We start from the raw sequence: 57,671 nt of genomic DNA, 5'->3' as shown, positions 1-57,671 counted from the left end.
CATTCCACGTATACTTACCACTAGCCGGTGGCGTATAACCAGCGGGCCATATGCCAACATCAAATTTAGGTTCTATTATCACAAATTCAAGGGGTTCTTGACCTAAATACTTTGCTTCAATTTTACCCATAACTTTTTCTTCATCCCATATTAACAGTGCTTTAATCTCCCAATCTTCATTAGAAAAGCAATCTCTGGCGACTGAATTAGTTTTATCTAGCCCTGAACAACCAAAAGCAAACAACAATATACCCAAGCCAAGTATTAAGCACTTTAGCCTCAAAGCCATAGCCCACCTTTCTTTCTAAATTATGTTTTTACTCAACTTCCTTACGCCGAAATACCTAACAAACCCTTGATATTTGTGCAGGGCATTTAGATTCAGCCGTTGCCCGTTGTAGCCATAATACACTTTAGGCAGTGCTTTGAGCATACAAATGACTTGCATTCCTTGCTCACGTACTTTGATGATGGTAGATGAAAAACTAAACCAGCTATCAAACAAGACGTAAGAAGCGTTGACTCCGGTCTCTAGCGCTTGTTTCAAAAGATCTAACAGGATTTCCGGGGATTTCTTCACGCTCTCTTTACGGCGGCAGTATCCAACAGACCGCTTGCCAACATCTTTCATTTCAGCGTAACGATTGCTTTTTTTGTGGGAACTAAGCAAAGAGAAACAAAGCGGGACTAATGTATTACCATCAGACCAACCTAGCGTAAGCATACGGAAACCACGAACAAATTTGCCAGTCGTATGGTCATTTACCTTAGCTAGCAGTTCCACAGATTTGCTACGGGGTCAGGCAAAGAGCGAGTCATCGACAATCAACACCTTAACACGGTCTTCTTTCGTTAACGGATTGATCTTTGTCTGGATCAGATTACTGCTAAGCAAAAGTAGAAACTTGCGCCAGTTATAACGGCTAGAATTAAGAAACCGGTAAACTGTATCTTTCCCGGGACGGTCTGTATCTTCTTTCTGTAGGGTCTGATAAAAATTTTTCTTACCAAACACGAGCAGAAAAATAAACTTGAACAGTTCAAGACAGGTGAAAAACCGCAATCCTTAAAGAAATTCGACTGCTTAAATAGCCTACCAATGCAGTGCCATTAAAAAAATTATCGACTTTCGATGTAAGTTGCTTTTCAGAAGCCGAGGAATTTGGTACGATAGGCATGAAAAACATCCTTTCCTTGGTTGATTTTGTTAGGCAACTTAATTTTACCAAAGAAAAGGGTGTTTTTCTGTTGTTTTTCGTGAAATTTTCCTTTTGTATCAAGCATTTATAACGTTTTTTAAGGTGCGAAAGTTGAGTTTTGATTTATAACATGCATTCCTCCTGGTCATGCCAGGAGGAATGCTTACCTGCAGTGCTTTTATTACATATTTTCACCAAATAAATAGTTAGAAAGAAACTCCCAGGACGATCCTCTATAATGGACCCATAGGTTAAGACACAGAAACCAAAAAATTAAGCTATAATGGAGCCATGGAAAAGAGAAAAACATTTAAACCGGAAGAAAAAGCGAAAATCGTATTGGAAATGCTGTGGGGAAAAGAAGATCTCAGAAATTGCTTCCGAATATGAAGTCCATCCCACCCAGCTGCATCGCTGGAAAGCAGAAGCCATTGAGAACCTGCCTTCCCTGTTCACTCGTGGCGCAAATGAAATGGAGAAGATGAGAAAGCAGTATGAAGCTGAGAAGGAGGAACTTACTAAACAAATCGGCCAGTTGACCATAGAGGTCAATTGGTTGAAAAAAAAATCTGCTGAAATCAACCATCGCCGCAGAAAGACGTGAAATGGTGGAGCGTAACCATCCAGAACTCACAGTCAAGCGGCAGGCGGAACTGCTGGAAGTAAACCGCACCAGCATATACTACAAGCCGTCGGAGGAAGAAGACAAAGACATCGAGCTAATGCATCGGATTGACGAGATTTACACTCGTTGGCCGCACTATGGGTATAGGCGGATCCGGGCAGTACTTAGGGATATGGGCTATAAGGTGAATAAGAAGCGGGTGCTGCGGCTGATGCGCCGGATGGGGATTGCCGGGCTATGCCCGGGTCCCAATCTGAGCAAGCGGAATCATCAGCACCACACATATCCCTATCTGCTGCGGGGTGTTAAAGCTGCAAGGCCTGACCATATCTGGGGAATCGACATTACCTATATCCGTATGAAAGGCAGCTTTATGTACCTTGTAGCAATTATCGACTGGTATTCACGGTATATAGTGAGTTGGGAACTGTCCGAGACGCTAGAAAGGTCGTTTGTGATTCGTGCGCTAAAGAAAGCGTTGGCTGTGAGGAAGCCGGAAATCATCAACAGCGACCAGGGGAGTCATTTTACCAGTGGAGAGTATATTGAGCTGTTGAAGCAAAACGGGATACAAATTAGCATGGACGGCAAAGGCCGAGCAACCGATAACGCAATCACAGAGCGTTTTTTCAGGAATCTGAAGTGGGAGAAAATTTATTACGAGGAGTACCGGGTGCCCCGGGAAGTATACCGGGCTGTACGGAACTATATTGACGAATACAATTATAAGAGGCCGCACCAGGCCATCAGCTATGAAAAGCCAGCAAATATGTATTTCGCGGGGCTTAAACCTGCAGAGTCTACTTTAGCCACCGCTTAATTGCTAAAGGCAGCCGGAGGTCTGAATTTCCAGGGCGGGCGTCAGCCCGGATTGCGGACCCTTGAAATTCAGCAAGACCGGAGCCTGTAAAATATGGTAACCAGTGGTGAGGGTGAAAGGTTAAAATAAAACAAAGGAAGGGAGGAAAATATAGCTTAGATTTTTTGAAAAAATGTCTTGACAAAGGGGAGCACTACACCCGCGCCAGCTCCACACCGTTTTTCCCCGGCAGGTCGATGTCGATAAAGACCACCCGGATAATCATCTGCTTAAAGACGGGACGAATCACGCAGCAGGCGGCAGCACATCTCCCGCACCAGCTTGGTCACTTGCGGGAGTCTGGCCTGCAGTTGGGGCGAAAGGTCCAGGCAAAAATTAATCTCCCCGGGTTGTACACCCACTATGGTCACTTCCGGCCTGGCCCCGAAAAAAGCAGCCATTTTCAGCACGTCCAAAAAGTGGATTTCGTGCCAGAGACCCCGTTCCAATTGCCGCGCACCGGCCAGTTGTTCAGGAGACAGCATGTATACAGTTCCCGGCGGGCCGTCTCCCAGCATGCTGTCCACAGCAATCACATGCTGGCATGAAAGGAGTAAATCCCAATAACTGTAGAATGAACCTCCCGCTTCAACGGCCTGCACCCCGGCAGGTAGTCCTGAACTGCGCAACGCCCGGATAACCCGCGGGCCAAAGCCGTCGTCCTTTAATAACGGGTTGCCCAGCCCGATAACCGCTATCTCCGCCATTCTCTGCCCCCCCAAAAAAATATAACCAACTGCCGTGCGCTTTATTACTAAGTATTTCTAAGCTGGCAACACTTAAACACTGGCAATCACTTCGGCCTGAAATAGCCCGTAAAAATGGACTTTAACTTCCCCAAACTGTCCGTTAACGCAAAATACATATGCCCGGCCACGATACAGGACAGGCCCACCGCCGTAAAATAATGCACCAGGCGGGTCATGTTCAACCCACCGAAAATACGGCTCAGTTTTTGCAGTTTAACGGTAGCATACAGGGCCGCTCCTGTAATTATTTGCATGGGTAAAATTACCAGCATCAGCGTGAACAGCAGTTTTTGCCCGGGGTTATACTTGGGGTACTTCGGTTTTTTATTACGGAGAAAAAATTCGTAGGCCGCGAATTTGGGCATGGCGGTCAGGTCCTCGTCCCTGAGGAACATTCCCCGGTAATTTTTGGTAACCAGTGCATGATAAGCCCGGGCCAGAAAGTAAAGGCCGAAAAAATACTGGGCCGTAAAATGGGCCCGCCTGGCTGAGTCCATGCTGCGAAAGCCCCGGCCCCGGGAGGGTTTATTGATATAAAAACCGCTGGCCGCCAACACAAAAAAAGAGGGCACCAGTACCCAGTGCAGCGCCCGGGCGGCCCGGTAATGGCGAAATGTTTTCAGTCCCTTGATTCTGATACCCAAAAAGTTATTTTTAAATTTCAATTCCGGCCACTCCATTGATTAATTTTGTTCCAGTTCCGCCAGTTTGTTGGCAAACCAGGCCGTATGCAGATCCTCATCAATAAGGTTGTCCCACAGGATGTCAAACAATTGCCGGTCACTGCCCACGTGAATAATCATATTCTTGTAATCCTGCATGGCTTTTTCCTCCAGGGCGATATTCACTTTCAGCACCAGCTTTGGCCCCGCCATGCCGGTGACGGTGCCCGCGGTTTTGCCCAGCAGGGGCGAAATGATATCCCCCAGCCTGGTGGGCCTGGCGCCCCGCTTCTTTATTTCCGCCGCCAAATTGTCCACGTGCTGCTGTTCTATGGCAGCTACCCGGGCAAAGGTTTTGGCCAGGTAAATATCGACATTCTCCATGGCCCGGGCCTGGGCGGTATACCAATCCACCTGACTGATTTCCAGGGTGTAGAACCAGTTCAATTTGGCCAAAATTTGCTCATCGTTCAAATTATACCATCCCCAGAGTTCTCAATGTTATGGGCGGATTCCGCCATTGTAAATGCGCAACTACTTCAACGGCGGTGCCGTATCAGGAGCTTGGTCGATCCCCCTGATCTCCACCGGCATATTTACCTCGACCAGTTCAAAAAGTTCCGCTACCTGTTCGTTATCCATTCTGATACAACCGCCCGAAGCGTACTTACCGATTGAATCCGGCTCGTTGGTGCCGTGAATACCGTATTTGCCGCCCACGGGCGCCCTTTTATCCTTTTCAGCTCGCATATCCTTTGCATAAGGCACTCCCAGGCCAATCCAGCGGTCACCCAGCTGCGGTTTCAATTCATCACCGTTATCTTTGACTTTATTGACAATCTTGAAACGCCCTTCCGGTGTATACCGGGGATCCTTGCCGGTGGCCACAGGGTAGGATTTATAAAACCGGCCGTCTTTATAGAGGTACAAGGTGTTGGTGCTTTTATCAATGATTATTTTATCCCTTTCATTCCCCGGGTTGGGATAACTGGCCAAAATTCCAAATCTCGGTTCCAGCTCTATGATATTTGTTTCATCATCATTGACCAGCTTGATGCCATCTTTAACGGCCACTCCCACCAATGGGGGCGCCTCCGCCGGTTTATCCCTGATCCGTTCAACTTTTTTAATATAATTAATCTTTATTTTTTGCCCGGTCTGTTTATTTATAACCATGGCCCGTAAATCCCTTTGGTAAATCACCACCCGCTCATCCTCATAAAACGACCTGTCTTTAAAAAGCTTGTCTTTGGCTATATTTTCCGGCAGAGGTTTGAGCGGGGCTTTACGGTAATGCTTCGCCAAGCCATTAATGGCATACACAGCGGCAACCGCCAGGAGAATACAAATTAATAAAACTGTTTTTTTCATTTGCTCCTCCGCTGGCTTTTAAACTTATTATGGCAGGTGAGTGCCCAAAATAAGATTTGGAAAATATGCCAGGCGCAAATAAAAAAAACACCGCTGCCACATAATAGGGTAGAATGCAAATTATTAGGAGGTGACAGAAAATGATTACCGCCGAAGTAGCCCTTTACCCGCAAAAAACCACCAACGCCAGCCAGATCATCAACAGCGCCCTGGATTCCCTGCAGCAGCACAACGTGCAGGCGCAGGTAGGCTCCATGTCCACCCGGCTGCAGGGAACGGACGAAGAAGTATGGGCCGGCCTGAAATCATTGTTTGACCAGGCCAAAGCCCAGAGCGAGGTCAACATGGTAGTGACAATTTCCAACTGCGCAGGATAAAATAACAAGAGGGGACAGACCGTAAAAGGGGACTGGCTCCGATTCAGGCAAAAAAGGGGACTGGCACTTTTTTCAAAAAGCGAAAAAGGAGCCTGTCCTTTTTTACCTATACCCCTTTTACCGGAGCCAGTCCCCTTATTATTTTTTTTATACTCGTTTATCTTTCAACAAATTCATCTTTCAACACCCGGCACCAATTTGCCCGGCACGATTACATGGGTGGCGCAGGCCGAACAGGGATCAAAGGCCCGCACCACCCGGCTGATTTCGATGGGTTCGTTCTCATCGGCCACCGGGGTGTCCAGCAGGGCCTGCTCCATGGGCCCGGGCCGGCCGGCGGCGTCCCGGGGAGACATGTTCCAGGCCGTGGGGGTAATGATCTGGTAGCGGGCGATCCTGCCCTTTTCAATGCGCAGCCAGTGACCCAGGGGGCCGCGCATAGCGCCGGTGAGTCCCACCCCTGCCGCTTTTTGAGGAATTTCAAAAGGTTTGTAAACCGGTTCCCCGGGGCGCAGCTCCTGCAACCAGTCTTCCATAAGCCGGCCGATCTTTTCTGTTTCCAGCACCCTGGCCATGATGCGGTCCAAGGTGGAAACTCCGTGGCGATAGTCACCGCTCACCCAGAGCCGGGCCAGGGGGCCCCCTTCCATGGCCCGGCCGTTGTAACGAGGCGCTTTCACAAAAGAGTATGCCCCCTCCTTTTCCCGGTCGGGTTCGGTTTCTTCATACTCCGGGGGCGGGAGGTCACCGGCGTCGACATACCAGGCATGACTCAAATCTTCCCTGACGGCCTGCAAATCCACCTGTTTCACCCGGCCGTCTTCCACTACGCCAAATGGAAAATACCTGGCCCGATCCCGTTCATCCCGGGGAAACATGCCAAATACCAGCATATCAGCCGGACGTCGTCCGATGACGTAATAATCGGCATAAACTTCGGCCAAAACATGGGCGTCGGCCACCATCCGGTTTTGAATGAAGTCATTAATTTTTTTTAACTTGTAACCAAAATCCATGACCACATCCGCCGTGGGCGCCACGGTGCTGCCCCCGGCCAGAAGGCTGTGGGGAAAGGGGGCCTTGGCCCCCAATATGGCCACCAGTTCGTGGGCTACCCGGGCCATTTCAAAAGCAATATAATAATTTTGCAACATGTCCCGGTTGGCCTTGTCGGACAGACGAAAATCCTTTTTATAACCGGGGACAAACGGGGGCATATCAGGCCCCTTAACGTAGTCCGGCAGACCCAGCAGGTAAAAATGCCGGATGTGATTTTGCAACAAATCAGCGGCCAAAATCAAATTGCGCAGTATATTCCCGTTATACGGCGGCCTTACGCCGGCGGCATCTTCCAAAGCAAAGGCTGCCGCCGTGCCGTGGGCGGAGGAACAAATGCCGCAGACCCGCTCGGTAAGATAACTTGCGTCCCGGGGGTCCCGGTGGCGCAATATTAGTTCAAAACCCCGGAAAAACTGCACGCCGCACCGGGCATCCACCACTTTCCCCCCCGAAACCGTCACTTCCACCACAAAGGGGCTGTTGGCACGAGTCACCGGGTTAATGGTGATTTTCTTCACTATGAGTCATCCTTCAAGGTTTTTTATGAAAAAATTTTTTCAGAACACTTGCCAATGTGCCGGCGGGAGTGGTTTCGAGCACGTCCAAGCCGGGCCGGGGCGGTGAAAAACCTTTTTTTACGGTTTTGGCCACCCGGCTTTTTAAAACGCTTACCGCCAGATGCCCGCCGATCCCCAGGGCTGTCAGGGCGCCGGCCAGCGCCCCCACCCGGTTGGCGTTGGCCGTAACCCCGGGCAGGTGAATGTCCGGCAGGTGCACAAAAAAGGGCATGGTATGGTCGGGAAATTCCGGGCTCGTACACCCGATACAGGGGGTGTTGGCCTTCACGGGCCAGTTGACGTGCTCCCCGTTCCACTGGCGGTAGGGGCAGTCGGCAAAGGTCACCGGCCCCTTACAGCCGGCTTTATACATACACCATTGTTCCCCCGGCCGGGTGGCAAAAATGCCGCTGTCAAAGTAATGCCGGCGCTGGCAAAGGTTATGGATGGTTTCCCCGTAAAACAGCGTGGGGCGGTTTAATTCATCCAGTTGCGGCTCCCCGCGCCACACCAGGTGGGCCAGTGTGCCCACAATCCACCCGGGGTTCACCGGGCAGCCGGGCACGTTGATCACCCGCCGCTCCAGCACCTCCTGTACAGTTTTCCCTTCGGAAGGGTTAGGGTGGGCGGCATAAGGCCCGCCAAAAGCGGCACAGGTGCCCACCGCCACCACGTGACGGGCCGCCGCCCCCAGTTCCCGTACCGCCTCCAGGGCGGTGTACGGCTTGCCGCCGCGAGTGCCGATCACGCAATACAACCCATCGGCGCAGGTGGGTACAGTGCCCTCCACAATTAATATGTATTCCCCCGGTCGTTCAACCGGGGCGTCGTTCAGCACCCCGGTGGACATATCTCCTTCGGCGGCCATGACAAAATGATTATACCGAAAATCAATCAAATCAGAAATAATGGCCAAAAAGCCCGGGTCCAGGGAATTTAAAAAAGATATACTGTCCCCGGCGCAGGTATTGGTGCCCAGCCAGATCACCGGCGGCCGTTTATTTTTCTCCACCGTTAATAATTTGCCAGTCACCTTATTGACAACATCACAACCACCATTCTGATAAAACATTTTCAACACCCCAAAATCAGCATACCCGGTACGCCAGGAAATATGTGTTTCGAAAAAGATCAATTATTACAGGTAAAATGCCAATCCATGAAAATAATTCATAAATATCCACCAACTGCACACAATATATTTAATGCTTTGCATATAACCACCAGCATGCTGATTAGCCATAAACCTACCGTTAAAACATGTAAATGAGGTCGCTTTATGGGAATTTATTTCCGCAAGCGCAAGCGCCCCCGGCCTATAGGCGTTTCTGAAAAAACAAGCCCGCCGGACGGCAATCACAACAGCGCTGATAATACTTCCGAAAGCCTGCTGCTTAGTACCGACATAGAAGAAAACCTTCAATACCTGCAAGCAATTTTTGAAAACTGCAGCGATGTCGTTTACCGGGAATTTCTGTTGGCCCAGCAGGAACAAATCAAACTGGCCCTCATCTATACCGACGGGCTGACCGATAAATCCCAGGTCAGCGAACAAATCATGCGCGCCCTGGCTCTGGAAATGTCCATGGCCACGGACAGCACCGAAATTACCCGGGCCAATGCCCTGCATTACGTTAAAATGCGGGGCCTGTGCATCCACCAAATCCAAGAAAGCCAAAGGTTGGAGGATGTGGTGGACGCCGTTCTGTCCGGTGATACCGTGCTGCTGGTGGACGGGCACGCCACCGCCCTGATTAACGGCAATCGGGGTTGGGAGTCGCGCTCCATTGAAGATTCCAAAACTGAAATCGTAGTACGGGGACCCCGGGAGTCATTCGTGGAAACCCTGCGTACCAATACGTCCATGCTCCGGCGCAAGATCAAAAATCCCAATCTCAAAATAGAAACGCTGCAGCTGGGGCAGGTAACCAAAACCGACATCGCCGTGGCTTATATTAAGGGCATAGTGAATGAAGGGCTGGTATCCGAAGTAAAAAAAAGACTGGGCCGTATCAATATTGACGGGGTGCTGGAGTCCGGTTACATTGAAGAACTTATCAAGGATAACCCCATGAGCGTATTTCCCACCATTTCACATACAGACCGGCCGGACCGGGTGGCCGCCAATCTGCTGGAGGGCCGGGTGGCCATTTTGGTGGACGGCACTCCCGTGGCGCTGACGGCACCTTATTTATTCATTGAAGCTATCCAAACACCGGAAGACTATTACGAGCAATCATTTTTTGCGTCCGGAGTACGTGTGCTGCGCATTGCCAGCCTGTTCCTGGCCCTGACGCTGCCATCGCTGTATGTGGCAATAATTTCCTTTCATCAGGAAATGTTGCCCACCCCACTGCTGCTCAGCATTGCCGCCCAGCGGGAAGCGGTGCCCTTCCCGGTCTTCGTGGAGGCATTCATAATGGAAGTGGCTTTTGAGATCATCAGGGAAACGGGTATCCGCCTGCCCCGCCCCGTGGGCCAAGCGGTGAGCATCGTGGCGGCGTTGATTATCGGTGAGGCGGCGGTGCAGGCCGGGCTGGTGGCGGGAGCCACCATTATTGTGGTGGCCCTGACGGCGATGGCTTCCTTTACCGTCTACTATAGCGGAAGCATCGCTCTGCGACTGCTAAGGTTCCCCCTGATGTTCCTGGCCGCTTTTTTAGGACTGTTCGGTTTAATTTCCGGCCTCATTATCATGGTGGTACACCTGGCCAGCTTGCGTTCTTTCGGCGTACCTTACCTGGCGCCGGTGGCCCCCATCATCACCGAAGATTTAAAAGATTCCGCTGTACGGGCGCCCTGGTGGGCCATGGACAAACGCCCGCACCTGATCGGGCAGAACAACCCGCGACGGGAGGCACCCGGTCTGAAACCGCACCCGCCCCGGGAGAGAAAAAGGTAAAAAGATGCATTTTAAAACAAGTTGGTGAAAACAATGTTGGAAAAGGGCAAAATCGGCGGCCGACAAGCCGTTTACCTAAATGTTACCATGATTGTGGCCACGGCCCTGCTGGGCGCCCCCGCCCTGATGGCCGCCCAGGCCCGCCAGGATGCCTGGCTTTCCTCCCTGCTGGCCACTCTGTTGGGCATCCCCCTGGCTTTACTGACAGTAAAATTAAGCTCATTATATCCCGGGAAAACACTGATAGAATACCTGGAGGAAATTATCGGCCGCTGGCCGGGTAAAGTCCTGGGTTTGTTGTATCTTTTTTATTTTATCCATATAACTTCCATCATGATCAGGGAATACGGCGGCTTTCTGGTAGATGCCCTGATGCCCCAAACCCCCCTCATTGTTTTCAATATAACGGTAGTAGCCATATCGGCCTATACCATTAAACTGGGGCTGGAGGTTCTGGCCCGGGCGCACCAGTTTTTTTTCCCGTGGATCGTGTTTTCACTAGCCCTGACGTTTCTTTTGGCCACCCCGCAGGTGGACCTGACCAGGCTGTTGCCGGTTTTCGAGTCAGGTGCGGTGCCCATTTTAAAAGGTTCTCTGACTCCAACGGCCTGGCACGGGGAAATTATTGCCTTTGCCATGATCATCCCCTTTCTGGCCAAACCAGATCAAGCCAGGTCAATCGCCCTTTATTCCATTGGTTATGTGGGGGTAATTTTTTTCTTTTTGGTCATCGGCAGTTTAGCCACCTTCGGACCCGGGATTGCATCCATGAATTATCCTGTTTTAAATGAGATCAGGTTAATCAGTATCACCAAAATTATTGACCGGATGGAGCCGTTCATTGTAGCGATATGGGTAACCGGGGGCTTAATGAAAGTGGCGTTTTTTTATTATGTAATAGTTCTGGGCAGCGCCCAGTGGCTAAAACTCCGGGATTACCGGCCCCTGGCACTGCCCCTGGGCGCCATCCTGGTGGCCCTGTCCATCGCCGTCGCAGAAAACACCATGCAAACATTTGATTTCATCGCCCATGTCTGGCCCCTTTACGCGCTGACCGCCTTTGAAATGGGTTTTCCGGTAGTGCTTTTGGCGATAGCCCTGGCCAGGAAAAAAGGGGAGTCGGCCCTTGATTAAAAAAATTATCTGCTTTTTATTGATCTGCGCCCTGGTGCTCCCCCTGGAAGGCTGCTGGAGTCGCCGGGAATTGAACGAGCTGGCCATTGTGCTGGCGGCGGGGGTTGATAGCGCCCCGAACAATAAAATACTGCTGACAGTACAGATAGCCAGGCCCAGCGCCTTCGGCGGAGGCGGGGGCGGGCAAAAAATGGCGGCGGCGCAGGAAAACAACGTCTGGGTCATCTCCCAAACCGGGGAATCGGTGTTTGACGCCCAGAGATACTTGGAAGCCAAGGTGTCCCGTGAATTGTACTGGGGTCATACCGTAATCCTGGTTTTTGGGGAACAGCTGGCCAGGAACGGCATACGCAAAGCGATAAACTATTTTTCCCGCTCCCCCAACACCCGGGAAACCATCTGGGTACTGGTAACCAGGGGCAAAGCCGCGGACGTGCTTAACAGCCATTCCCAGCTCGAAACCACCTCGGCGCAAAGTATTGGAAACATGGCCAGAGCGGGAGTAGGTGTGCCGGTGATGTTGAAAGATTTAAGCATAATGCTGGCCAGCAAAGGCACCAACCCGGTGCTGCCCCGCATTGAACTGACTCCGTCGGGCAAACCCCAGGGCCCGGGGATGCAGGAAAACATCCCGGAAGCCAGGGGCAGCCAGCAACAGGCCACCCTGACCCATGCGGAACCCACCACCACCGGCACGGGAGTGTTTAAAGACGACCGGCTGGTAGGCTGGCTGGATATGTCTGAAACCAGGGGATTGCTCTGGTTGAAGGATAAAATGGAAAAGGGGGAAATAACCATTCCTTCCCCCAGGGAGTCCGGGAAAAATATTTCTATTAATATTATCAGGGGTAATACCAGTGTGGAACCTTTTTATGACGGACAAAATGTGTGGTTCGATGTACGGATGCAAATGGATGGGGCCCTGCTGGAACAGCAATCCACGGAAGATTTGACCGATCCCCGTATTTTTGCCTCCATTGAGAAGGAACTGAACCGCAGAATAGAAGAAAAGGCCCGGTCTGCCCTGGAAAAAGCCCAGCTTACATACGAAGTGGATATTTTCGGGTTTGGGGAAGCCTTCCACCGTAAATATAAAAAGGAATGGGCCGTGTTGAAAGACCGGTGGAATGAAGTGTTTGCCGGTGCCGACGTCAATATTGCGGTACAAGCCCGCATAAGGCGCACCGGCCTTACCACCAACAGGATTTCCAAAGAACGATAGCCATCATGGAGTGTACAATATGGTTATACTGGTGATACTTGCGTTCCTCGGCATTATTGGCATTGAAGTGCCGGGACTGGTAAAAAAGAAAATGTGGCGGGAGCTGATCGCCTTTTCGGTACTCCTGCTGGTCGGCATGGCCCTCAGTATCCCGCAGGCGCTGGGTATCCAGGTGCCCAGCCCCAACAAGCCCATTGAGCTGTTATTCAAGCCACTCGTCGAGTGGATGAGACTATAAGCGAGTGATCGATATTATGGAGCAGGAAAGAATTTCACCCGCCCAAACGGGCATGTTCGAAAAAAGCCCCCGCAGGACCGCGGGAGCTTATTGTTTTCTTTAACCTACTGCTGGGCTTGTTGCTGCTGCTGGTACATGGGATTGTTTTTCTCGATATAGCTCAAACGGGAATTAAGCGAGTCAACGTGCCTTTGCATATCCATCTGCATTTCCTGGAACATTTTCTTGGCGGCCTGGTCCTGGGTACTGGTGGCAAAGGTAGCATAGGAACCTTTCAAAGACTCGGCCTGGGCCACCGCTTTTTGCAGGTCACTTTGGATGGTCACTGGTACATCTCCTCCTTAGTTTATTTTTGGGCCGGCGTTCCGACAACTTGCAGGATCACCGAGCCCTTGATTATTTTTTTCTGATTATACCAAGCATGGTACGGCATGAAGGTATACTTCGTTCTTACCCTTCCGGGTTGAAAACCAGGGCGGTCAAAAAACCAAATATGATGGCGGCGGTTATCCCGGTGCTGGTCAGTTCAAACATACCGGTCAAAACTCCGATGACCCCGTTCCTTTCTGCCTCGGCCATGGCTCCCTTGACCAGGGCGTTGCCGAAACTGGATATGGGCATGGTGGCCCCGGCCCCGGCAATCTGCACCAGTTTATCGTAAAGCCCCAGTCCCCCCAGTATACCGCCGGCCACCACGAAAGCCGAAAGCACATGCCCGGGGGTAAAATTGGTAAAATCCAAAATCAACTGCGCCACCACGCAAATGGCCCCGCCCACCAGAAAGGCCATCATGTATGTTTGCCATTCCATGCGTTATACCCCCTTTGCATAATTTTAAATTATCCTGTTTATTCCACCTCAATGCTAACAGCGTGGGCAATGGTTGGAATGTTGGACCCCTGCTGTACTGAGCACTGGCTGTGCAGCGCCCCGGTGGCCACCAGCAGCAATTTTTTCAATTTGCCGGCCAGCATTTGTCTGTACAGGTAACCGTAGGTGACCAACGCCGATGAAGCACAACCGCTGGCTCCGGCATGCACATCCTGTTTTTCCAGGTCGTAAATCATGATGCCGCAATCACTGTAGTTTTTAGTCAGGTCGAAACCGCCCCTGGTTATACACGTTTTGATGGCCAGTTCGTGCCCGAACTTCCCCAGATCGCCGGTCACAATCAGGTCATAGTATTCCGGCCCGTTCCCCGTGTCTGCGAAATGCTGCACCATCGTCGCGGCCGCGGCGGGGGCCATAGCGGCACCAAGGTTGTTGGCGTCCTTGATGCCCATATCCGTTACCTTGCCAATAGTGAAATATGTAATCCGGGGTCCCGTCCCCTCCTTGGCCACCAGCGCAGCCCCGGCGCCGGTCACAGTCCACTGGGTGGTGGGTTTGCGGTGCGCGCCGTATTCCGTGGGAAACCTGAATTGTCTTTCCGCGGAAGAATTGTGGCTGGAGGTAGCCGCCAAGACAAGCCTGGCGTAATCGCCGTCCACCAGCATGGTAGAGATGGCCAACCCCAAAGCGGAGGTGGAGCAGGCACCGTATATGCCAAGGTAAGGTACAGCCAATTCCAGGGCGGAAAAGCCCGAGGTTATGGTCTGGTTCAGCAGGTCGCCGGCCAGAAAAAAGTCTACCTCCTGCGGTGTAATGTTTACCTTGTTCAGGCAGGTGAAACAAGCGTTGGTCATCATTTCCTTTTCGGCGTTTTCAAAGCTTCTTTCACCGGCCAGGGTGTCGGTGTAAACGTGGTCGAAATATTTTCCCACCGGCCCCTGCCCCTCAAAGGGGCCGGCCACGGTACCGGTACTGATTATATACGGGGGATTGTCCGGTTTGTAAGTCTGTTTCCCCAACTTGGTGGCCAAGATAACACCCCCTCTACAATATAAAGATGGCATAAATCAACCCTATGACAAACGCAGTGACGACACCGAAGGTAATTACGGACCCCGCCAGCATAAACATTTTGCTGCCCACGCCGAAAACCAGCCCCTCCCGCTTGAACTCCAAAGCCGAAGCCACCACGGAATTGGCAAAGCCGGTGACCGGCACGGACAGTCCCGCACCGCCGTAGCGAGCTATTTTATCGAATAACCCCAGGCCGGTCAGTAAAGCACCCAGGAATATCATGGTGGCCACCGCCGGGTTGCCGGCTTCGGTGCTGGACAACTTGAAAGATATCTTGTATAAATCAGTAAAAAACTGGCCGATAATACAAACTACCCCGCCAAAAACGAAAGCCATGATGGCGTTTCTCAAATAGAGAGGTTTTGGGACCAGTTCATTTACCAATTCGGAATATCTTTTTTGATCCACTGTTAATGGTTTTTTCTTGGGGTCACGGGACATGGTGCTTCCTCCTGCAAATTAATTTCAGTATTTAATTTTTACACCAGAGAAAAAAAATATTTTGTTAATTTAAACCTGCGCGAACAATTGTCATATACTTGACTGCAACCGCGCGTCATTTGGGTATTATATAGCTTAGAGTGCTTATTCTAAGCAATAACCTCTCTTCCGTTATCCTGTTTCCTTATATTTCCGTGCAAAAGGGGACTGGCACCGTAAAAGGGGACTGGCTCCGATTCGTTTTGTGAATCGGTGCCTGTCCCCCTTTTACCGGTGCCTGTCCCCTTATTGCTTTTTCATTTCGAGATGGTTAATCAAAGTAGTTAGTTATGTTATAATAATCGTAATCACCGGGACAAACCCGCAAAAAAATTTATTGGAGAAATTCATTATCAGAAAAATCATAATTATCAAGAGGAGGTTTTTATGCATATCATCGCCGTTAACGGAAGTCACCGCAAGGGAAAAAATACTGCCGCTCTGCTGGGAGTAGTGCTGGAAGAAGCCGCCGCCCTGGGTGCAACTACGGAGTTACTGGAACTGGCTGATTACAATATTAAGCACTGCCTTTCCTGCAACAAGTGCCTGGGCCGGCCCCAGTGTAACATCACTGATGACGACATGGCCATGATTGGTAAAAAGTTGTTGGCCGCGGACGGTATCGTGCTGGGCTCGCCGGTGTACTGGGCCAATGTGACCACTCTGATGAAGAATTTCATGGACCGGACCCGTTACATGCACATGGTGAAAAACATGCTGGCCGGCAAAGTAGGGGGGGCGGTCACCAACGCCGGGCTACGCAACGGCGGCCAGGAGGCGGCCCTGCGCATCATGGAATTCTTCCTGGCCGCCCAGGGGTTACACGTGGTGGACTCCCGGAACCAGGACGGTCCCATTATGACCGTAGGAGTAGCCGGTTCCCTGCAAGCGGACATCAAGGATGGTAAAGTGGTCTGGCGCAAGGGCGCCCTGGAGGACGAAGCGGCGGTGCTGGCCGCCCGGCACTTGGGAAAAAACATGGTCCAGTTGATTCAGCAACTCAAGTAAAAACACAAAGGGAACAGGCCCCGTAAAAGGGGACAGGCACCGATTCACAAAACGAATCGGTGCCTGTCCCCTTTATACGCTTAACAAAAAAAGCCCTGGTCGGGTCTTAACCGCCGGGGCTTTTTTAATTCAGCGCACCACACCACCATACACGAAACTTGAAATGTAAACCATTCTGCCAACAGGGCCGGCAGTTCCCCGCTACGTTCAGAATGCTCCGCGCCTAAAAGCTGTCATTTAAGATAAGCTTGCAATGCAGCGGCCAGAAACAGTGTTCAAGTAAGTTAAGATTATGCGCCGCTGCCAACCTTGCTTCGGACCGGCCCTGGCGGTGCTGCATAATGCGCACAACGGTGCACGGACATTTTAATCTACGTCGATCACCTTGTCCGGGTTGAGAATCAGGTTGGGGTCCAGGGCCTTTTTAATAGCCTTAATCATTTTCAACTGCACCGGGTCCGTAAACCTGGCCATAAACTTTTTCCTTTTGGCGCCGATGCCGTGTTCACCCGAAAGCTTTCCTCCGTGGGTATGGGTAACTGTATACATTTCGTCCAATACCTTTTCTTTTACTGCATACCAAGCGGCATCGTCCATATTTCCCTTCAGCAGACAGGCATGGATATTGCCGTCGCCGGCATGGCCGAAACAGGGTATTTTAACTGAATATTTTTCGGCTATTTGGCTAATTTCGGCCAGCACCCTGGGAATATTACTTACCGGCACCACGATATCTTCCATGCAGTATACCGGGCTGGTAACGCGCAGCGCCTCAGCCAGGTACCGCCGCGCCTTCCAGATTTTTTCCTGACTGGACTTGTTGTCACCCACAAACACTTCCAGCCCGCCGTTCTCCAGGCAAATATTGCCGATGGTTTCAAAGTCGGCCTCCAACTGCGACTCGGTATAAGCTTCCACTTCGATAATGATATAAGCGCCGGCATCGCCGTAAGGAAGGGTGCGGTTGAGATAACCTTCCGCCGATTTGATACATAGGTTATCCATAAATTCAATAGAGGTTGGGATAATCCCGCCATTTGTCATAATCTTGGGCACGATGTCAATGGCGGTCTGCATGTCCGCAAAGGGAACCAGCAGCACGGCGTTATGCAAAGGACGGGGCAACAGTTTTAAATAAACTTTGGTCACTATGCCCAGCGTTCCTTCCGAACCGACCAGCAAATGAACCAAGTCGTAACCGGTTGAACTTTTTACGCATTTGCCGCCCAGGGTGGTGATTTCACCGGTGGGCGTGACAACTTCCATACCGTAAATGTGCCGGGAGGTGGTGCCGTATTTCACGGCTTTGTTACCTCCTGCGTTGGTGGCCACATTGCCGCCGATAAACGAACTGTCTGCGCTGCAGGGGTCACCGGCATAGAAGTAGCCCTCCTCCTGGGCGCGTTGTTGCACCTCGCCGGTGGTGACCCCGGGTTCAACAACCATAAATAGATTTTCCTTGTCAATCTCCAAAATCCGGTTCATTTTTTCCAGGGAAAGCACAATCCCGCCCAGCATGGGGACGGCGCCTGCCGCCAGACCGGTTCCCGCGCCCCGCGGCGTCACCGGTATCATTTCCCGGTTGGCCAGTTTAATAACTTCCGCCACCTGCTCTGCATTCTCGGGTTTTACCACTACCTCCGGCAAGTGCTTCCACTCAGCCTCGGGCACTTCGTCTCCGGCGTAAACTCCTAATTTTTCAGGATCCAAAACGACGTTACTTGGGCCCACTATATTTTTTAAACCGGCTACAATCTCGTCGGTAATCTTGTTGTAGCGCATTAAAACTCCTCCTTCTCAAGCACAAGCCTTTATTTTTTTAATCGCGTCCACGAATTCGGGCACCACTTCCCAAGCATCTCCCACTATCCCCACATCGGCCACTTTAAAAATCTGCGCATCGGGATCATTATTGATAGCCACAACAAATTCAGCAGTTTGCATACCGGCCAAGTGCTGAATTTTGCCGGATATGCCCACAGCCACATAAAGTTTTGGCGCAACAGTTTTCCCGCTCAGGCCAATCTGGTGGGGATAAGACACCCAACCGAGGTCTACAGCCTCCCTGGATGCGCCCACGCCGGCGCCTAAAACCCCGGCCAACTCTTCCACCAGTTTAAAGCCGTCCCGGTTTTTTAAACCTTTACCGCCGGCTACGACAATATCCGCGTCCTGAATATTTACATTCTGGGTGGTGTCTATTATAAACTCAATAAATTTTTCGGAAGTAGAGAATAGAACAGGTTCATATTTTTTTTCAATTATTTCTCCCCGGCGGGAAGAATCCCTCCCGGCCTGCCTGGTTGACCTGGGCCTTACAGTGGCCATTTGCGGCCTGTGGCGGGGCGTCTTGATGGTGGCCATGATATTACCTCCAATGGCGGGCCGGGTTTGTAAAAGAATTTTTTCCTCCGGGTCAATATCGAGAACAGTGCAGTCGGCAGTCAACCCGGTGCCCAGTTCGGCAGCCGCCATGGGCATGATTGTTCTACCGGTGGTAGTGGCCGCAGCCACTATGATTTCAGGTTTTTCTTCCGCAATAAGCCTGGTAAGGGCACTGGTAAAAGGCTTGGCCAAAAATTTTTCCAAAGACGGGGAATTAACATTATATACCTTATCGGCTCCCCGATAAATAATTTCATTCAATCCCCGAACATCGCTCCCCAGCACCGCGCAGGAAAGATCACAGCCCAGCTTGTCGGCCAGCCCCCGGCCCCAGTTTAATAATTCGTAAGTTGTTTGGTGAATCTGATTATCCACCAGTTCAGCTATAACCATAACACCTTTATAAGCCTGCGTATTCATTTACCGCACCCCTTTATACAATTTCTTTTTTTTTCCTGCAGTAATTTCACCAGTATCCCCACGGCATTCCCCGAACCGTCATGTTTAAGAATCCGCGTGTCCCTGGCTAGTTTCGGACTGAAAATTTTCACTACCCTGGTGGGTGAACCGGTCAACCCCAGTTCGTTTTTCGGTAGTCCCAATTCTTCTTCGCTCCACACTTTAACCAGGGTTTCCCTGGCTTGCACTTTGCCGGATAAGGTAGGAAATCCCGGTTCATTGATATCCTTGACTACTGTGGCCATAAAGGGATATGGAATTTCTACCTTTTCATAACCGTTTTCCACTATTCTGATAACAATGGCTGTATTTTCCCCTACATTTATTTCCTTGACAAATGTTACCACGGGAATGCCCAGCATCGCCGCCACCATGGGGCCCGTTTGTCCCGTTTCACCGTCCGTGGCCCTTTCACCGCACAAAATCATGCTCACATTTTCCAGTTTTTTTACGGCAGCAGCCAGTACCCTGGCCGTGGCAATCGTATCGGCTCCGGCAAAAGCCCGCGAAGAAAGAAGTATCCCCTCGTCGGCACCGAGGGCGATGGCCTCTTTCAAGGCTTTTTCAGCAGTCTGCGGACCCATGGAAACTGCGGTAACCGTTGTGCCGGTTGTTTGTTGTTTTATCCGCAGGGCTTCCGTCAGGGCATTTTCATCAAGGGGATTGATGACATTATCCTTTCCCGTTCTGACCATGGTTCCGGTCTCGGGATTCATTTTAACATTGTCCGTTCCCGGAACCTGTTTTACTAACGCAACAATATTCATTTTTAACACCTCCGTAGACTAATTAAAATTAATTGTGCATACCACTTGATGGCCCAGTGGTATGACCAGTTTAAAAAACAAATACCGTTTCTTCAAAATTGGTGGTTTTCCCTGCCTGGATTGCCTTGAACATTACTTTTAAATTTATTTATTCGCCTCAATGTTGCTAAATACGTATTTTTCGGCATTTGTCAAGTGTTCCAGCATTGCCCGGCGGGCGCCTGCGGGGTCGCCATTTTTAATAGCGGTATAAATGGCCCGGTGCTCCATTATAATGCGCGGCGGGTTATCCGGATTCTGATACAGTATATGCAGGACTGCCGATAAAACGCGGCTCATAATATCGCCGACGGTATTCATCAGTTTCAGGAGAAAAGAGTTGCGGGCGGCCTCGGCAATGGCAAAATGAAACCGCAGGTCCGCTTCCCCGCCCAAATTACCCTGTTCGACGTCATGCTGCACTTGCTCAAGGGCTTGGCGGATGGCCTCAAGTTGTTCGGGGCTGCGGCGCTGCGCGGCCAGACCCGCAGCTTCCACTTCCAGGATTCTGCGCAGTTCCATAAATTCCCTGGCGTTTTCACGGTCAGCCAGCAGCACCGGTGAAAAGGAACTAACCAATGATTCCACACTCTGTTCACTGATATAGGTGCCTTCACCGGGTTTAATTTTCAAGATACCCATGGCTTCCATAACCCGGAAGGCTTCCCGCACAGCGGAGCGGCCCACCTGTAATTTCTCGGCCAGTTCCCTCTCGGACATCAGCCTGTCGCCGGGTCGCAAGGTGCCGCTGCCAATCATGGCCTTGACCTGGTCAATAATCTCTTCATATATTTTTTTTGTTTTAATCGGTTTAAATTCCATAAATGCCCCCTCCCCGCTTCCAGCTACATACACTTTAATAATTATAGCACATTTACCTGGTTCGGTGTTTTAGGGGACAGGACTTTATTACAATCGCTGTTTAACTTTTGCCGCTGCCGGCTATCTGTTGGGCCAGAATTTCCGCGGTATGCTTGACAGGCAGCGCCTTACCCCGGCTGTCCAATCCACCGCTGAGCTGCAATAAGCACCCGGGGCAGTCCAAAGCCAGCATTTGCGCCCCTGTCGCTTCAATGGCGGCCAATTTTTTATCCAAAATGCGCCGGGATATTTCCGGAAATTTAATCGAATATGAACCACCAAAGCCGCAGCACCTGTCGGAACCCTCCATCTCCGCCAGTTGCAGCCCGGCGGCACTCAGCAACGCCCGCGGCTCTTCCGTAATGCCCAGGCATCCTTTCATATGGCAGGAATCGTGGTAAGTAATCCGCATATTACCCCGTTGCAGCCCCGGCAGTTCGCCGTTATCGGATTTCTCTGCCACAAAAGCCGTGAAATGTGTTACTTTGGCGGCAAAATACTCAGCCCGTTTCCGCCAGCCCGGATCCGTATCCAACAGTTCGACATACTGATGCTTTAAGGCGTGGGCGCAGGTGGGACAGGCGGTAATAATGTGCTCAACCCCGTCACGTTCAAAAGCGGCGATGTTCCGGCGGGCCAGTTCTGCCGCCGCTTTCCGGGAACCCATGTAAATGGCGGGCACACCACAGCAGGTTTGCTCCACGGGGAAAGTCATGCGCATACCCATATGCCTCAACACCTTGTGTACCGCCTCCCCCAGTTGCGGGTAAACAAAGTCGGTAAGGCAGCCGGCAAAGAAACCAACCTTGGTTTGGTCGCCGGTCGCCGGTGGCCGGTGGCCTGTGAGAACTATATCCCGGAAGGGTTTTTCGGCGATAGCGGGCAGGCTTCGTCCTTCTGTAAGCCCGGCCAGAAACATGGGCAGATGCCGAACCATGGCTCCCTTTTGAAAGGGTTTTTGGGCCGCCCTGGCGGTTTTTATCAGGTTATGAAACAATTTGCGGTTAGGCAGCACCTTTTCCAGGACGAATTTAGGCATTCCGGGCAGGCCGTTATTCTCCACCACCCGCCGGCGCAATTCACGGATTAAGCGGGGTATGTCTATATTTCCGGGACAGTACCGCTTGCAGCGTTCACACCCCAGACACAAATTCTGAATGTCACTGGCTTTTTGAAAACCATTAAAGAAAGCAGTTAGAACAGTGCCGATACCGCCGGTGTATATGTGACCGTAAACATGACCGCCCACCAGCTGAAATACCGGGCAGACATTAAGGCAGGAGGCGCAGCGTATGCACTGCAGCGCCTCTTTGAACACCGGATCGGACTGCATGGAAGTACGGCCGTTATCGAGCAAGATAATATGCAATTCCTTATCCCGAACTGAGCCATCCGGGTACGCCGCCGGCGTAGGCCCGGTGATCATGGTTACGTAACTGGTTATTTTTTGACCCGTGGCGCTGCGGGGCAGGGCCTCCAGAATGGGCTTCACGTCAGCGAATTTTTCCACCAGTTTTTCCATGCCTACAACAGCTACATGTACCGGCGGCAAAGTGGTTGTAAGCCGGGCATTGCCTTCATTGGTAACAATTACGATGGTGCCTGTTTCCGCCACGGCAATGTTGGCACCCGATATGCCCATTTCCGCTGCCAGGAATTTTTTGCGCAGTTGCTCCCGGGCCACCCGCACCAGTTCCGGAATATCAGAAGACAGCTGCCGCTTAACTTCCTCCGAAAACACATCCGCCACTTCCCCCCGGGTCATATGGATGGCCGGCATCACCATATGGGAAGGCTTTTGCCCGGATAATTGTAAAATCCACTCGCCCAGGTCGGTTTCCACTGATTCCATGCCGTGTTGGTTTAAATATTCGTTCAAATGAATTTCTTCACTGGCCATGGACTTGGATTTGACAATTTTCCGCACCCCTTTTTCTTCGGCCAGTTTTTTGATGTAATCCCTGGCTTCTTGGGCGGTGCGGGCCCGGTAAACTTTAGCGCCGCGGGACCTGGCGGATTCAGCGAACCTGCGCGCCAGTTCCTCCATATTTTGGGCGGCAGCACCTTTAATGGCGGCAATTTGCCCCCGCAATTCCTGGAAGTCCTTGCCGGCATACGCATTTTCCCTTGCACCGATATAAGCATCACCGAAACGGCCCAGCGCACCGCGCAGATTCTCGTTAGCCAGTGCTTCCCTAACGTTGTTTTTCAAGCCTTCCTTTTCACTCAACCTGTTCACCCCCCGGCCGGTCAACAAAAATAATGTGCAACTGTTCCGGGCCGTGTACCCCGATGGTCAGAACCCGCTCAATGTCGGCGGTTCGGCTGGGCCCGGAAATAAAGGCTATATAGCCCGGCAGTTCAGCCCTTTCATGGTTTAATTGCTCTAAGGCGTCAACGAAATGCTCCACCAGCCGGCCGGTGCGTACCAGTGCCACATGCACCGGCGGCAGCGTTGAAACCAGCCGCTGCTCCAAAGCCGTGCTGTCCTGCACCAGGGTGCCGGTTTCGGCAATGGCCAGATCCGCTTCGGACAACCCCAGGTGAGCATCTTCTGAGTGCTCCCGCAGATTTTCGGCATACACGGTTACTTTGCCGGTGTCGGCAGCACCAAGACATTCCCTTAAGAGATCGGATTGGGCGGTTATCACATTGGAAACATTTAATTCTTGAAATATTTGGGTCAAACGCCTGCCGGCGTCACGCGGGTCTTTGACCCGGTAAACCCGGGCGGAAACAGCTTCCGCCTGTTCTTTAAAAACATTGTACAACCGGTCAATATCTTTTTTGCCCATATATAGTCAACCTTTCTCAGGGGCGATGTAATATTTGGCACCTAAAGCAAGGTGCCGGCAGCAAATCCGCCGTAGATGACAACCAACCCGAAGATCCCCACCGCCAGCGCATAAATAACAGTGGGTATAAGATTTCTACGAATAATGACCCCTTCTACTCCGGTCAGTCCCACAGTAGCGCAAGCGGCCACCACGTTATGCACGCAAACCATATTGCCGATGGCACCGCCGATATTTTGCAGGGCCAGCGTTACAACTCCGGGTTGACCCAGCTGGGTGGCTACCCCAAACTGGAACTGGGAGAATAAAACGTTGGAAACGGTATTGGAACCGGACATGAACGCTCCCAGGATACCCACAAAGGGCGATACCAGGGGCCAGGCGCTCCCGACCATCATGGCGGTGGCCTTGGACATGGTAATCATCATGCCGTCAATTCCTTTAAGATTTACGCTGGATTGCACCATCACCTGTACCATGGCCACGGCGAAGAACAGGGCGAGAGCCGGGCCGGTCATTTGTTTAAAGGTGGCTCCCCAGGCTTCTTTAACCTTGGAACCGGGCATTTTGTGCAAGAAGATTGTAATAATGGCCACCAGGGTAAAGGGAATGGTTCCGGGCAGGTACAGGTACTTTAATGAATAATTTATGCCTGAACCTAAAATGTTCGACCAGGTTACCATTTGCCCGGCCAACAGCCCTTTCATTCCGAATTCCGGTATTCTGGTTACCACTAGGATTAAAGCTATCAGCACATACGGAGTCCAGGCCAGCCAAAGGGGCATATTACTTTGCTCTTCAGCGCCGGCTTCGGCCACACCTTTCCAGTTATCTTCCCACTGTCCCCTGGCCGGAAATTCCCACTTGTCCTTCGGCACCAAAAATCCTTTGGAGGCGGCCAACAAAACAACGGGAAGTCCAATCAGCGCACCCACCAGGGAGGGAAATTCCGGGCCCAGCAGAGCGGCGGTAATGATATACGGCACAGTAAAGCACAATCCGGCAAATATGGCGAAAGGCGCTGCCGCCAGGCCGTACTTCACGGAGCGTTTTTCCCTGGGACCGAAGAAAGCGGTCAGCATACAGATGGCCAGCAAGGGCAGAAAAGTGCCCACTAAGGCGTGGGGAATGGCGGTCCACAGGCCCACTTGCTTTAAGAATGGCAGGAACGCCCCTTCACCCAGTTGTTCCGCCACCGTGGATTTCATCACCGCGCCTACACCGCCGATAACCGGCGTACCTACGGCGCCGAAACTTACAGAAGTGCTGTCAAATATCAGTGCCACCATGGCCGCTGCCAGGGGCGGAAATCCCAGCCCTACCATCAGGGGACCGGCCAAAGCGGCGGGGGTGCCGAAACCTGCCGCCCCCTCGATGAAGGAGCCGAACATCCAACCTATAATTATGGCCTGTATGCGGCGGTCCGGGGTAATTCCATAAAAACCGCGGTTAATGGTAGCCATAGCACCGCTTTTTTTTAAAGTATTTAGAATAAGAATGGCGCCAAAAATTATAATTAGAATATTAAAGGCCGATAAAAAACCGTAAAGAGTGGATGCCGCTACGCGCACCGGCTCCATACCCCAGACGAATAATGCAATTATAGCGGCTATAGCCCAGGCAAAAGGCATCACCTTTTTAGCCGGCCAGGAAAATACCGTCATCATCACAATGGTGAATAAAATCGGTATAAAGGCCACCAGCGCCATACCTATAATACCCATACGATCAGTTCCTCCCTTTTGTTGAATTGACTAATTAAGGAGACTTTTTATAATGGCATATCACATAAATTATCCAAGCATAACTTTCACCCCCTTTCGGATCAAAGGACTTATGTTTTAATGTTCTGCTGGTCATACCAGTTATTTAAAAAAAATTCAATTAACAAAAGTCAACGTTATTAACGTATTACTTTCTTTGTTATGTCCTTGAGGGAAGTACAACCGGTAAGAATCATAGCCTGTTTCAATTCTTCAGTTAAATTTACGATGACCTGCCGCACTCCCTCTACGCCGCCGCCAAACGCCCCTACGACCAGCGGTCGTCCAATCAACACCGCATCGGCGCCCAAAGCCAATAGTTTTAGCACGTCAACGCCGGAACGCACTCCACCGTCAGCAAGAATAACTACTCGACCTTTAACCTCGGCTGCAATTTCCGGTAAAACTTCCGCTGCGCCGGGGGTATGGTCCAAAATACGCCCACCGTGGTTGGAAACCACAATGGCGGCAGCGCCCGCGTCAACGGCAAATCTGGCTTCATCAGCAGTCATAATCCCTTTGACAATAAAGGGCAGCCTGGTGGCTGAAATAATTTCGCGCAGTTCTCCGGGGTTTTTCGGCCCGACGGGTTGTCCCTTTAAAGCCATGGTTACCAGACCGGCGCCGTCCACATCCATGCCCACCGCCACTGCGCCGGATGCTTCGGCCCGGCGGACTCGTTCAATTACCTCGTGTTGTTCCCGCGGCTTTATAACCGGTATGCCCCATCCCTTTTCCGCAGCCACTGCCTCCACGCCGGCATCATACATGGTGGTGTCGGCACCGTCACCTGAAAAACCCAGACTGCCGGCCGACTTGCTGCCGGAAATGACCATGCCTATAAATTCACGTTCAGATATAGCGCCGCCCATGTTATATGTGGTACCGGTTATAGGAGCGGCCAACACCGGCGTTTTCAGTGACAGACCAAATATTTGGCAGTGCGTTTGAGGGTCCTTGGCATCGTGTAAAGTACGCAGATTCAACCGGTATTTTGCCAGCGCCTCCAGGTTGGCCCTGAATCCATAGCCTGTTCCTGCGCCCCCCATACCCGGCACTTCGCCGGAACAGGCCCGCCCGTCACACACGGGACAGACCCTGCAATATCCTTTAAGCTTTTTCCTGGCTTCTTCTCGAATTACCTTCAAGTTCACTGTTTTTCCTCCGGTTTAATTATATTTAAGACCCACTGTGCTGCTGGCATGACCACTAATTATTATAAGATTCTATATATTTTTACAAAGTCCTGCTTTGCAATTAAAAATTTTAATAAATTATCCACTATTTTTATACTAATATTCCACTGACAGTTAGTTCATTTGTAAAATACCCTTAGAATATGCTCTTTAAGGCCAACGAGGTGGGCAAAAGGGCCACCGTGATCCACGACCCGTTTAATTAAACTGATTAAATTGGTTCCTTTGAATCTGTGAAAAATCAGACTGATACAACTTACACATTGCATCGATAAAAACTCACAGATAGCTGTTTTAGATTTGCAGCTCAGGTACAGGTATAATCTTTGTTTATGATAAAGCCTGTCATCAACTCCTTTGGCCTATGGCCTCTTAAGCTATCAATCACCACCAATAGGAAGGATATTCCCTACCAGGGACCAAATTTATAACCAAAATTGCTATAATTACCAGTAGCATTGAACCTGCCGCAATAGGAAACAGCATAAACATTATGTCAGATCCGCTAATTACAGCTGTACATAAAGTCGCCCCGCAGGTGGGTGCAACGTTCCTGTTAATAGCAAAATCGGAACTTGTAATAGCTTCAATTTTACCTGTTGAAATTTCTTTCTTGTATACATACCCAACGGCCTATGGCATAGCTCCGCCGTGCCCAAAAGGATCATTAAAAATAATGCGAAATTTAGTCGAATTAGAGGAAATTTTAAATACTTCATGTAATTATATTACTAAATTTCATTATTTAAGGTTTTTATTATGGGAGAAATGATTAAACAAATGTTTTATGGCAAACATATGTTCGTACGGGGGGGGGTAAATATACTAAAATTGTTAAATATTTGAAAATATGTAATAATATATTTTTATGCTTTTTTATAACCTATTGCTTTTTTCTTCTTCGTTCCCCACCACTTAATTCATATCCTAGTGTTTCTTCTTTTTCGCCCGTCTTTTTTTCTTGTTTTTCCGAGGTGTGATATGAAATCTACATTAATTCACGCTGCCAGGACGTTTTTTAGAATCCAGGAGGCCCGTTTTAAAGTCGCTTCCCAGCATTCCCAGCGGGTGGCGTTCCACGCATTGATGCTGGCCAAAGAGTTGGGTATGTCCGGCAAAGAGCAAAAACATATTTACCTGGCCGGTTTACTTCATGATATTGGCAAGCTGGGCATTCCCGACTCCTATTTATTTAAAGCGTGCAAACTTACTGAAGAAGAATGGCAGGAGATAAAAAAACATCCGGTGTTTAGCTATGAGATTCTTTCGACTATACCGGAAATGAAAAACATCAGCGTCATAGCTCTGTACCATCATGAACGGTACGATGGTAAGGGATATCCCGAAGGACTACGAGGCGAGGCTATTCCCCTGGGAGCCCGCCTTTTAGCCGTGGTTGACAGTTTTGATGCCATGACATCCTACCGCTTTTACCGGCCGCAAATTTCTTTTCAAATGGCGATTGAAGAACTCTGCCGCTGTGCCGGCACTCAGTTCGATCCACGGATTGTGGAAGCATTTTGCTGCCTTTGGAAACGGAAAGATATGTCGAAGTCCTGTCATTTTGAATCTGCTTTACGGACCTTTATCGGCAACGGCTTGATTTCAAAAAGATAAAAGGGAGCGGCAAGAAGTAGGGAAAATTGCATCTGAATAATTAGATAAAACTATTCAAAAAAATTCCGCGTATAGGGTACCGACCGCCGGCGGGAGTTGATTTTGTTAATGCAAACCGGGAGAACGTACTGTAGTGCGCTAACATTCATAAGGAAAAGGGTACAGAATACTTTTTCAAAGAACGAAAAAGCAGCCTGTACCCTCGCCGTACATAAAGCCTCCGGGAAACCGGAGGCCTTAGATTTATTTGGTGGGCGATGACGGACTTGAACCGCCGACATCCTGCTTGTAAGGCAGGCGCTCTCCCAACTGAGCTAATCGCCCAAGTGGTGACCCCACCGGGATTCGAACCCGGGTTACCGCCGTGAAAGGGCGGTGTCTTAGGCCACTTGACCATGGGGCCATGTTTGTTATGAATACTACTCATGGTGGGCCCACTAGGATTCGAACCTAGAACCAGCCGGTTATGAGCCGGATGCTCTACCGTTGAGCTATGGGCCCGGAGAAATTGGCTCCCCGAGCTGGATTCGAACCAGCAACCCTCCGGTTAACAGCCGGATGCTCTACCGTTGAGCTATCGAGGAACGCTACAGCAGTTATTATACAACAAACCAACCCCATGGTCAATATAATATGTGCATTAATTTTTGCTAGTCCAGGTAATCTTTGAGTTTCTTGCTACGGCTGGGATGACGCAGTTTCCGGAGCGTTTTGGCTTCGATCTGCCGGATGCGCTCCCGGGTGACGCCGAATTTCTGTCCCACTTCCTCCAGGGTCCGCGCCCGACCGTCATCCAGACCGAAACGCAAGCGCAATACCTTTTGCTCCCTGTCGGTCAAGGTTTCCAGCACATCATCCAATTGTTCCCGGAGCAAGGTGAAGGACGCTTCTTCAGCCGGTGCCCGGGCATCATGGTCTTCAATGAAATCGCCCAGGTGCGAATCCTCTTCCTCGCCAATGGGGGTTTCCAGCGAAACAGGCTCCTGGGCGATTTTCAATATTTCCCGTACCTTTTCCTCCGAAATGCCCATTTCCCGTGCAATCTCCTCGGGGCTCGGTTCACGTCCCAGTTCCTGCAACAACTGTCTGCTCACCCTGATTAATTTATTAATGGTTTCCACCATGTGTACCGGTATACGGATAGTTCGGGCCTGGTCGGCAATGGCCCTGGTGATAGCCTGCCGAATCCACCAGGTGGCATAAGTGCTGAATTTATACCCTTTGCGGTAATCAAATTTTTCCACCGCTTTTATCAAGCCCAGGTTTCCTTCCTGGATCAGATCCAGGAAAAGCATGCCTCTTCCCACATAGCGCTTGGCAATGCTGACCACCAGGCGCAAATTGGCCTCCGCCAAACGGCGCTTGGCTTCCTCATCGCCCTGTTCCATGCGCTTGGCCAGATCCACTTCCTCTTCCGGCGTAAGCAGGGGTACCCGCCCGATTTCTTTCAAGTACATGCGTACAGGGTCATCTATACCAACGCCCTCGGGGACGGTTAAATCCAGTTCAACTTCCTCGTTGTCACCTTCCAGGGAAGGCTGGTTCATTTCTATATCCTGGTTCTCAGGGACCACCTCAATACCCATTCCGGCTAACTTTTCATATACGTCATCAATTTGTTCGGGAGTAAGATCTATACCTTGTAAGCTGTCCATGACCTCATTGTATGTCAGGGATCCCTGTTTTTTGCCCTTTTCAATTAATTCTTTGACATCCTGTATGAGCTGTTTTTTGTTGGTGTCTTCCCTCATTGCAACACTTCCCTCCCTTCAGGGTTTTATCAGTGAGATCTATTTCACGCAAAATGCGTATTATTTCTTCCAGGTTACCTGATTTTTCTGCGCCGGTCAGTGCAGTCTGCAACTCATGACGGTATTCCATGAGCTGCCGTCTTTTAATGGCCGATATGAAACCATGCAGCATTTCTTCCAGGTTGTCTCCGGGCAGGGGTTCCATTAATAAAGCGCTGAGTCTTTGCTGGTATTCATCATCCAGGTAGTCCAGCAAAACAGATAATGTATTCGCAGGCGATTGCCGAACTATTTCCAGCATTTTTGCAAAAACTCCGCGGCAAAATGAATTCTTGAAGAAATTTCCCGGCAATGTATCGGTAATAATATTAATGGTATCGGTATCTTCCAACATCAACCTTAATAAACCATATTCAGCCCTTTCCCCGAAATCAACCACATTTTTTCTAATATTAATATTATGCTTATTTTTAACAATTTTATCCGGATTTGTCGCTTTTTTTCGCTGGTTATCAGTAAATTTACGGAGTTCTTCAGCCACCACGTGGTAACTGGTGTATAACCTGGCAGCCACCAGTTTGACTGCCTCGTTTTTTTCCAGTTCCCCGTTGATGACCGCCAGAGTGGGTAAAACTTCTTCCAGCACGGCCTCCTTGCCGGACGGTGCGTTTTTATATTTTTCCAGTGCCACCTGCAGTTTATATTCCACCAGCGAGACGGCGTTTTCCACCTGACGTTTCCAGGCCTCCGGGCCGCGGGCCCTCAAAAACTCATCAGGGTCCTTGCCTTCCGGCAATGCCAGCACTCTGACCCTGAAGCCCTGCTGCTGCAGTATATCCAGACCCCGCACCGCCGCCGCAACCCCGGCGGCGTCAGCATCATAAGCAATGATAACTTCCCTGGTATAATTCATTAACAACCGCCCGTGTTCTTGGGTCAAGCTGGTGCCCAGCGAAGCCACGGCGTTGGAGATACCGAACTGGTGAGCGGCAATGGTATCCATATAACCCTCGGTGATGATGGCATAGCCCAGTTCGCGCATATACGACCTGGCCCGGTTCAGGCCGTAAAGAATTTTGCTCTTGCTGAAATAGGCTGTTTCCGCCGTATTTAAATACTTGGGCACGCCCTCGCCCAGCACCCGGCCCCCGAAACCGACCACCCTCCCGCGGCTGTCACAAATCGGAAACATCAAACGGTCTCGGAAACGGTCGTAAGCTTTGCGCTCCCCTTCGACAGCTAGGCCCACTTCCAGAAGATCCTGAATGCCTACGCCCTTGCCCTGCATGAATTTAATCAGGTCATCCCAGGCCGGCAGGGCATATCCAAGGTTGAAATCCCGGATTATTTCCGGTGTAAGGCCGCGCCCGGCCAGGTATTCCCTGGCTTTGGCCGCCGCCGGGTGTCGCAGCAGCAACGAGTGAAAATAGTCCCCGGCCAGGGCATTGATTTTCCAGGCCTTTTCTTCCCGGCGCAGGCGCGCCCGCACCCGGGGACTGTACCCGTCCGGAACCGCCACTCCCACCCTCTCCCCCAGCAACCTTACCGCTTCGGGAAAGGATAGGTTGTGCTGCAACATGATAAATTTGAAAACATTGCCCCCTTTGTTGCAGCCGAAGCAATAAAAAATTTGTTTATCCGGCGTAACCGTAAATGACGGGTCGGATTCCTGGTGGAAAGGGCAGGGACCAACGTAATTTTTACCTTTTTTTTGCAGGTTGACGTATTCGGATATGACTTGAACGATATCGGCGCGCAACCGAATATTCTCCAGTATTTCTTCCGGTATATACCCGCCCATATAACCACCGCCCGTCGTTTAACATTTATTCGCTGCCACTATAAATTATCCTTCCGGTTTCGACATTTTTTTGTCACCCGCCGGTTTCCGGTATAGCGAAGGACCGGGGGATGAACAGCGCCTTGAACTGAGCTATGGCATAGCGGTCGGTCATGCCGGCGATATAGTCGCATACCGCCCGCTCCACCCCCACTGTTTTCGCCCTTTCACGGTGTTCCGCAGGGAGGTCCCCGGGATGCCTGGCCCAGTAGGCAAAGAGATACTGCACCACATGCCGGGCTTTACCTTCCTCCCCTTTGGCCTCGGAGTCAATATACACATGATCAAAGAGAAAGTCCCTCAATTTGCCGGTGGCTTCCTGCACCCGACTGCTCATACTGATTAGAGGCTTATCCAAGCTATTTTCAATCAGGTCCATTACCATGTTGTTGATTCTGGTGCGGTGCTCCGTGCCCAAAACTTCCAGGCAAAATGGGGGCAGGTCGCCGGCCTTTAATATACCGCCCCTGATGGCGTCGTCGATATCGTGATTGATGTAAGCCACCCGGTCGGCAATCTTTACAATCTGTCCCTCCAGGGTGGATGGGCGGACCGGCCCGGTATGATGTAAAATACCATCGCATACCTCCCAGGTCAGGTTGAGGCCCCGGCCCCCTTCCAGTTCCTCCACCACCCGCAGGCTTTGCCGGTTGTGCTTGAAACCGTCCGTCATTATTTCATTCAACGCGCTTTCCCCGGCGTGGCCGAAGGGGGTGTGGCCCAGGTCGTGCCCCAGGGCGATAGCCTCGGTAAGATCTTCATTCAAGCGCAGCGCCCGGGCCACCGTCCGGGCAATCTGGGCCACTTCCAGGGTATGGGTTAGCCTGGTGCGGTAATGGTCGCCCTCGGGGATAATAAATACCTGGGTTTTGTGTTTCAGACGGCGAAATGACTTGGAATGGATGATCCGGTCCCGGTCTCGTTGAAAGGCCGTTCTGACCCGGCAATGTTCCTCGGGATAACGGCGCCCCACCGTCCGGCTGCTGCGGGCGGCATAGGGGGAAAGGAGTTTTTCTTCCATAGCCTCGGTGTACAGGCGAAAATCCACCCCGGCTCACCTCTTCAACCCCAAAATAATTGACCCCCCGAAGCCTGAGCCAGCCGGCGGGGGATCAAGGCAATAGCTTATTTGCCTTGCATTCGGTGCGCGCGCAGCTCCACTGTGGCCCGGGCCACTTCCAAAACCCGCCGCGCCAGCATCCGGGAACGGGCTGTCCCGTCCTGATCATCCCTGGCCATACGCTGGGCGCTGGCGCCCAGGTGCCCGGCATCGTTGTCCATATGTCCATCGCCGACAATAATCATACCCTGACACAACATCATGTCCTGCATGGCCCGCAGGGTGGTCTCCTGACCGCCGAAGCGCGCCGCGCCCACCGACAGGGCGCCGCCGGGTACATTCAACAGCGCCTTATCCTTACGGAGAGCCCGGGTTTTATCCCAAAAGGCCTTCAACTGGGCGGAAACGGTACAGAAATAGACAGGACTGCCCATAATAATACCGTCACAGCGGCGCAGCAACCCATAAGCCTCATCCAGCGCCGTACCCCGGAAGCACTTGCCCTCGCAAGGATTTGAACAAGCCAGGCAGTAAGGCACTTTTACCCGGGCGAGAATTTCGGATAACTGTATAAGGCGGCCTTCGGCCCCCGCGGCATTTACCTCCTCCAATGCAGCCCGCAGCATATATGCCGTGTTGCCTTCCGGATTAGGACTTCCGTTAATAGCGACAATCAACATCACTTGATCCCTCTTTCTATAAGAGTACGCTGAGTAAAACTTTTATCCGGATGAATTCCGGACGTCTATCCATTTTATAATGAGTGCGTGCTTCATGAGGGGACTTATACAATTTATGCACCCCCCGGCGATTTATACCTTTCCTCAATCAGACAGATACAGCGTATTCAACACCGTATATACCGGCCCCTTTCGGGTAAGCCTGCTCTCCATTAAATCTACTGCGGCAACCTTGACCTCGCCTATAATGCCAAATTCACCGGCAATATCCCCGGCTTTACTCAGCAATTCAGCGTTGGCCTGCGGCGCCCGCACCCGCCCCAGGGTCAAGTGCGGCGAAAAACGCTTGCCGTCGCCGGAAAAACCCAGTTTGGCCATACCGGTTTCCATCCGGTTATATAGTTCGCGGAACTTAAGTAAATTGCCTTGCACACCAACCCAAACCACCCGGGGTTTATGCGGTCCGGGGAAAAACCCCAGGCCGGATAGTTGAAGCGAAAAACCGCCCAGCCCGGCCACAGCCTCGCGCGCAACCCGGGTTATTTCGTCAACCCGCCCGGCATCAACATCGCCCAGAAACCGGATAGTTAAATGAAGGTTATGCTGTTCCACCCATTTCACATTGGCCGGCGTTTCCCTTAGACGGGATTGCAAACCGGAAAGCTTGCGTTTCAAGTCATCCGGCAAATTGACGGCCCAAAAAAGACGCATTTGCCACACCCGCCAACCTACTTTGTAATACCTTTCTGTAATATTTTAACGGCGTGTATCCCTGTTTATAGAATATAAATGTATTTCTATATTTTTTCCTAATTCCCTTTTTGTTAACAAGAAATTAACTTTAGAATACAGAACTCAGGAGTCAGAAATCAGAATTTCTTAATCGCTGTTCTGACTTCTGTGTTCTGAATTCTAAAGTTAAAGAGGGCTTCAAGCCCTCTTTAACTTTAACTTAACCGTTTTTCACCTTGGCCTGGGCCGCCGCCAGCCGGGCTATGGGCACCCGGAAGGGTGAGCAGCTCACATAATTCAATCCCGTCAGGTGGCAGAATTCAATGGAGGATGGTTCCCCGCCGTGCTCGCCGCAAATACCCACCAGGAGGTCGGGCTTGACGCTTCTGCCCGCCTGCACGGCCATTTGCATCAGTTTGCCCACCCCCTTGCGGTCCAGCACAACAAAGGGGTTATCCTTTAATATTTTTTTCTCCACGTATTCATTTAAGAACTTGCCCTCGGCATCGTCCCGGCTGAATCCCAGGGTGGTCTGGGTTAGGTCATTGGTCCCGAAGGAGAAGAATTCAGCCACCCGGGCGATTTCGCCAGCCAACAGCGCCGCCCGGGGTACTTCAATCATCGTGCCCACGGTGTATTCAAACCGGACACCGGTCTCCCGCATCACGTCTTCGGCAGTTTTTTCCACGACCTCACGTAGGAAGGCCAGCTCGTTTTGTTCAATTACCAGTGGTATTTCCACCTCGGGGATTACCTTACAGCCTTCCCGGACCAGGCGCACCACGGCCTGGAAGATAGCCCGGGCCTGCATGGCGTAAACTTCCGGGAATGTAATGCCCAGCCGGCAGCCCCGGTGCCCCAGCATGGGGTTGAATTCGGACAGGGCCCGTACTTTCCTAAGCAATTCTTCCTTTTCCTGCAATTCCCCGGCGTCACCGCCCGTCAGGCGCAGGGTGTTGATTTCCACCATGAGTTCTTCCGCGTTGGGCAAAAACTCGTGCAGCGGCGGGTCCAGGAGGCGAATGGTCACCGGCAAACCTTCCATGGCTTTCAATATGCCGTAGAAATCTTCCTCTTGCATAGGCAGCAGCCTATCCAGGGCTTTTTGTCTTTCCTCTTCCGTGGCGGCCAGAATCATCTCCTGCACAATGGGCAGGCGGTCCTGGGCCATGAACATGTGCTCGGTGCGGGTCAGGCCGATGCCCTCGGCCCCGAATTCCCGCGCTTTGGCGGCGTCAGCCGGCGTATCGGCATTGGCCCGCACGCCCAGGGCACGAATTTCATCGGCCCATTCCAACAGTTGCTGGAATTCCGCGCTCAGTTCGGGGTCGATCATGGAAACCTCGCCCAGCATGACCTGCCCGGTGGCCCCATCAATGGAAATAATATCGCCTTTTTTGACAGTTAATCCCCCAACCATGAATTCTTCATTATCGTAATCAATCCGGATCGCTTCACAGCCGCAGACGCAAGGCTTACCCATGCCGCGGGCCACCACGGCGGCGTGGCTGGTCATACCGCCCCGGGAAGTCAAGATACCCTGCGCCTGCACGATGCCGTGGATATCGTCCGGCGTGGTTTCGGTGCGTACCAGGATCACTTTTTGCCCTTCCTGGCCCATTTTTTCAGCCTCGTCGGCGTCAAAGACAACCTTACCCGAAGCGGCGCCCGGCGAAGCCGGCAGTCCTTTGGCAAATACCTCCAGGTTGACATTGGGGTCGATGCGGCGGTGCAACAGGTGATCCAGGTGCGCCGGTTCCACCCGCATGACGGCTTCTTCCCGGCTGATCAGCCCCTCGTTGACCATGTCCACGGCTATTTTTATGGCCGCCTGGGCGGTGCGTTTGCCGTTGCGGGTCTGCAGCATATACAGCTTGCCACGCTCAATGGTAAATTCAATATCCTGCATGTTCTTGTAATGTTTCTCCAGCAGGGTGCAGGTTTCGGCAAACTGCCGGTATACGTCGGGCATTTCCTCTTGCAAGGTGGCAATGGGCTGCGGCGTTCTGATGCCGGCCACCACATCCTCACCCTGAGCGTTAATCAGGTATTCGCCGTAAAGCTCGCTGGCACCGGTGGACGGGTTGCGGGTGAAAGCCACCCCGGTGCCGCAATCGTTGCCCAGGTTGCCGAACACCATCACCTGCACGTTGACTGCGGTGCCCAGTGTATCGGCAATCTTGTTTACCTTGCGGTAAACGATGGCCCGGTCGTTGTTCCAGGAATTGAAAACGGCGTAAACAGCATTAAACAACTGCTCCATGGGATCCTGGGGAAAAGGATTACCGGTTTCCCGTTCTATAATTTTTTTGTATTCCTCAACCACGTATTGCCATTGTTCGGCAGTCAACTGGTTATCAAAATTAACTCCACATTGTTCCTTATGTGTTTCCAGGACGCGCTCAAACTTGACGTGTTCAATACCCAGCACAACATCGCCGAACATATTTAAAAAGCGGCGGTAACAATCCATGGCAAACCGCCGGTCACCGGCTGCCCGGGCCAACCCCTGCACGGTTTCGTCGTTCAGACCCAGGTTCAACACAGTATCCATCATGCCGGGCATGGAAATCGGGGCGCCGGACCGAACGCTCACCAGCAGCGGGTTCTCGGGGTCGCCGAAACGCTTGCCGGTCTTCGCCTCCAGGGTTTTAATTTTCTCCCGTACCTGTTCCTCCATTCCCGGGGGGAACTGCCTGTTTTCCACGTAAAACTGATTGCAGGCCTCTGTGGTGATAATAATGCCGGGAGGAACCGGCAACCCGATATTGGTCATTTCCGCCAAATTGGCGCCCTTGCCGCCAAGCAGGTCTTTCATGTCCGCCCGGCCTTCCTCAAAGGTATAAACCCACTTATGATTTACCATGTCTCTCACCCCTGTAATAAAGTTCCAGCACCCTGCTGGCGGTTTCTTCAACTGCCTTGTTGGTGACATCAATAATTGAGCAACCGGCTCTTTTCATGATATTTTCGGCGTAATCCAGCTCCTTTAAAATGCGTTCCATGCTGGCATAATCGGCATTGGAGGTCAAACCCAGCGACTTCAAACGTTCCCGCCGGATTTCATTAAGCTGGCTGGGACGGATGGTCAGGCCGATTAACTTGTGCGGCGGCATATTGAATATTTCCTCCGGCGGGGCTACCTCAGGTACGAGGGGCACATTGGCCGCTTTAATGCGCTTGTGGGCCAGGTACATGCATAACGGGGTCTTGGAGGTGCGGCTGACTCCGATGACCACTATGTCCGCCCGCAAAATACCCCGGGGGTCCTTCCCGTCATCGTACTTAACAGCAAATTCAATGGCTTCCACCTTGCGAAAATACTCCTGGTCCATCTTGCGCACCAGCCCCGGCTCCAGTTTGGGCACCCCCCCCTCCAACTTAGTCAGGGCGTCCAGCATGGGGGTCATTATATCCACCGTCAATATATTGTGCTCTTGCGCCTCCCGGATCAAGGTTTCCCTGAGTTCGGGCAGCACCAGCGTATAGGCTATCAAACTGTGATAATTGCTGGCTTCTTCCACTATTTCCGGTATTTCCGAGGGGTCGTTGACATAGGGAACCCGGCGGATGTCCACACCGCCGCCGTTGAACTGGCTGGCCGCCGCCCTGGCCACCAATTCCGCCGTTTCACCGATAGAATCAGAAATAATATAGATAATCGGTCTTTGTTTATTTTTTTCCGCGGAAATGGAAACCGCCTCCTTAATCGTTGCCTTCGCCCAGTTCGACGAACAGCCTGGTCACATTGGTTTTGCTCAACCTGCCGATAACCTCAAGGTCTGCTGCGCCGTTTTCATTGTTGACCGGCCGCACCACCGGCAGAGCGTCCACTTCGTGCATGATCAACTTCCGTGCCGCTTCCCAGACCGACTCGTCGGGCTCCGCATAAATAATATTCGGCATTCTGGTCATGATTACTCCCACAGGAAGCTTGTGTATATCCTGTCCGCCCAGGGTGGTTTTCAAAAGGTCCTTTCGGGAAATTACCCCTTCCAAAAAACCCCCTTCCCGAACTACGAACATAGTGCCCACGTCTTCAATAAACATGGTTACCACGGCGTCATAAATAGTGCACTGTTCGGATACCACCACGGGTACGGATTTAACATCGCCCACCAAAATCCGGTGCAGCTTTTCGGCCAGCACGCGGCCCGGCTTTTTACCACTGTAGTAGTAGCCCACCCGGGGGCGCGCTTCCAGCATGCCGGACATGGTTAAAATAGCCATGTCCGGACGCAGGGTGGCTCTGGTAAGGTTCAGCCGCTCGGCAATTTGTTCACCTGTAATGGGCCCTTCCTTTTTTACTATGTCCAGGATGGCTTCCTGTCTTTTGGTAAGTTCCATATCATCGCCCCTTACAGAGCAAGTATGTCATACTATTTATATTGACCCCTATAAATAATATATATTATATGCGCACTTTAAATTTCCTCTTTCTTGGTTATAAAATAATAATAAATTATTTTATAACATATTTAGTATAAATTATTTATTATGGGTAACTATTTTGGTCAAATCCGCCACGCCGCCGCCAAGGTCGGCGACCTTTTTCAAAAGGGCCAACCGGTTGTCTCTGACCCGCTCGTCCTCCACCATAACCATGACTTCATTAAAAAACCGGTCCACCGGCTTTTGCAGCCTGGCTATTCCGGCCAGCGCCGTCCCGTATTCCCTGGCCTCGATGGCGGCACCGGCGAACGCGGACACTTCCCGGTAAGACCGGTACAGTTCTTCCTCCGCCGCCGATGCAAACAACGCCGGGTCCACCCGCTCGCTTTCCGCTTTTTTACTCAGATTATACGCCCTGGTAAACGCCGTCAGCAGCGCGTCAAAGGCCGGGTCGGCGCGGAATTGTTCCAACGCCCGGCCCCGCAGCCAGGTGCCGGAAACGTCGTCAAAACCGGCGGTCAGAACGGCGTCCACCGTATCGTAAGGCAAGCCCCGCTCCATGAACAGGCCCCGCAGGCGCTGCCGGAAAAATTCCTCCAGTTCAGCTATCACCTCTGCCGACGACAGTTGCGCTGCCACCCAGCCCGCATAGCCGCTATATGCCCGGTTGATCATTTCTTGTAGGGAAAGCACCAGCCCGCCGTCAATAATAATGTGGCAAACCCCCAGGGCCTGGCGCCGCAGGGCGTAAGGGTCCTGGGACCCGGTGGGTTGGATGCCCACGGTAAAGCACCCCACCAGGGTGTCTATTTTATCGGCAATACTTAAAATCTTGCCCGGCAGTGTTTGGGGCAGTTCGTCGCCCGCAAACCGGGGCAGATAGTGCTCGTAGACAGCCTGGGCCACCTGCTGCGGTTCACCGGAACGCAGGGCGTATTCCCGGCCCATTATCCCCTGCAATTCGGGGAATTCATAAACCATGTTGGTCAAAAGGTCCGCCTTGGCCAGGTAGGCGGCCCGCGTTATATCGCCCTGCTCCTCCACGTTCGCTCCCAGTTGCCCAGCCAAAAAATCTGCCAGGGCGGTCACGCGCTCCACCTTGTCGTAAACTGTACCCAGTCTTTCTTGGAACACCACTTTTTTCAGGCCTTCCACCCTATCCGCCAGCGGCGTTTTCAGGTCTTCCTGCCAGAAAAAAGCGGCGTCCGAAAGACGGGCCCGCAGGACTTTTTCATTCCCGGCCCGGATAATGGCCAGGCTTTCCGCATCAGGGCCGTTATTGCTGACAGCCACGAACCGGGGCAGCAGACGCCCGTCTTCGCCCCGCACCGGGAAATAACGCTGGTGTTCCCGCATGGGCGTAATCAAAACCTCCTCGGGCATCTGCAAAAAACTGTCGTCAAAACTGCCGCACAAAGCAGCGGGGTATTCCACAATATTGGTCACCTCGTCCAGCAAGCCGGCGTCGATTTCCACCCGCCCGCCTTCCCGGGCGGCGGCCTCGGCTAACTGCCGGCGGATAATTTCTTTGCGCTCGTTAACGTCAACTATTACATACACTTCACGCATCACGTCAAAGTAGGCACCGGCCCCGGCAATTTCCTGCCTTCCGCCGGAAAGAAAGCGGTGGCCGTATGTATAACGGTCTGCCTGCAGCCCGGCCATGGTAAAGGGCACCACCTGCTTGCCGTACAGGCAGACCAGCCAGCGGATGGGGCGTGCAAACCGCATCTCCAGGTCGCCCCACCGCATGGGCTTGGGGAAATGCAGGCCGGTGACCAATCCGGGTGCTATTTCGGCCAAAACTTCCACGGCCGGGCGCCCTTCCTCTCTTTTCACGGCAAATACGTACTCTACCGGGCCCACTGACTTGCGCACCAGGTCCTCCACCTTGACCTTGTTGCTCCTGGCAAAGCCCAGGGCGGCCCGGGTCGGCTCACCTGCAGCGTTAAAGGCCACCTTGACGGCCGGGCCCTTTACTTCCTGGACCAATGGTTCCTGTTTTTCCGCCATCCCCCGGACAAATACCGTTATCCTGCGGGGGGTGCCGCAAGTGATTATTTCCCCGTAAGCCAGCCTGCTCTCCAGCATGGCCTGCTCAGTGTTTTTCCACAGCTGCTCCAATGCCGGGTCCAGAAAACGGGCCGGCAGTTCCTCCACACCAATTTCCAGCAAAAAATCCCTGGCCATTATTTAGCCCCCTCCTTCTTCAACAAGGGATAACCCATACTTTCCCGCTGTTCCACGTATTTTTGCGCGCAGGCCCGGGCCAGGTTGCGCACCCGGTGAATGTATCCGGTCCGCTCGGTTACGCTAATGGCGCCCCGGGCGTCCAGCAAGTTAAATGTATGCGAGCTTTTCAGCACGTAGTCATAGGCCGGCAGCACCAGCCCTGTTTCCACCACCCGCTCGGCCTCGCGCTCGTAAATGTCAAAAAGCTTAAATAACATATCGGTGTCGGCGTCTTCGAAGTTGTAACGGGAGTGTTCCACTTCCCCGCGGTGGTGTACATCGCCGTAGCTAATACCGTTCACCCATTCAATGTCAAATACGCTGTCCTTTTCTTGTATGTACATGGCCAGGCGTTCCAGGCCATAGGTAATCTCCGCGCTGACCGGATGGCAGTCGATACCGCCGCACTGTTGGAAATAGGTGAACTGGGTAATTTCCATGCCGTCCAGCCAGACCTCCCAACCCAGACCCCAGGCGCCCAGGGTGGGCGATTCCCAGTTGTCTTCCACGAAGCGGATATCGTGCTTGCGCGGGTCAATGCCGATGGCTTTGAGGCTTTCCAGGTAAATATCCACCACGTCGTCCGGCGATGGTTTGAGGATTACTTGGTACTGGTAGTAGTGCTGCAAGCGGTTGGGGTTTTCACCGTACCGGCCGTCCGTGGGCCGCCGGGAAGGCTCCACATAAGCCACCCGCCAGGGCTCGGGCCCCAACGCCCGTAAAAATGTGGCCGGGTTCATGGTACCGGCGCCCTTTTCCACATCGTAGGGCTGTTGAATGATGCAGTTTTGCCCGGCCCAGAAGGCATTCAGGGCATGAATCAGTTCCTGGAAATTCATATTCAGCGACAGCCTCCTTTTATTGAGGAAATATTTTTTTCCTTGGTTGGTTACGCCCAACGCTCACTCCAGTGCGTCGCGCCGACAGCACCACGCCTTGCTTCGGACCGGATTAGCGGCGCTGCAAAGGCGGCGCGGTATATTTTTCATATTCCTGACATATAGACTTTACTTTAAAGCTCATCTGTTTAACTGCAAACTGTTATTGAACCGCTGGTTTCGTGCCGCTATCCGGTTACCTAAAAGCTTTTTCCGGGTGCTGTTACCGGCGCTACGCAAGTCGTTCGCTTATGGGCAATGCCACAGTAGTCAAATGTTTTGGTGAATATTTACCAGCATTTCTTTGTTCTACTCTTCTGCCTTCAGAAATGTATATGTTAAATCCATTCTGAATTCCGTCTTCTTTAAGTTAGTAAATCCTCTGACCGAGGGGTACTTCCCGGTCGGGCTGCAAGAGGACCACCTCGCCCCGGTCGTTGTCGCAGCCCATGACCAACACCTCGGATATAAACGGGCCGATTTGCCGCGGCGGAAAGTTGACCACCGCCACCACCAGGCGACCCACCAATTCTTCGGGTTTGTAAAGGTGCGTGATTTGGGCGCTGGATTTTTTCAAGCCCAGCGAGCCGAAGTCAATGGTCAGTTTATAGGCGGGCTTGCGGGCCTCGGGAAATTCTTCCGCCGCCACGACTTTGCCCACCCGCATGTCAATTTTGGTGAAATCGTCTATCGTTGCCATATAATCACTCCCTGCCTTTTCTTCCCCCGCCGGTTTTTAATACAATAGCGCTGGGTCTACCCTGAAATAGTATGTTCGGTGCGAGGCGGGTTGCTCCCCGCAAGTGATGTATCGGAGCGTCGGTAACGGGACTTGGTGAAGCTGAGGTTGCCGAATTGGCGGGACGAATCGCGCAGAAACCACCGGCATGTCTTGAAAAGAGGAAGCGACTGTTAATAAATAACCAAGTATAACTACCCGCTCTGCGCATTATGCAGGACCGCCAAATTCGGCCCGAAGCGAACCTTAGTCCCGTCGACGCGGAGATTTTGAACGCAGCGGGGAACAACCCGACCTGCACGATTTTCATCCCCTGATGGTGCCGCGCTGGCGGCGCATTCAAATATGAAAACCCCCCGCCCCTGCGTGAAGCAAGGGACGGGAGGTTTAATCCCGCGGTTCCACCCTTGTTGACCACCGTAAGCGGCGGCCCACCTCTTAGAAGTGCAGGTTTTACTGACCGGCCGGTACGCCGGCTTTCCTCCTGCGGCTCGGGAACCCCTTTCGCCAGGGCCATCTGCCGGCTCGCACCACCCGCCGGCTCTCTGCAAGATTATCCCCCGGTTACTCTTTCCCTCATTGCCAGATCGATTTTATTTTCTCCAGACAAATTTATCAAATTTGGCCCCTAAAGTCAATTATATTACTGTTACTGCAGCGGCGGGTTCTTAAATGTGAAAGTATCGCCGTCTTGTTCCGCGGGCTTTTTATCTGGCTCTTCGCCCTTTTCACCGCGATCTATCTCCAGCGTATACTTTTTGGCCATGGCGGTAGCCGTACCCAACGCGCCCAGCACCGCCAATTCGCTGCTGGCCAGTGCAGCCAGAATGCCCACCGCACCCACCGTGGCGGGCATTTCAAACACGGTACGGTCTCCCTGCTTGATTTTGATCTTGGTTTCCTGGCCCCGGTGCAGCATCCCTTTTAGATTTTCCCAGATATCCTGGGCGCGGCCCTGCATTTTTTCGGAAAACTGCTTGTCTTTTTCTTCCAGGTTTATTAACGCCTGTACCACATCACCCTCGGCCTCTTCCAGAACTTTCTTGGCTTCCCGGTAAGAGATGCCGGTTCTGTTTCTTATCAAGTCAATTTTCTCCAGTTCATCATGCATTTACACTACCCCCTTAAAATTAATACTACGAAATAATTTAACCTCTGGGGCAGCCAAATTATACGCCGTTGGGTCTGTAGGCATGAAGTCTTTCCATAAAATATAGCGACCGGGAGCGCTTTTCCATGTGCCATTGCAAATATTCCCGCATAATACAGCGCATTTCGGCGCGGGATGATTGTGAGACGCGTATCCTGTTGATTTTTCCCGCGTCCCAGTGGAGGAGCATTTTCATAACCGCCACGGTTTCTTTGGTACAGGGGATTTCCCCGGCCCCCCGGGAACATTGCGGGCAAACCAGACCGCCCGCCGCGGCGCTAAAACGGGCGCGCGGGTCAAAGGCTTCGCCGCCGCAATTGGCGCAGCCCTCCAGGTAAGGTAAATAACCCAGCAAGGCAACCAGTCTCAGCTCAAAATACCGCAGCGTCAATTCCACGTCTACAGTGTTTTCCAATAGCCGCAGGGTGTGTAACAGCAATTTAAAAATATCCCCGTTGGGTTCACCTTCCGCCGTTAGACCGTCCACCAGTTCGGTGACATGCCCGGCATAAGTCATGCGGTCCAGGTCCGACCAAATTCCGGGAAAAATTTCCAGACCCTCGCACTGGCTGACGCTGTCCAGTTCCCGCCCCCGGCGCAGCAGAAAATAGGTATAAGAAAAAGGCTGCACCGCCCCCCGCTTGCGGCTGGTGGGCTTGGCCGCGCCGTGGGCTACCGCCCTGATCTTGCCGTTTTCCTGCGCGTAAAGGGTCAGCACGCGGTCGGCATCGCACATCGCCCGCGAATTAAGCACTACGGCACGCACTTTATAAAGCTTCATATGTATTTCCCCCAATAAATATTATAACATGCCCGGATGAAAAACAATTTTTGCAGGGGGAATTGTTTACGTTTTGTTGAACAGTTTATAATGAGGAATCTCATGCAATGGAGTAAAAAACGGAAATATCATGGAAGTGCCAATATATCGATAAGCGAGGTATAGACATGCGTATAGTAGTAGCGATCACCGGCGCCACGGGAGCGGTTTACGGCATTACCATGGTGCGGGAACTGGCCCGGGCCGGGGTGGAAACGTACCTGGTGATCAGTAACTGGGCCCGGCGCACCATTGAGTTGGAAACCGATTTTAAAATAAGCAATATAGACGCCCTGGCGGCCAGGGTTTACAATGCGGAAAACCTGGCGGCGCCCATTGCCAGCGGGTCCTTCAGGCACCAGGGGATGGTCATAGCCCCCTGCAGCATGAAAACCCTGGCCGCCATCGCCGGTGGATATGCAGATAATCTCATCAGCCGCGCCGCCGACGTCACCTTAAAAGAAAAACGACGCCTCGTCCTGCTGCCCCGGGAAACCCCGCTGCATGAAATACACCTGGAAAACATGCTCAAACTGGCCCGTGCGGGGGCCGTCATCATGCCGCCGGTCCCCGCGTTTTACCACCGCCCGTCCACCATCACCGACCTGGTAATGCATACGGTGGGACGGGTGCTGGACCTGCTGGAAATTGACAACAACCTGGCCCCCCGCTGGCAGGGGCTTTAAATCCATTTTTTTATCTTAAAAATCACAAACATCCACAGTGAAACGCCAATTAAACCGGCAGTGATGGTAATAGTGGACCACACGCTTTCCTGTTCAGGTAAGGGCACGTTCATCCCGAAGAAACCGGTAATAAAAGTAAGCGGCATAAAAATGGTGGATATCAGGGTAAGCACGCGCATGATCTCGTTGGTCCGGGCGCTGATGATGGAATAATAGGTTTCCAGCGCACCGTCCACCAGGTCTCGGAAACTGTCGATCGTGTCCGTGATTCGCTCAATGTGGTCCACCAGGTCCAGGTAATAAGGTTCGCTTTCCTTGGCTACCTGGAACATGTAATGGCCGCTGACATTAGAAAACATCCGCTTTTGGGGTAATATGGCCCGGCGCATGGTCAGGATGGTCCTTTTGAGGGCCAGAAACTCCTCGGTAATTTCCTTGCTGGGCTGTTCGTACAGCTGGTCTTCCAGTTCATCGATACGCTGGTCGATCCGGTCCAGGATGGGGAAATATTCGTCAGTGATACCGTCCAGGATGTGGTATAAAAACATATCCGGGCCGTTTTCCATGTACTTGATTTTGTTGGCCAGGCATTCCCTGGCCATGCGGCCCAGACTGCGCAAAGCCCTGCGATGCACGGTAACCACGTAGTTGGAATTTAAAAAAACATTTAGTTGCTCCAGGGTGATTTCCTCGTCGCTGTCTTCTTTGTAGCGCAGGGCATGCAGCACAAAAAAATAATAATTGTCGTACGTGTCCACCTTGGCCCGCGGGCTATAATACAGGCAGTCTTCCACCGCCAGGTTGTGAAAATCAAAAACCCGAGCCACGTAGTTTAACTCTCGTTCATCTTCAAAATCAAATATATCCAGCCAGAGCAGGTCATCCTCGTGTTGAAAAAGGTCCTTGCGGGTGATATTTACATCGTGGAGTAACTGCCGCCGGGTGGCATCGTAAAAGTATGTTTTGATCATCTGGGTCACCTCCACGGAAGTTATTTTTATTTTTGGTTTTTAATAAGTATCGTCGGTATGGAGACTCTTCCATGCAGGTCACCCCCTTGAAGTAATTAGAAAAGGCCTTCAAATAAATGAAGGCCAATAACAAACACTACGTGCCTTCTTCATTCGTGCAAGCTTTGGCTCTATACAGCTAGAGAAACCCTGTTCTCAGCCGCATTAGGTAAAACCTTAGTTCGGCAGTACCAGTTGACCCGTTACTGTCTCTCGACATTTCCGGGCAGCGGCCTGTGTCTGTAGAGTAGCCTCACCTAACGAAGAACTTTATCCGGTTATCACATTTATATAGTATTACTGAGCAATGTAAATGTCAAACGATAAGTTTTCAGTCATCCATAAAACCAAAATTTTTCATATATATTTCCCGGTTGCGCCAGTCTTTTTTCACTTTGACCCACAGTTCCAGGTAAATCCTGGAGCCCAGCAAGGCTTCTATTTCCTCGCGGGCCAATTTGCCCACTTCTTTGAGCATGCGCCCGCCCTTGCCGATCAATATGCCTTTCTGGCTTTCCCGCTCGGTGTAAATGACCGCCCGCACCGCCACGAGGTTTTCAGACCTGTTCTCCACCTCTTCCACCACCACCGCCACGGAATGAGGCACTTCCTGGCTGGTCAGGTGCAGCACCTTTTCCCGAATCAACTCGGACATTATAAAACGCTCGGGACGGTCAATTACCATATCGTCCGGGTAATACTTGGGTCCGGGCGGCAAATATTTGATAATGTTTTCCAGCAAGCGGTCCACATTCTCCCCGGTCAGGGCGGAAACGGGCAGGATTTCGGCAAAATCGCCCAGCTGGCTGAAAGCCGCCTTAACCGGCTCCAGTTCACCGGGCTTAACCAGGTCGATCTTGTTGATCACCAGCAAAACCGGCCCGGTCACCTTTTTTACCTGCTGAAGTATGTAACGATCGCCCGGGCCGGGCATACCCGCTTCCACCAGAAGCATCACCACGTCCACTTCACGCAGCGTGTTCAGGGCCACCCCCACCAGATGTTCACCCAGTTTATGCTTGGGTTTGTGAATGCCCGGGGTGTCAATAAACACCACCTGGTAATCCGGCCCGGTGAGCACGGACTGAATCTTATGCCGGGTGGTTTGCGGTTTGTCTGACATGATGGCCACCTTTTGGCCCACCATTCTGTTCATCAGCGTGGATTTGCCCACGTTGGTCCGGCCCAGTATGGTTACAAAGCCGGACTTAAAATCCGATTCGTTCATAATAAATATGAACCCCTCCTGCAATCGCATTATAAAGAAAAAGCCGCCGGGAGCATTTCCGCCACTGTGGTTTCCCGAAAATCGCCGTGCCGGTCGGCCAGGTAAACCTTCATATCGCCGCCGAACTCCGCCAGCACCTGGCGGCACGCCCCGCAGGGGCTGATATAATCCTCGGTGTCTGCCGCCACCGCCAGTGCCTTAAATAAGCGTTGTCCCCGGGCAATGGCTGAAAAAACGGCCACTCGCTCCGCGCAAACCGTCAGACCGTACGACGCGTTTTCCACGTTGCAGCCCGTAAACACTTCACCATCTGCGGTAAGTAGCGCCGCGCCCACGGGAAACTTAGAATAAGGAACGTAGGCGTTTGCCCGGGCCTTTAAAGCCCGGGCTACAAGTTCTTCCGGTGCCATGGTATCACCTCACTTAATGATTACCTCATAAAAACGGGGCCAAATCAGCAGGTAGGCCACCACCAGGGCATTCAGCGCAGTCAGCAACACCGCGCCGGCGGCCACGTCCTTGGCCGCCCGGGCCAGCGGGTGGCGTTTCCTCGTATAAAGGTCCACGGCAGCTTCCAAAGCGGTATTGAACATTTCGGCCGCCAACACCATGAATATGGTTACTAAAACCACTGCCAGTTCCCGCGCCGGCATGCGCAGGTAGAGGCAAAGCAATACCGCAAGCACCGCCGCCGTCAAGTGGATTTGCATGTTTGGTTGCGTCTTTACGGTATAGCCTATCCCATTCAGCGCCCACCCGATGCGTTGCACCAGCCGCCGCACTCCGCTCACCCTTTCAGCATCCGGTCAAGAACAGCCTCTTCCTTCTGCCGCATAACCCTTTTGTCCGCTTCCGTTTCGTGGTCGTATCCCAGCAGGTGCAGTACCCCGTGCACAGTCAGGTAAGCCACCTCCCGGGCAAGACCATGCCCGTATTCCTCAGCCTGGCGCCGGGCGGTTTCCAGGGAAATCACCACGTCGCCCAGCAAAATCTCTCCCTCACCGCCCGGCATGGCGGGGCCTTCCTGCATTGCAAAACTGAGCACGTCCGTGGGACCGTCCTTGCCGCGATACTGCTTGTTGAGCTGCGCAATATAATTGTCATCAACAAACACCAGGCTCACCTCGGCATCCTTATCCGCGCCTTCAGACACCAGCGCCTCATTAACTACCCCGGCGAGCAAATGAACCATTTCATCCTCAACCGACACTTTTTCCTGCAGATTGTTTACGAGCACCGGCACGCTTGCTCTTTCTCCTTTCCATCTCTTTCGCCATGTCCGGGTATTCTATCCGGCTATGAAATATTCCGGACAACACCCTGATAAAGGCATTGGCTATAGCATCCAGATCTTTGAGCGTTAAATCGCTTTCATCCAGTTGACCGTCCATGAGCTTGTCACGAATAATTTTTCTGACCAATCCTTCAGTGCGCCCGGGGGTACGATTCTGCATGGACCTGACCGCCGCCTCCACGGTATCGGCCAACATAACAATAGCCGCTTCCTTGGTCTGCGGCTTGGGGCCCTCGTATCTAAAATCGTCCTCGGTAATATTTTCGTTTTTATTATTTTCCACAGCCTTGTGATAAAAAAAACTGCACAGGCTGGTGCCGTGATGCTGTTCAATAATCTCTTTAATACCCTGGGGAAGTTTGTTCTCGCGCGCCATTTCCGAACCGTCCTTGACGTGAGAGGTTAAAATCAGGGTGCTCAAGCTGGGCGCAATTTTATCATGCGGGTTTTCACCCATTTGATTCTCGATGAAAAAGTAAGGCCGTTTCATTTTGCCGATGTCGTGGTAATACGCGGCCACCCGCACCAACAGCGAATCACCGCCCACCGCGTCCGCCGCCGATTCGGCCAGGTTACCCACCAGCAGGCTATGGTGGTAGGTGCCCGGCGCCTCGATTTGCAGACGGCGCAACAGCGGGTTGCCCGGATTGGACAATTCCAGCAAGCGCACCGCAGAGGTAATGCCAAAAGCGCTTTCCAGGTAAGGAATGGCCCCGTTGGTTAAAATGGACGAAAGGATCCCGTTGACGGACCCCAAAGCCAGACTGGAGGTGACTACCAGCCCAATGGACGTATCGCCGATCAGCCCCATGGCAAAAATGGCCGCAATATTGGCCGCGCCGGTGTAAAACCCGGCCCGGGCCAGGTCACCCCGCTGGCTCAGCTTACTGACCCCGTATACTCCGGTCATGCCGCCAATCAGGCCGACCACGGCAAACCTGATTTGTCCGCCGGTCATAAGCCCCAAAAGAATACTCATGACGGCCACCACCAGCACAGCCAGGCGGGAATCCAGCAGGATAGCAATCAGCATACCCGCCGCCGCTACCGGGGCCAGGTAACCGAAAAGGGCGCCGAATTCGGGCCACTGGGTGACGTTAATGGCAATAATGGCCTTCGATACCCCCAAAACACCCAGTACAATAATACCGAGCAAATACAGGTGCCCGGCGTTTTTGTAGATTTCCCTGTTCTGCTGGTAAAGATAAAAGAGCACCACCAGCATCAACAGGGCCACCAGCAAGGCAGACCCCACAATAGACGATATAGGCAGGGTGGGGCGGGAAAGACCCAACGCCTCCAGTTTGGCCAGGTGTTCCTCGGTAACTATTTCACCCTCGCCGATAATCTTTTCCCGTTCCTTGATGGTAACCATCACCGGCGGCACCGCTTCCCTGGCCGCCTGCTGCAAACGTTGCGTTTTTTCAGCGTCGAAAAACTTATTGGGCCGCAGGTAGTAACTGATTATTTCCGTCGCCAGTTTTTCATATGGGCTTTGGAGTTGCAAGTTTTTAATTTCAGCGATTAACCCGGCTTCTATATCATCAATATTTTCCTGGGTAACCCCCTGCTGCGATTCCATGGTCCTGGTCACCATGGCAGTTAAGCCGGCTTCCATGCGGTTGAGATTTTCCGGATTGGGCAATGCCAGCAACTTTACGGTATCGGACGTTAAATCAAAGGGAATAACCTCCTGCAATTTACTGACTTTTGCGTCCTCGCTCAGTTCCTTGTTGGATTGTATTGTGCCGACGGCGTCAATCAGCGCGGATATATTCTGCTGCACATCTACGCTTACGCGCGGGTCGGTGATGTACTGTTTTTCAATTTGCGTGGCAGCCAAATTCCGAGCTTCCTCTGTTTTTATCTTATCCTCGAAGATAATACTGCGCGGGGCAAAAACATCGGTGGGTGAAACCTGTCCCACCACCAGGTTGACCTTTTGGGGCATAAATTCCACCGAAATCAGCAGGGTCAACGCCACAAAAAAAATAAGGGCGGCCACCCCCCGGCGCACTTTTCGTTTGCCGGCCAGCCGGTTGTAGCTTGCTATTATTTTTCCCCTTGCCTTGCCTAGAGGAAGCATTTATTTCACTCCTCTTGTTTTTCCACTGATGCGCCTTGTCCTTCATAAGCCCGGACAATTTCCTGCACCAGCGGGTGCCTTACTATATCTTCACCGCTGAAATGATGAAATGATATTCCTTTAATCCCTTGCAGCACCTGCCGGGCATGAACCAGCCCGGACTGCTGTCCCCTGGGCAAATCCACCTGGGTTTCGTCACCGGTTATCACCGCCTTGGAACCAAAGCCCAGGCGGGTAAGAAACATTTTCATCTGCTCCGGTGTGGTATTCTGGGCTTCATCCAGGATAACGAACGAATCATCAAGGGTTCTTCCCCGCATGTAAGCCAGGGGAGCGATCTCTATAATATGTCTTTCCAGTTGCTTCTGGGTGTTTTCAAACCCCAACACGTCGTACAGGCTGTCGTACAGCGGGCGCAGGTAAGGATCAACCTTTTCCTGCAGGTCACCGGGCAAGAAACCCAGTTTTTCCCCCGCCTCCACCGCCGGCCTGGTGAGCACTATCCTGTTCACGCTGCGATTGCGCAGCGCCCTGATGGCCATGACCACCGCCAGATAAGTTTTACCGGTTCCCGCAGGCCCGATGGCAAAAACTATATCATGTTTTTGCAGGCCCTCAATATACTTTTGCTGGCCCACCGTTTTGGGCTTGATTCTTTTACCCCGGGGCGTAACCAGTATCACATCTTTGGCCAGGCCCGCAAGGGCCCCGGGATTACCGGCCTTGATGGTCTTAATGGTATAATTAATTTCATGCATCGTCAACCGGTTGCCCGCCCGGTAAAATTCCTGCAGCTGGCGAATAACCTCCCGGGCTTTTTCCACCTGCTCCCGGCGGCCCATAATGATCAATTCCTCTCCGCGGGTCACCATTTTTACGCCCAGTGAGTTTTCCATAAGAGATAAATTTTCATCGTGTTTGCCAAATATTTCCGCAGCGGCACCTACATCGTCAATTATTACCCTGGCTTCCACGTTTTCCGTCAACTATACCGGACCCTCCTCTATCGGCTACGTGAGGCCGTTCCTTGCCTATTTCCTCCAGCGCTTCTACCAGCACCTTGACCCGGACTATATCCTCGGGCTCATTGGTTTCCACTACCTGAACCTGTTTTTTAAGAATCCTGGCGCCGGCGGGCATACGCGAGCGAATATCGGCCAATGCCCGTTCGGATGCCAGGCGGCGGGCCTGCGCCTTGCTATACCTGTGCACATATGGTTTTGCCTCGTGATATTTAACCGTTATAAATTCGACGGGAATACTTATATTCCTCCACGCCGGCAGCCTTTTACCGTTCGTCTGCGCTTCAAAATGCTCGTATGGAATTTGCCGTGGCCCCATAAAAATTATTTCCTTACCCCCGATTTTCATGCAAAGTTTGGTAATTTCCCGACCCGTCGACCTGACACCCCTTTCCACCAACGGCATTTCCTTGTAATCTTCGTACCAGACCCGGGCCCGCACAATCCCCCGGGCATGCACGTATTTTACCGGCTCTGGCGTCTGTTCGGGTTCTTCAGACGGTTCCTCTCCCGGCTCCAGGTTTTCCTCCGGGTCGGGTGGCGGTACGGCTGCGGAGATCAGCACCTGCCCCGCTGTGACGGTATCCCCTTCGCTGACCCGGGGCTGCCCGTTTAAAACCAATATTTCTTTTATTAAGCCATCCTTCACGGCTACCACATCGGCAGGTTTCTCTTGGCCTGTGTCCGGCGGAAGCACCTTTTCCACCAATTTAATACGAACCCTTGTCCCATCTACGTACACGCCCACCCATGACAGGCCGGGAACTTGTCGCAGCACAGTTTCTTCCACTTTGGCCGTATCAACGGACCACTTGGGGACTCCGCGATAAAGCCCGGCCTGACGGGCTGCTTTACAAACCTGTTCCCTGGCAATTGATCGATTGCCCGTCACATCAACGAACCACACAAACGAGGAAAGTATGTACAATACCACCACAAAAAAAAGCGCCCCGCCCAGCAATGCTTTGCGCCGCTTCATTCTGCCGACAAAAAAGGGCAGGCCCGCCCGCTCCACAATTTGAAACCGGCAGCGCGTCATCCGGGCCACATGTCGCAACGGCTGTACACTGCTCAAACGCACTTTCAACTCTACCCGGTTCCGCCCCGCGTTGGCAATACCCCACAGATAAATCCCCCGGGTAGAGGCCATATTTAAAAATTTTTCCAGGCAGTCTTCCGACACCGCTATGGTTACAAACCCGCCCAGGTAAGCCAATAATTTAAACAGCAACTCCCGCCACCTCCTAACTCAAGAAGGTAAGCGCGGTAATCTGCCCTTCCACGCATATTTCATCGGGTAGTATATTGCGCAAGGTCAGGTTCTCTCCGGTGACTTCAATAATTTTATCGCTGACCACAACCCGGACCAGTCCGGGGTTATATTCCTGGATACCGCGATGGTTTTCGATAAATACCTGCTGGTTACCCACCAGAACAATTTTAGGCAAGTCCAACATAATATCGCCGGGCAATTCCAGGTAGTCGGAAAACTGCCTCTTGAATTTGTTTTTCAAATCCTTCCAAGCCATAAAAAATCCCCCCCTGCCACTAATCTATGCGGCAGGAAGGGGAAAAATAACGCAACTGTGGTTAAATATTCCAGAGATGCAATCCCTTTTACTCAGACTGTTTCATTTCCTGTAACGCATTGGAAATTACTTCAGCGGAAATACCGCCATGAAAACGGGGTTCTTCATTGATTACCGTCAGCGGCAGGCGCACCCTGGGCAAAATAGACACTATTTTAGGATAATCCTTTAATTCATCGGTAGAGACATCCACAAACTTGACATCAACTTTGTCACCAAAGTTTTCTTTGAGGGCTAAGCCCAAATCTTCAGCTTCCTGTTTCATGGTCTTTTCCGTTCCGCACCCGGCGGAAGGCCGCGGCCCTCAGCCAACATGGGGCGTCGGGGCATCCAAACCGAAAATAATCACTTCAAATTGCTGCTCCAAGTTAACTTCCTCCTTGTATGGTAACTTTATACCCTTCAAATTTTATCATACTCATGCCTTTAATGTACACCATAGATGTCCTTTTTATTTGTCAACTGGTTTAATTAATGCGGCAATAAATATTATTTCTGCCACCTTGCATATTTATAAAATTTTTTTATTACATTAATAAAGGAAACTTGGATTTTAAAAAGAATATTCGGTGACATGCTATTAGTGAAGGAGGCGAAGCCAATTATGCCGGAGCAAACAATCAAACTGACCGGTCTGGCCAAAACTTCCGGGTGAGCGGCCAAAATAGGGCCGCATACCCTGTCGCAGGTGCTGCGACATTTACCGGTCACCCATGACCCCCGACTGATGGTCGGGCTCGATACCTCGGACGACGCCGCCGTTTATAAATTGAACGATCGTCAGGCGCTTATTCAAACCGTGGACTTTTTCACCCCGATGGTGGACGACCCGTATCTTTTCGGACAGATCGCCGCTGCCAACGCTTTGAGCGACATTTACGCCATGGGAGGACAACCGCTCATGGCTTTAAATATCGTTTGTTTCCCCGACTGCCTGCCCATTGCCGTTTTACAGGAGATTTTACAGGGCGGGGCCGACAAGGTTGTCGAAGCTGAAGGTATCATCGCCGGGGGACACACCGTACGCGACGATGAACCCAAATACGGGCTTGCCGTCACCGGCCTGGCGCACCCCGCCGGCATTATCACCAACGCCACTGCCCGTCCCGGCGACCGGCTGGTATTAACCAAGCCACTGGGCACCGGCATCATCAACACCGGTATAAAGGCGGAACTGGTTTCCGTGGAAGCGGCAAATCTGGCGGTACAAAGCATGGCCGCTTTAAACAAGGCGGCCTCCCTGGTTATGATGCAATGTGGCGCCAATGCCTGCACCGACATCACCGGGTTTGGCCTTTTGGGGCACGCCGCGGAAATGGCCGCCGCCAGTAAAGTAAGCCTGGAAATTGCATTCTCATCCATCCCCATGCTGCCGGAAACGCTGGACATGGCCCGCATGGGGCTTATTCCCGCCGGGGCTTACGACAATAAGGGCCACCTGGAGGAAAATATACGCTTTGTCAATGGCTTTAAGCCCGAGGAACAGATGGCGCTGTTTGACCCGCAAACTTCAGGCGGCCTGCTGATATCCATGCCCGAAGCCGTCGTTAGCCGGTTCATGGCGGAACTGAACCGGCAAAATGTTCAGGCCGCCGTCATCGGTAAAGTCTCACCCCCCGGGGAAAAGCTTATTAGGATTGTCTAAACTTCCATGTACGCGGGCGTGTGTTCCCCGCTACGTTCAGAATTTACGCGCCGACGGGACTCTGGTTCGCTTCGGGCCGGATTTGACGGTCCTGCATATTGCGCGCAACATGATAATTAAACTTGGTCATGGTTAACATTCGCATCCATGTATACTGCCAAGCAAGTTGCACCTGCGCGATTCGTCCCGCCAATCCGGCAACCTCAGCTTCACCAAGTCCCGTTACCGGCGCTTCGATACATCACTTGCGGGGAACACACGCCCTCTGCGGAATTAACATTTTTGAACGATTCTTGCAATGTCACTTAAAAGGAGGAAAACAATGTCCCATAAAACCGTAGACTGCCGCGGGCTGGCCTGCCCGCAGCCCGTCATCAACACCAAAAAAGCCATCGAAGAACCCGGTGTCGCATCCGTCACTACCATAGTGGATAACGACGTGGCGCGACAGAATGTCACATTGTTTGCCCGCAACGCCGGATACACCGTTACCGAAAAACAAGCCGACGGCGCCTTTCATTTAACCATCGACCGTCAGGAAAGCGCCCCCGCCCGGGAAACCGTCCCGGATGGAAAACCGGTCACACCGGCAGTCACCGGCGCGCCGGTATATTTTATCACCACCAACTCGCTGGGCCAGGGTTCCCCGGACCTGGGTCACGTGCTAATGAAAAGCCTGTTCACCACTTTGGCGGCCATGGACCCCCCCCCGGCGGCGCTGCTGTTTTTAAACACCGGAGTATTCCTCACCTGCGACGGATCCCCGGTGCTGGAGCAACTGGAAAAGCTGCATGCCGCCGGCACCGCGGTGTTGTCCTGCGGCACCTGCCTGGAGTATTATAAGTTGAAAGATAAACTTCAACTGGGTAATATATCCAACATGTTTGACATTAACAACTGGCTGTACGGACCGTATAAAACCATAACCATAGCGTAAATTTACAAGAACAAGTAGTATTCAATGTATTTGAGCGGGTGACAACAAGTCACCTGCTTTTTATTTATATATCAAGAGATTTCAAGTACTTTACGGTTCATTATTTTTGGCTTACCGGGATGAATCCAGCATAAAAATACTTTTTTTGTCACCTGTATTTAAAAAGTCAAAAAAAGACATTATTTATGTTATAGGAGGTAATCGAATGGCTGCTAATGCATCCTTTTGGTCCGTCATTATATTCTTGATAACTTATGCCGTGATAGTTTCGGAAAAAATACACCGCACCGTAGCCGCTTTCACCGGAGCCGCTTTGGTAATGATATTTAAAATACTGACACCTGATAAAGCCGTCCATTACATAGATTTTAACACCATCGGACTGTTGGTGGGCATGATGATTATCGTTGGGATTACCCGCCAGACGGGTATTTTTGAATATGTGGCCATCAGAACCAGCAGGATAGCCCGAGGCGAGCCGTTGAAGGTCCTGGCCTCGCTGGCGCTGCTAACCGCTGTTTTTTCGGCCCTGCTGGACAACGTGACCACCATCCTGTTGATTGTGCCGGTCACCCTGGCCATCACCAGAAAGCTGCAAGTCGCCCCGCTCCCTTTCATTCTTACGGAAATCCTGTCCTCCAATATTGGAGGAACGGCCACCCTTATCGGCGACCCGCCGAATATCATGATCGGCAGCGCCACGCACCTGGGGTTTATGGATTTTTTAATCAACCTGGCACCTGTCGTTATTGTAATATTTCCACTGACTGTTTTCATTTTAATCCGCATATACCGCAACGACCTGCAGACAACTTCGCAACTGCAGCAATCAATCTTGGAAATAGATGAGAAAAACGAGATCAAGGATCCCGTTTTAATGAAAAAAAGTATTGCTGTTTTAGTTTTAACCATTATTGGCTTTGCCCTTCACCAGGTCGTTCACCTGGAAAGTTCGGTCATTGCCTTGTCAGGAGCATCCTTTTTACTTGCCATAACCCGTTTTGACCCCGAGCACGCCCTGCATGGTGTGGAATGGCCGGTTATTTTCTTTTTTACCGGACTTTTTATAGTGGTGGGCGCCCTGGAGGACACCGGGGTCATTGAATTTTTGGCTATGCTTGCCCTGGAAACAACGCAAGGAGCGGTATTCCCCTCGGCAATGATAATACTCTGGCTGTCGGCGCTGGCTTCTTCCTTCGTAGACAATATTCCCTTTGTCGCTACTATGATCCCACTGATCAAGGAAATGGGCCGCCTGGGGTCATTGGGAAATATTGACTTTCTATGGTGGTCCCTGGCACTGGGCGCTTGCCTGGGCGGTAACGGCACCATAGTCGGCGCCTCAGCCAACCTGGTGGCTTTGGGGATGGCGGAAAGGAACAATGTTACCATCGGCTTCTTTCAGTTTTTTATTGTCGGTTTCCCGCTGATGCTGATGTCCATTGTCATCGCCATGGTTTACCTGGTGCTCTGGCACACTTACAGCGCAATGGCGGTCATCCCGGGTACGCTGGCCCTGGGGTTGGCGTTTTCGGTGATGTTGGGCCGTTTGAATAACCGGCTTGAATGAAAAAGCAAAAAAGGGGACAGACTTTCATGCCGCTATCGCGGCACCAACAGAGGATGAAAAGCGTGCAGGTCGGGTTGTTCCCCGCTGCGTTCAAAATCTCC

General features: G+C 51.9%; 55 protein-coding genes, 4 tRNA genes, 1 pseudogene, 1 riboswitch and 1 other annotated feature (1 of these 62 running past the window's edge). Of the genes and pseudogenes, 12 read left to right on the top strand and 48 right to left on the bottom strand.

Annotated features, from left to right (window positions below; all coding sequences use genetic code 11):
- Both BM299_RS04325 and BM299_RS04320 read right to left on the bottom strand, forming a co-directional pair.
- On the bottom strand, positions 1 to 283 hold the 5' portion of the coding sequence (locus tag BM299_RS04325) for a hypothetical protein (protein ID WP_092482240.1). Its footprint begins 188 nt before the window's first position; only the first 283 of its 471 coding nucleotides appear in the window; it begins with the start codon at positions 281 to 283; its stop codon lies beyond the left edge, outside the window.
- 21 nt (positions 284 to 304) lie between these two features.
- Positions 305 to 784, bottom strand: a complete 480-nt coding sequence (locus tag BM299_RS04320; protein WP_131820603.1) for a transposase — start codon at positions 782 to 784, stop codon at positions 305 to 307.
- 706 nt (positions 785 to 1,490) lie between these two features.
- Here BM299_RS04320 and BM299_RS04310 point away from each other — a divergent pair.
- Positions 1,491 to 2,644: pseudogene (locus BM299_RS04310) on the top strand (IS3 family transposase).
- Between the two features lie 269 nt (positions 2,645 to 2,913).
- Here BM299_RS04310 and BM299_RS04305 read toward each other — a convergent pair.
- The 4 genes from BM299_RS04305 to BM299_RS04290 form a co-directional block, all read right to left on the bottom strand.
- On the bottom strand, positions 2,914 to 3,390 hold the full coding sequence (locus BM299_RS04305; protein WP_092482237.1) for a hydrogenase maturation protease: 477 nt from the start codon (positions 3,388 to 3,390) through the stop codon (positions 2,914 to 2,916).
- Positions 3,391 to 3,476: 86 nt separating this feature from the next.
- On the bottom strand, positions 3,477 to 4,097 hold the full coding sequence (locus BM299_RS04300) for a cytochrome b/b6 domain-containing protein (protein WP_245779641.1): 621 nt from the start codon (positions 4,095 to 4,097) through the stop codon (positions 3,477 to 3,479).
- Positions 4,098 to 4,115: 18 nt separating this feature from the next.
- Positions 4,116 to 4,568 carry a demethoxyubiquinone hydroxylase family protein gene (locus BM299_RS04295; protein ID WP_092482235.1) on the bottom strand — a complete coding sequence of 151 codons (453 nt, stop codon included), beginning with the start codon at positions 4,566 to 4,568 and terminating at the stop codon, positions 4,116 to 4,118.
- 60 nt (positions 4,569 to 4,628) lie between these two features.
- Positions 4,629 to 5,465, bottom strand: coding sequence for a L,D-transpeptidase (locus tag BM299_RS04290; RefSeq protein WP_245779640.1), 837 nt, complete (start codon positions 5,463 to 5,465; stop codon positions 4,629 to 4,631).
- A gap of 140 nt (positions 5,466 to 5,605) precedes the next feature.
- Here BM299_RS04290 and BM299_RS04285 point away from each other — a divergent pair, with 140 nt between their 5' ends.
- Positions 5,606 to 5,842, top strand: coding sequence for a YkoF family thiamine/hydroxymethylpyrimidine-binding protein (locus BM299_RS04285; RefSeq protein WP_092482234.1), 237 nt, complete (start codon positions 5,606 to 5,608; stop codon positions 5,840 to 5,842).
- Between the two features lie 173 nt (positions 5,843 to 6,015).
- Here BM299_RS04285 and BM299_RS04280 read toward each other — a convergent pair whose 3' ends face one another.
- Positions 6,016 to 7,419, bottom strand: coding sequence for a nickel-dependent hydrogenase large subunit (locus BM299_RS04280; protein ID WP_092482233.1), 1,404 nt, complete (start codon positions 7,417 to 7,419; stop codon positions 6,016 to 6,018).
- Positions 7,420 to 7,432: 13 nt separating this feature from the next.
- Complete coding sequence (locus BM299_RS04275) at positions 7,433 to 8,530, bottom strand: hydrogenase small subunit (protein ID WP_092482232.1); 1,098 nt, start codon at positions 8,528 to 8,530, stop codon at positions 7,433 to 7,435.
- Positions 8,531 to 8,737: 207 nt separating this feature from the next.
- Between BM299_RS04275 and BM299_RS04270 the strand changes: the two genes are divergently transcribed.
- The 4 genes from BM299_RS04270 to BM299_RS04255 are packed head-to-tail and all read left to right on the top strand — an operon-like array spanning position 8,738 to position 12,954.
- Positions 8,738 to 10,360 (top strand): spore germination protein, encoded by a 1,623-nt coding sequence (locus BM299_RS04270; protein WP_092482231.1) that lies wholly within the window; start codon positions 8,738 to 8,740, stop codon positions 10,358 to 10,360.
- Between the two features lie 33 nt (positions 10,361 to 10,393).
- Complete coding sequence (locus BM299_RS04265) at positions 10,394 to 11,494, top strand: GerAB/ArcD/ProY family transporter (protein WP_092482230.1); 1,101 nt, start codon at positions 10,394 to 10,396, stop codon at positions 11,492 to 11,494.
- Positions 11,487 to 12,716, top strand: coding sequence for a Ger(x)C family spore germination protein (locus tag BM299_RS04260; protein WP_092482229.1), 1,230 nt, complete (start codon positions 11,487 to 11,489; stop codon positions 12,714 to 12,716). Before BM299_RS04265 ends, BM299_RS04260 begins: the two co-directional genes overlap by 8 nt.
- A gap of 19 nt (positions 12,717 to 12,735) precedes the next feature.
- Positions 12,736 to 12,954 carry a hypothetical protein gene (locus BM299_RS04255; RefSeq protein WP_092482228.1) on the top strand — a complete coding sequence of 73 codons (219 nt, stop codon included), beginning with the start codon at positions 12,736 to 12,738 and terminating at the stop codon, positions 12,952 to 12,954.
- A 104-nt stretch (positions 12,955 to 13,058) separates the two neighbouring features.
- Here BM299_RS04255 and BM299_RS04250 read toward each other — a convergent pair whose 3' ends face one another.
- The 4 genes from BM299_RS04250 to spoVAC form a co-directional block, all read right to left on the bottom strand.
- Positions 13,059 to 13,280: a DUF1657 domain-containing protein gene (locus tag BM299_RS04250; protein WP_092482227.1), complete on the bottom strand. Its 222-nt coding sequence runs from the start codon at positions 13,278 to 13,280 to the stop codon at positions 13,059 to 13,061.
- 124 nt (positions 13,281 to 13,404) lie between these two features.
- Positions 13,405 to 13,764 carry a stage V sporulation protein AE gene (gene spoVAE, locus BM299_RS04245; RefSeq protein ID WP_092482226.1) on the bottom strand — a complete coding sequence of 120 codons (360 nt, stop codon included), beginning with the start codon at positions 13,762 to 13,764 and terminating at the stop codon, positions 13,405 to 13,407.
- 38 nt (positions 13,765 to 13,802) lie between these two features.
- Positions 13,803 to 14,849 carry a stage V sporulation protein AD gene (gene spoVAD / locus BM299_RS04240; protein WP_425429465.1) on the bottom strand — a complete coding sequence of 349 codons (1,047 nt, stop codon included), beginning with the start codon at positions 14,847 to 14,849 and terminating at the stop codon, positions 13,803 to 13,805.
- On the bottom strand, positions 14,830 to 15,300 hold the full coding sequence (spoVAC, locus tag BM299_RS04235; protein WP_092482224.1) for a stage V sporulation protein AC: 471 nt from the start codon (positions 15,298 to 15,300) through the stop codon (positions 14,830 to 14,832). The genes spoVAD and spoVAC overlap by 20 nt, the downstream gene beginning before the upstream one ends.
- A gap of 426 nt (positions 15,301 to 15,726) precedes the next feature.
- Between spoVAC and BM299_RS04230 the strand changes: the two genes are divergently transcribed.
- Positions 15,727 to 16,347, top strand: coding sequence for a flavodoxin family protein (locus BM299_RS04230; RefSeq protein ID WP_092482223.1), 621 nt, complete (start codon positions 15,727 to 15,729; stop codon positions 16,345 to 16,347).
- A gap of 366 nt (positions 16,348 to 16,713) precedes the next feature.
- Here the strand turns inward: BM299_RS04230 and BM299_RS04225 are convergent, their stop codons facing one another.
- The 9 genes from BM299_RS04225 to BM299_RS20385 form a co-directional block, all read right to left on the bottom strand.
- Positions 16,714 to 18,129, bottom strand: coding sequence for an FAD-binding oxidoreductase (locus BM299_RS04225; protein WP_092482222.1), 1,416 nt, complete (start codon positions 18,127 to 18,129; stop codon positions 16,714 to 16,716).
- Positions 18,130 to 18,144: 15 nt separating this feature from the next.
- On the bottom strand, positions 18,145 to 19,152 hold the full coding sequence (locus BM299_RS04220; protein ID WP_092482221.1) for an electron transfer flavoprotein subunit alpha/FixB family protein: 1,008 nt from the start codon (positions 19,150 to 19,152) through the stop codon (positions 18,145 to 18,147).
- Complete coding sequence (locus BM299_RS04215) at positions 19,149 to 19,958, bottom strand: electron transfer flavoprotein subunit beta/FixA family protein (RefSeq protein ID WP_092482220.1); 810 nt, start codon at positions 19,956 to 19,958, stop codon at positions 19,149 to 19,151. Before BM299_RS04215 ends, BM299_RS04220 begins: the two co-directional genes overlap by 4 nt.
- 144 nt (positions 19,959 to 20,102) lie before the next feature.
- The gene (locus BM299_RS04210) at positions 20,103 to 20,819 is read right to left on the bottom strand and encodes a FadR/GntR family transcriptional regulator (protein WP_092482219.1); all 717 of its coding nucleotides are present in this window, start codon (positions 20,817 to 20,819) and stop codon (positions 20,103 to 20,105) included.
- Between the two features lie 100 nt (positions 20,820 to 20,919).
- On the bottom strand, positions 20,920 to 23,088 hold the full coding sequence (gene ldhH, locus BM299_RS04205) for an L-lactate dehydrogenase (quinone) large subunit LdhH (protein ID WP_092482218.1): 2,169 nt from the start codon (positions 23,086 to 23,088) through the stop codon (positions 20,920 to 20,922).
- The gene (locus BM299_RS04200; RefSeq protein WP_092482217.1) at positions 23,081 to 23,653 is read right to left on the bottom strand and encodes a LutC/YkgG family protein; all 573 of its coding nucleotides are present in this window, start codon (positions 23,651 to 23,653) and stop codon (positions 23,081 to 23,083) included. Before BM299_RS04200 ends, ldhH begins: the two co-directional genes overlap by 8 nt.
- Positions 23,654 to 23,694: 41 nt before the next feature.
- Complete coding sequence (locus BM299_RS04195) at positions 23,695 to 25,377, bottom strand: L-lactate permease (RefSeq protein WP_092482216.1); 1,683 nt, start codon at positions 25,375 to 25,377, stop codon at positions 23,695 to 23,697.
- A 179-nt stretch (positions 25,378 to 25,556) separates the two neighbouring features.
- Positions 25,557 to 26,570, bottom strand: coding sequence for an alpha-hydroxy-acid oxidizing protein (locus BM299_RS04190; RefSeq protein ID WP_092482215.1), 1,014 nt, complete (start codon positions 26,568 to 26,570; stop codon positions 25,557 to 25,559).
- Positions 26,571 to 26,996: 426 nt separating this feature from the next.
- Positions 26,997 to 27,173, bottom strand: a complete 177-nt coding sequence (locus BM299_RS20385; RefSeq protein ID WP_425429466.1) for an HPP family protein — start codon at positions 27,171 to 27,173, stop codon at positions 26,997 to 26,999.
- 420 nt (positions 27,174 to 27,593) lie between these two features.
- Here BM299_RS20385 and BM299_RS04180 point away from each other — a divergent pair, with 420 nt between their 5' ends.
- Complete coding sequence (locus tag BM299_RS04180; RefSeq protein ID WP_092482213.1) at positions 27,594 to 28,229, top strand: HD-GYP domain-containing protein; 636 nt, start codon at positions 27,594 to 27,596, stop codon at positions 28,227 to 28,229.
- Positions 28,230 to 28,477: 248 nt separating this feature from the next.
- On the opposite strand, the gene BM299_RS04175 is transcribed toward BM299_RS04180, so the two are convergent.
- The 17 genes from BM299_RS04175 to recO form a co-directional block, all read right to left on the bottom strand.
- Positions 28,478 to 28,553, bottom strand: a tRNA-Val gene (locus tag BM299_RS04175).
- A gap of 3 nt (positions 28,554 to 28,556) precedes the next feature.
- Positions 28,557 to 28,632, bottom strand: a tRNA-Glu gene (locus BM299_RS04170).
- A gap of 23 nt (positions 28,633 to 28,655) precedes the next feature.
- Positions 28,656 to 28,730: transfer RNA gene (locus BM299_RS04165), tRNA-Ile, on the bottom strand.
- Positions 28,731 to 28,738: 8 nt separating this feature from the next.
- Positions 28,739 to 28,813, bottom strand: a tRNA-Asn gene (locus BM299_RS04160).
- Between the two features lie 66 nt (positions 28,814 to 28,879).
- Positions 28,880 to 29,980 carry an RNA polymerase sigma factor RpoD gene (gene rpoD / locus BM299_RS04155; RefSeq protein ID WP_092482212.1) on the bottom strand — a complete coding sequence of 367 codons (1,101 nt, stop codon included), beginning with the start codon at positions 29,978 to 29,980 and terminating at the stop codon, positions 28,880 to 28,882.
- Positions 29,925 to 31,781 (bottom strand): DNA primase, encoded by a 1,857-nt coding sequence (gene dnaG, locus BM299_RS04150; protein WP_092482211.1) that lies wholly within the window; start codon positions 31,779 to 31,781, stop codon positions 29,925 to 29,927. The genes rpoD and dnaG overlap by 56 nt, the downstream gene beginning before the upstream one ends.
- 73 nt (positions 31,782 to 31,854) lie before the next feature.
- On the bottom strand, positions 31,855 to 32,868 hold the full coding sequence (locus BM299_RS04145) for a deoxyguanosinetriphosphate triphosphohydrolase (protein WP_092482210.1): 1,014 nt from the start codon (positions 32,866 to 32,868) through the stop codon (positions 31,855 to 31,857).
- Positions 32,869 to 32,945: 77 nt separating this feature from the next.
- A complete protein-coding gene (locus tag BM299_RS04140) occupies positions 32,946 to 33,560 on the bottom strand; it encodes a flavodoxin family protein (RefSeq protein WP_092482209.1) in 615 nt (204 codons plus the stop codon).
- A 144-nt stretch (positions 33,561 to 33,704) separates the two neighbouring features.
- Positions 33,705 to 34,271, bottom strand: a complete 567-nt coding sequence (gene thpR, locus BM299_RS04135) for an RNA 2',3'-cyclic phosphodiesterase (protein WP_092482208.1) — start codon at positions 34,269 to 34,271, stop codon at positions 33,705 to 33,707.
- A 241-nt stretch (positions 34,272 to 34,512) separates the two neighbouring features.
- The gene (ppdK, locus tag BM299_RS04130; RefSeq protein WP_092482207.1) at positions 34,513 to 37,158 is read right to left on the bottom strand and encodes a pyruvate, phosphate dikinase; all 2,646 of its coding nucleotides are present in this window, start codon (positions 37,156 to 37,158) and stop codon (positions 34,513 to 34,515) included.
- Positions 37,145 to 37,984, bottom strand: coding sequence for a pyruvate, water dikinase regulatory protein (locus BM299_RS04125; protein ID WP_207545127.1), 840 nt, complete (start codon positions 37,982 to 37,984; stop codon positions 37,145 to 37,147). Before BM299_RS04125 ends, ppdK begins: the two co-directional genes overlap by 14 nt.
- A 13-nt stretch (positions 37,985 to 37,997) precedes the next feature.
- Positions 37,998 to 38,639: a transcriptional regulator CcpN gene (gene ccpN, locus BM299_RS04120; protein WP_092482205.1), complete on the bottom strand. Its 642-nt coding sequence runs from the start codon at positions 38,637 to 38,639 to the stop codon at positions 37,998 to 38,000.
- A 141-nt stretch (positions 38,640 to 38,780) separates the two neighbouring features.
- Positions 38,781 to 40,874: a glycine--tRNA ligase subunit beta gene (gene glyS / locus BM299_RS04115; RefSeq protein ID WP_092482204.1), complete on the bottom strand. Its 2,094-nt coding sequence runs from the start codon at positions 40,872 to 40,874 to the stop codon at positions 38,781 to 38,783.
- Positions 40,874 to 41,755: a glycine--tRNA ligase subunit alpha gene (glyQ, locus tag BM299_RS04110; RefSeq protein ID WP_092482203.1), complete on the bottom strand. Its 882-nt coding sequence runs from the start codon at positions 41,753 to 41,755 to the stop codon at positions 40,874 to 40,876. Before glyQ ends, glyS begins: the two co-directional genes overlap by 1 nt.
- A 409-nt stretch (positions 41,756 to 42,164) precedes the next feature.
- A complete protein-coding gene (locus BM299_RS04105; protein ID WP_092482202.1) occupies positions 42,165 to 42,494 on the bottom strand; it encodes a tRNA-binding protein in 330 nt (109 codons plus the stop codon).
- A gap of 410 nt (positions 42,495 to 42,904) precedes the next feature.
- Positions 42,905 to 43,122: a binding site (T-box leader), on the bottom strand.
- A 60-nt stretch (positions 43,123 to 43,182) separates the two neighbouring features.
- Positions 43,183 to 43,644 carry a DUF4342 domain-containing protein gene (locus BM299_RS04095; RefSeq protein WP_092482200.1) on the bottom strand — a complete coding sequence of 154 codons (462 nt, stop codon included), beginning with the start codon at positions 43,642 to 43,644 and terminating at the stop codon, positions 43,183 to 43,185.
- 58 nt (positions 43,645 to 43,702) lie between these two features.
- Positions 43,703 to 44,464 (bottom strand): DNA repair protein RecO, encoded by a 762-nt coding sequence (gene recO / locus BM299_RS04090; RefSeq protein ID WP_092482199.1) that lies wholly within the window; start codon positions 44,462 to 44,464, stop codon positions 43,703 to 43,705.
- A gap of 167 nt (positions 44,465 to 44,631) precedes the next feature.
- Between recO and BM299_RS04085 the strand changes: the two genes are divergently transcribed.
- Positions 44,632 to 45,189, top strand: coding sequence for a UbiX family flavin prenyltransferase (locus BM299_RS04085; RefSeq protein WP_092482198.1), 558 nt, complete (start codon positions 44,632 to 44,634; stop codon positions 45,187 to 45,189).
- Here BM299_RS04085 and corA read toward each other — a convergent pair.
- From corA to BM299_RS04035, 10 genes are all read right to left on the bottom strand, one after another.
- Complete coding sequence (gene corA, locus BM299_RS04080) at positions 45,186 to 46,160, bottom strand: magnesium/cobalt transporter CorA (protein WP_092482197.1); 975 nt, start codon at positions 46,158 to 46,160, stop codon at positions 45,186 to 45,188. The two genes, BM299_RS04085 and corA, sit on opposite strands and share 4 nt — an antisense overlap.
- A gap of 141 nt (positions 46,161 to 46,301) precedes the next feature.
- Positions 46,302 to 46,471: riboswitch (M-box (ykoK) riboswitch) on the bottom strand.
- 59 nt (positions 46,472 to 46,530) lie between these two features.
- The gene (gene era, locus BM299_RS04075; protein ID WP_092482196.1) at positions 46,531 to 47,427 is read right to left on the bottom strand and encodes a GTPase Era; all 897 of its coding nucleotides are present in this window, start codon (positions 47,425 to 47,427) and stop codon (positions 46,531 to 46,533) included.
- Positions 47,428 to 47,456: 29 nt separating this feature from the next.
- Positions 47,457 to 47,837, bottom strand: coding sequence for a cytidine deaminase (cdd, locus tag BM299_RS04070; protein WP_092482195.1), 381 nt, complete (start codon positions 47,835 to 47,837; stop codon positions 47,457 to 47,459).
- 9 nt (positions 47,838 to 47,846) lie between these two features.
- Positions 47,847 to 48,218 carry a diacylglycerol kinase family protein gene (locus tag BM299_RS04065; RefSeq protein WP_245779639.1) on the bottom strand — a complete coding sequence of 124 codons (372 nt, stop codon included), beginning with the start codon at positions 48,216 to 48,218 and terminating at the stop codon, positions 47,847 to 47,849.
- Positions 48,215 to 48,670, bottom strand: a complete 456-nt coding sequence (ybeY, locus tag BM299_RS04060) for an rRNA maturation RNase YbeY (RefSeq protein WP_092482194.1) — start codon at positions 48,668 to 48,670, stop codon at positions 48,215 to 48,217. Before ybeY ends, BM299_RS04065 begins: the two co-directional genes overlap by 4 nt.
- Positions 48,627 to 50,807, bottom strand: coding sequence for an HD family phosphohydrolase (locus BM299_RS04055; protein ID WP_092482193.1), 2,181 nt, complete (start codon positions 50,805 to 50,807; stop codon positions 48,627 to 48,629). The genes ybeY and BM299_RS04055 overlap by 44 nt, the downstream gene beginning before the upstream one ends.
- A gap of 5 nt (positions 50,808 to 50,812) precedes the next feature.
- Complete coding sequence (locus BM299_RS04050; protein WP_092482192.1) at positions 50,813 to 51,793, bottom strand: PhoH family protein; 981 nt, start codon at positions 51,791 to 51,793, stop codon at positions 50,813 to 50,815.
- Positions 51,759 to 53,060, bottom strand: a complete 1,302-nt coding sequence (yqfD, locus tag BM299_RS04045; RefSeq protein ID WP_092482191.1) for a sporulation protein YqfD — start codon at positions 53,058 to 53,060, stop codon at positions 51,759 to 51,761. The genes BM299_RS04050 and yqfD overlap by 35 nt, the downstream gene beginning before the upstream one ends.
- Before the next feature lie 13 nt (positions 53,061 to 53,073).
- Positions 53,074 to 53,358 carry a sporulation protein YqfC gene (gene yqfC / locus BM299_RS04040; protein ID WP_092482190.1) on the bottom strand — a complete coding sequence of 95 codons (285 nt, stop codon included), beginning with the start codon at positions 53,356 to 53,358 and terminating at the stop codon, positions 53,074 to 53,076.
- Between the two features lie 88 nt (positions 53,359 to 53,446).
- Positions 53,447 to 53,683, bottom strand: a complete 237-nt coding sequence (locus BM299_RS04035) for a hypothetical protein (protein ID WP_092482189.1) — start codon at positions 53,681 to 53,683, stop codon at positions 53,447 to 53,449.
- 339 nt (positions 53,684 to 54,022) lie between these two features.
- On the opposite strand from BM299_RS04035, the gene selD reads away from it, so the two are divergent.
- From selD to BM299_RS04020, 3 genes are all read left to right on the top strand, one after another.
- Positions 54,023 to 55,063, top strand: coding sequence for a selenide, water dikinase SelD (selD, locus tag BM299_RS04030; RefSeq protein WP_092482188.1), 1,041 nt, complete (start codon positions 54,023 to 54,025; stop codon positions 55,061 to 55,063).
- A gap of 322 nt (positions 55,064 to 55,385) precedes the next feature.
- Positions 55,386 to 56,000 carry a sulfurtransferase-like selenium metabolism protein YedF gene (gene yedF, locus BM299_RS04025; protein WP_092482187.1) on the top strand — a complete coding sequence of 205 codons (615 nt, stop codon included), beginning with the start codon at positions 55,386 to 55,388 and terminating at the stop codon, positions 55,998 to 56,000.
- 205 nt (positions 56,001 to 56,205) lie between these two features.
- On the top strand, positions 56,206 to 57,570 hold the full coding sequence (locus BM299_RS04020; protein ID WP_092482186.1) for an ArsB/NhaD family transporter: 1,365 nt from the start codon (positions 56,206 to 56,208) through the stop codon (positions 57,568 to 57,570).
- The last annotated feature ends 101 nt before the right edge of the window (positions 57,571 to 57,671 follow it).

The organism is Desulfoscipio geothermicus DSM 3669, assembly GCF_900115975.1.
Lineage (GTDB): Bacteria > Bacillota > Desulfotomaculia > Desulfotomaculales > Desulfallaceae > Desulfoscipio > Desulfoscipio geothermicus.
Note: the sequence above shows the minus strand (reverse complement) of the source record. Positions and strands in the feature narration are given on the sequence as shown.

Bases quoted from the DNA above. Each gene is read 5' to 3' on its own strand.
- ccpN (WP_092482205.1), bottom strand. From the start codon at position 38,639: ATGGAACTTACCAAAAGACAGGAAGCCATCCTGGACATAGTAAAAAAG.
- spoVAD (WP_425429465.1), bottom strand. From the start codon at position 14,849: ATGCCATCTTTATATTGTAGAGGGGGTGTTATCTTGGCCACCAAGTTG.
- recO (WP_092482199.1), bottom strand. From the start codon at position 44,464: ATGAAGCTTTATAAAGTGCGTGCCGTAGTGCTTAATTCGCGGGCGATG.
- BM299_RS04270 (WP_092482231.1), top strand. From the start codon at position 8,738: ATGGGAATTTATTTCCGCAAGCGCAAGCGCCCCCGGCCTATAGGCGTT.
- BM299_RS04105 (WP_092482202.1), bottom strand. From the start codon at position 42,494: ATGGCAACGATAGACGATTTCACCAAAATTGACATGCGGGTGGGCAAA.
- yedF (WP_092482187.1), top strand. From the start codon at position 55,386: ATGTCCCATAAAACCGTAGACTGCCGCGGGCTGGCCTGCCCGCAGCCC.
- BM299_RS04140 (WP_092482209.1), bottom strand. From the start codon at position 33,560: ATGTTGATTGTCGCTATTAACGGAAGTCCTAATCCGGAAGGCAACACG.
- cdd (WP_092482195.1), bottom strand. From the start codon at position 47,837: ATGGCACCGGAAGAACTTGTAGCCCGGGCTTTAAAGGCCCGGGCAAAC.
- era (WP_092482196.1), bottom strand. From the start codon at position 47,427: ATGAACGAATCGGATTTTAAGTCCGGCTTTGTAACCATACTGGGCCGG.
- BM299_RS04220 (WP_092482221.1), bottom strand. From the start codon at position 19,152: ATGAATACGCAGGCTTATAAAGGTGTTATGGTTATAGCTGAACTGGTG.
- BM299_RS04290 (WP_245779640.1), bottom strand. From the start codon at position 5,465: ATGAAAAAAACAGTTTTATTAATTTGTATTCTCCTGGCGGTTGCCGCT.
- BM299_RS04305 (WP_092482237.1), bottom strand. From the start codon at position 3,390: ATGGCGGAGATAGCGGTTATCGGGCTGGGCAACCCGTTATTAAAGGAC.
- BM299_RS04020 (WP_092482186.1), top strand. From the start codon at position 56,206: ATGGCTGCTAATGCATCCTTTTGGTCCGTCATTATATTCTTGATAACT.
- thpR (WP_092482208.1), bottom strand. From the start codon at position 34,271: ATGCGTCTTTTTTGGGCCGTCAATTTGCCGGATGACTTGAAACGCAAG.
- BM299_RS04200 (WP_092482217.1), bottom strand. From the start codon at position 23,653: ATGGGCAAAAAAGATATTGACCGGTTGTACAATGTTTTTAAAGAACAG.
- spoVAE (WP_092482226.1), bottom strand. From the start codon at position 13,764: ATGGAATGGCAAACATACATGATGGCCTTTCTGGTGGGCGGGGCCATT.
- BM299_RS04035 (WP_092482189.1), bottom strand. From the start codon at position 53,683: ATGAAACAGGAAGCTGAAGATTTGGGCTTAGCCCTCAAAGAAAACTTT.
- BM299_RS04225 (WP_092482222.1), bottom strand. From the start codon at position 18,129: ATGCGCTACAACAAGATTACCGACGAGATTGTAGCCGGTTTAAAAAAT.
- BM299_RS04275 (WP_092482232.1), bottom strand. From the start codon at position 8,530: ATGTTTTATCAGAATGGTGGTTGTGATGTTGTCAATAAGGTGACTGGC.
- corA (WP_092482197.1), bottom strand. From the start codon at position 46,160: ATGATCAAAACATACTTTTACGATGCCACCCGGCGGCAGTTACTCCAC.
- BM299_RS04055 (WP_092482193.1), bottom strand. From the start codon at position 50,807: ATGCTTCCTCTAGGCAAGGCAAGGGGAAAAATAATAGCAAGCTACAAC.
- BM299_RS04230 (WP_092482223.1), top strand. From the start codon at position 15,727: ATGCATATCATCGCCGTTAACGGAAGTCACCGCAAGGGAAAAAATACT.
- glyQ (WP_092482203.1), bottom strand. From the start codon at position 41,755: ATGAATTTCCAGGAACTGATTCATGCCCTGAATGCCTTCTGGGCCGGG.
- BM299_RS04285 (WP_092482234.1), top strand. From the start codon at position 5,606: ATGATTACCGCCGAAGTAGCCCTTTACCCGCAAAAAACCACCAACGCC.
- rpoD (WP_092482212.1), bottom strand. From the start codon at position 29,980: ATGAGGGAAGACACCAACAAAAAACAGCTCATACAGGATGTCAAAGAA.
- BM299_RS04180 (WP_092482213.1), top strand. From the start codon at position 27,594: ATGAAATCTACATTAATTCACGCTGCCAGGACGTTTTTTAGAATCCAG.
- BM299_RS04265 (WP_092482230.1), top strand. From the start codon at position 10,394: ATGTTGGAAAAGGGCAAAATCGGCGGCCGACAAGCCGTTTACCTAAAT.
- BM299_RS04210 (WP_092482219.1), bottom strand. From the start codon at position 20,819: ATGGAATTTAAACCGATTAAAACAAAAAAAATATATGAAGAGATTATT.
- glyS (WP_092482204.1), bottom strand. From the start codon at position 40,874: ATGGCCAGGGATTTTTTGCTGGAAATTGGTGTGGAGGAACTGCCGGCC.
- BM299_RS04095 (WP_092482200.1), bottom strand. From the start codon at position 43,644: ATGCATGATGAACTGGAGAAAATTGACTTGATAAGAAACAGAACCGGC.
- BM299_RS04085 (WP_092482198.1), top strand. From the start codon at position 44,632: ATGCGTATAGTAGTAGCGATCACCGGCGCCACGGGAGCGGTTTACGGC.
- BM299_RS04255 (WP_092482228.1), top strand. From the start codon at position 12,736: ATGGTTATACTGGTGATACTTGCGTTCCTCGGCATTATTGGCATTGAA.
- yqfC (WP_092482190.1), bottom strand. From the start codon at position 53,358: ATGGCTTGGAAGGATTTGAAAAACAAATTCAAGAGGCAGTTTTCCGAC.
- ppdK (WP_092482207.1), bottom strand. From the start codon at position 37,158: ATGGTAAATCATAAGTGGGTTTATACCTTTGAGGAAGGCCGGGCGGAC.
- dnaG (WP_092482211.1), bottom strand. From the start codon at position 31,781: ATGGGCGGGTATATACCGGAAGAAATACTGGAGAATATTCGGTTGCGC.
- BM299_RS04195 (WP_092482216.1), bottom strand. From the start codon at position 25,377: ATGGGTATTATAGGTATGGCGCTGGTGGCCTTTATACCGATTTTATTC.
- BM299_RS04215 (WP_092482220.1), bottom strand. From the start codon at position 19,958: ATGAATATTGTTGCGTTAGTAAAACAGGTTCCGGGAACGGACAATGTT.
- spoVAC (WP_092482224.1), bottom strand. From the start codon at position 15,300: ATGTCCCGTGACCCCAAGAAAAAACCATTAACAGTGGATCAAAAAAGA.